This is a genomic window from Allonocardiopsis opalescens (genome assembly GCF_003002095.1).
Lineage (GTDB): Bacteria > Actinomycetota > Actinomycetes > Streptosporangiales > Streptosporangiaceae > Allonocardiopsis > Allonocardiopsis opalescens.
Genome location: NZ_PVZC01000006.1, coordinates 1 through 56,028 on the forward strand (window position 1 = coordinate 1; position 56,028 = coordinate 56,028).

The window sequence follows — 56,028 nt, forward strand, 5'->3', positions numbered from 1 at the left end:
CCGACCCCCACTACCTGGCCACCATCACCGACCTCATGGTCCAAGCCCTCGGCAACGAATTCCGCACCTGGCTACTCGCCCACACCACCGCCCACACCACCACACCCGCCTGGATCACCCTCCGACACCTCACCCCCACCCACCAACCCCACACCCACCAACTCCACGGATTCACCCTCGCCCTCCCACGACTCACCGACGACACCGACTGATCTCACGAACCCTGCGCTGGGACGCACAGTCAGCGGAAGCGGTGCGAACTCCCCATGACAGGTCAAGCGGCCCGCTCGCCTCGCGAGCGGGCCGCTGTTTCGCGGCGCGCCGTCACAAGTGACGAGCGCTGCTCCGGGCATGGCACCGCGCGGACTCGTCGCGTGCCCGGCCGCACCCGGCGGCAACCGCTCGACACCGCCCGCTCACTCCGTCACAGCAGCTCCGACGGGTCCACCTGGACGCGTACGGGGGGCTCCCCGCGCGCGCTGCGGGCCGCGACGGCCGCCTTGACGGCGGCGGCGAGGGCCGCTCCGGCGGCGTGCGGCACGCGGACGAGGGCGCGTTCGGGCACTCCGTCAGGAGCGCCGCCCGGCCGCCCCAAGGCCGGGGCGTCCTGGGGCAGCGCCACCGGGCCGAGAACCTCGGCGCCGGACGGCAGGTCGGCGAGATCGAGCAGCTCGCGCACGGAGGCAGCGTCGCCGGTGAGCGACGCCATCCGGACGGCGGGCGGGAAGCCCAGTTCGGCGCGTTCGGCCAGTTCGCGTTCGGCGAGGGTGCCGGGGTCCCAGCGCACCGCGGCCTGCGCGGCCGGCGCCTGGGGGTCGGCCAGCAGCACGACCTGGCCCCCGTCAGGGGCCGGTCGGACCAGGGCGGCGGCGTTCAGCCAGCGGCGCAGTGCCTCCTCGGTGGCGCGCAGGTCGGCACGGCCGAGCAGCACCCAGCCGTCGAGCAGCAGCGCCGCCGCGTAGCCGCCCTCGGCCACCGGTTCCGCGCCCGGCGTGGACACCACCAGCGCGGGCTCCGGTCCCACCCGGTCCAGGATCTCGTCACGTCCCGAGGTGCGCACCCGCACCTGCGGGAAGGCCCGGCCGATCTCCTCGGCGGTCCGCCGCGCGCCGACGACACGCGCCCGCACCTGCGCGCCGTCGCACTCCGGGCAGCGCCACCCGGCCGCGATCCGGCCGCACCAGCGGCAGTACGGCATCGCGTGCGAGCTGCGCAGCGCCAGCGGTCCGGCGCAGTGCGCGCAGCGGGCCGGCTCGCGGCAGCTCGCGCAGGCCAGCGACGGCAGGTAGCCGCGCCTGGGCACCTGCACCAGCACCGGCCCGTGTTCGAGCGCCGACCGCGCCACCCGCAGCGCCAGGCTGGGCAGTCGGGCAGTGCGCGCCCCGGGGTCGCGCGCCAGCTCGCTGTCCTCGCCCGCGATCCGCACCTGCGGGGCGCGCCGCCGCACCGTGGCGCGGTCGGCCTCCAGCGGGCGCGCCCAGCCCGACGCGATCAGCTGCGCGGTGTCCGCCGTACGCGTCACCCCGCCGAACAGCACCGCCGCCCCCGCCTGGTGCGCGCGCAGCGCCAGCACCGCACGCGGGTGCGGGTAGGGCGCGTGCGGCTCGGCGTGCACGTCGTCGCCGTCGTCCCACAGCACCACCAGGCCGAGATCGGCGACGGGCGCGTACGTGGCCGCCCGGGTGCCCACGACCGCGCGTACCTGCCCCCGCAGCGCCGCCAGCCACCTGCGGTACCGCTCGGCCGGGCCCAGCTCGGCCGTGAGCACGACGTGCCGCCCCGCGCCGAGTTCGGCGCTCAGCGCCGCGTCGAGCCGCGCCGCCGCCCGCCCGTCCGCAACCACCACGACCGCGCCGCGCCCCGCCCGCAGGCACACCGCCACCGCGACGGCCACCGCCCGGCACCAGTCCGGCCCCGGCAGCGCCGTCCACACCGCACGCGGCGCCCGCCCGTCGGCCAGCGCGGCCAGAAACGCGGGCCCGGCCGGGTAGTCCGCCCACGGCCCGGGTTCGACCGGTGGCGGGCCCGAGCCGCCGCCCGCCGCGCCGCCGGACGCGGACGCCGCACCGCCGCCGGGCGGGGCCGCGGCCGCGCCGCCCGACCCCTGGCCCGCGCCCTCGGTCCCCGGACGCCCTCCAGGACCCGACGTTCCAGAGCCTTCTACGGCCTCCGAACCACGCCCCGCACCCGCGCCGCCGGATCCGGCAGCAGCGACAGTGCCACGAGCCGACAAGCCGGACAAGGAGCCAACTCCGCCAGCACCAGTGAACTCAGCCGCGCCACTCAGCGTCCGGCCCTCGACGCCACCACGCGTGACCTCAGTCCTGAAACGCCCAAGGATCGACGGTTCGGAGCCCGCCTCGGCCTCGGAACCGAGCCCAGCACGCGCGCCGCCTGATCCGACAGGAGCGACGCCACGACCTGACGAACCAGGCAGAGATTCCGCGCCACCGCCGCGTGCGGACCCGCCCGCTCCCCGGCCTGCCACACCACGGCCCGCGAACGCACCCGCAGGGTCCGGCCCTCCGAAGTCCTCCACGGCATCCGGACCGGGCCCAGGACTCACGTCCCCGTCGCCGGTTCCGGCGACGGGACCGCCCGTGGCAGCCGGGTCCGCGCTGTCCGCGCCTTCGGTCGCGTGACCGCAGTCGGACGGCTTCCCGGTCCCCGGGCCGGTTCCGCAACCCGGTGGAGACGCGCTCGATCCTGCGGCGAGAGCGCCGTGCATGCCGTGCGGTACCGCGCCGTCTGCGCTGCCGGTCGGAAGCCCTCCTCCGGGGGGCGCGGCGCCTGCGGAACCTCTGCCCTCGCCCTCCGCACCGCCATGCCGCTCCCCCACGGCACCAGGAACGTCGTCCGTGCCCGCGATTGGACCGCCGTCGCCGCCTGTCCGGGAAGCGGTGCCGCCCTCGGACGCGGTGACCGCTCCCCCACCCGCGCGGTCAGGGGTCTGCCCGTCGCCGACCGCGTCGGGTCCCCGTCCTCCATCGTCGTCCGGATTCCCGGGACGGGCAGGATGACCGTCTTCTTCTTCCCTGGTGTCGGGCAGGCGGACGGTGACCGTGTTCCGGTGCACGTCCGATCCCCTCGACGGCACGGCTCCGCCGCCCTTCCGGCCGCCGGGACCGGGCCGGTCGGTCCCGGGGGGCGTCTCGGCTCCGGCCGCCGTCGACTCGCCGCCGCCCGTCCGCTCAGGACGTCCGGCCTCCGGCACGGGCGGCTCGGCCGCCTCCGGCGCAGTGGCGTCGGCGGACCCGGCGCCGACTGCCGTCCCCTCCTTCTCGACCCGGGCGTGCCGGGGGGGCACCGCCAAGCGGATGACGTCGGCCATGGTTCCGGCGTAGCGGTCGGCGACGGCGCGGGCGAGGCGGGCGATCTCGGGAGTGAGCACCGGTTCGGGCGACACCACCCGGTCCAGCGGCAGCAGCCGACCGCCGAACTCGCTGCTCTCGACACGTTCGAGCAGGTAGCCGTCCACCGTCTGACCGCTGAAGCCCACCCGCACCCGGCACCCGGGCACGGCGCGCTCGTCCTGCGCCGCCGTGACCCGGTAGTCGAACACGCGGTCCAGGTGCGGCAGCGGTGAGTCGATCAGCACCCGCGCGACCGGCGCTCGCACGGCGGCCGCGTTCCTGGCCGCCTTGCGCCGCCGCGCCGCCGCCTTGCGCTTCCCCACCACCTCGGCCACGGACAGCAGCGCGTCGCCGTCGTCCGGGCCGTCGTCGGAGTCGGTCGGGGAGGTCGCCACGTTCTAGGTCTTACCAGAGGGGCCGCGGGGTGCCTGCACACCGCTGGAGCCAAGGGCGCCTGCAGTCGAAGCCTCGCCCATCGCCGAGGTCATGTGCACCGTGGGCGCGCCTTCCGCGCGCATGAGCGAGACGACCGTGAGCATGGCGTCCCGCACATCGGCGCCCAGCACGATGTCGGCGCCGGGACGGTCGGCGATACGCATCATGGCCGCGAGTACGTCGGCGAAGGGCTGGCGGTGCAGAGCGTCGAGCGCGACGCGCCAGGCGTCGATATCTCCAGCATCGTGCTTGGCCATCAACCCGAGGAACACGAGTCCCCTCATCGCGAACGCGTCCGCCCGGCCTCGCACCAGGTCCGGGCGGTTGAGGCCGATGGTCTCGATCGTCGCTCCACCTTTGGGCGTCGACGCCTGGTACTCGCCCGTGCTCAGGACGAGCCGCAGGTGCGTACTCGGTTCCTCGCGGGTCGGATCGATGAGCAGGCACTCACCTGCCTCGCCGCACGGGTGGCCGTCCCGCTTCTCATTGCTGTTGCAGTGCGAGCAGGCGAGCAGGTGGTTCAGCCAGTCGAAGGCGCGCGACGGGGTCCTCGCCAGCGGCTCGAAGTGGTCGATGTCCGTGCCGAGGCTGTCGCCGCAGTACATGCAGCGCTGGATTCCGGCGGCCATCTCGGCCAGCCGGTCGCGGACCAGCCCGCGCTCCGCCGCCGCGGACTTCCACGTCGCACGCGCGTGGGCAACAGAGCCGCCAAGCTGTCGAACGTGTTCCGCCTTCCTGGCCAGCCGCTCGGCTCCGTCGGCACCGAGCGGCAGCCGGACGATCCGGATCACGAGTCGCGGTTGAGCCGCGCGGACAGCTCGACCACGCGCGAGGACAGTGAACTGGTCAGTGTCTCGCTGACCTCCTGGTACTCGGCGACCTCGGCCTCGGTCGCCTCTCCGGCCAGCACCCGCCCCTCCAGCACCGCGAGCCGCCGCCGCAGGCGCTCCGCCGCGACGGAGTAGGGCGTGTCCAGCCCGAACAGCTCGGTCAGCACGGCGTCGTCGCCGCTGCCGTAGACGACGCGCTCGTAGAGGTCCTGGCTGACCACGTGCGGTGCGGCGGCCTCGTCGGGGCCGGGCAGCCGGATCAGCCCACCCGGGTCGGCGCTCTGGCAGACGTAGGGGCTGTGCGAGGTGACGATGAACTGGATGTTGGGGAAGTGCGCGGTCAGCCACGGGCCGATCTGCTGCTGCCAGCTCACGTGCAGGTGGGCGTCTACTTCGTCGATGAGGACGACACCGGGCTGGAGCAGAGCAGGGCGGCCGTCCAGGTCGGCCAGGGTCGCGGAGCCGTACGCCTGGTCGAACCGGCGGATCAGATCCACGACGAGGGCGACCACAGACCGATAGCCGTCGCTGACCTGCGCGAGTGGGTATTCTGCGCCATCGCGGCCGACCCACAGACCGGAGGAGTCGACCTTTACGATGCGATGGCGGTCGGGCAGCAGGCCATCGCTGAGCAGCATGAGGACCGTGTCGAGCAGTTCTGCGGCGCCTGGCTGGTTCTCCAGACGGAAGAGGTGCTGTCGCACCAGCCAGGTCACCCCGTCTGCGAGCGAGGCGTCCTCTTCGAACAGGGTGCGCACAGCGTCCATCCTGGAGGGCGTGTGGCTCTCCTGGACGGCTGCGACCAAAGCGTTCGAGAGGCGCCGAAAGGGGCCATACGCCGCAAGCAACCAGCCCGAGTGCGCGTCCAAGCTCATCTCGTCGAGAGGGGAGCTGTGGCTCCACCCACCTCCCACTCCGTCCGCAAGCCGCCGAGGGATCTTTAGTCCGAACTGATCGAGGCGCTTCGCGTTACGGTCGTATTCGGGTTGGGACACAGCCGTAGCATCGATTACGCCTTCGTTCGCTCCCCGTGTGACCAGGTTCTGGTTCGGCTTGTTGTAGATCAGATACTCAATGTGCACCGCCTGGGGCAGCCCGGCCGTCAGCGCCAGCATCTGCAGCAAGGTGCTCTTCCCCGACCCGTTGCGCCCCGCGAGCACCGTCCACCCCGCGTAGGACCCGTCCGGCCGGGTGAAGTCCAGGTCCACCGCACGCGGACCGTGGAAGTTGCGGATGCCGTCGATCCGGAGCCGCTTGATGTACATGGGAACACCCTGCCACGAAGCACCGGTCCGAACAGCACGACGGCTCCCCGCCACCGGGGAGGGTGCCGGAGAGCCGTCGTCGTGGACCAGGTGGCGCTACGCCCCCGCCGCCGTCTTCAACGCGTCGGTGCGGTCGGTGCGCTCCCAGCTGAAGTCGGGCTCCTCGCGGCCGAAGTGGCCGTAGGCGGCGGTCTGGGAGTAGATGGGGCGCAGCAGGTCGAGGTCGCGGATGATGGCGCCGGGGCGGAGGTCGAAGACCTCCTGGATGGCGCGCTCGATCTTGGCGGGGTCGACCTGCTCGGTGCCGAAGGTCTCCAGGAAGACGCCGACGGGGTGGGCCTTGCCGATGGCGTAGGCGACCTGGATCTCGGCGCGCTCGGCGAGGCCGGCGGCGACGACGTTCTTGGCGACCCACCGGGTGGCGTAGGCGGCGCTGCGGTCGACCTTGGAGGGGTCCTTGCCGGAGAAGGCGCCGCCGCCGTGGCGGGCGTAGCCGCCGTAGGTGTCGATGATGATCTTGCGGCCGGTGAGGCCGGCGTCGCCCTGCGGGCCGCCGATCTCGAAGCGGCCGGTGGGGTTCACCAGCAGCTTGTAGTCGCCGGCGTCGATGTCGAAGTCCTTGAGCACGGCCTCGACCACGTGCTCGCGCACGTCGGGCTCCAGCAGCTCGCGCAGGTCGATGTCCGGCGCGTGCTGGCTGGAGACGACGACGGTGTCCAGCCGCACCGGCCGGTTGCCGTCGTACTCGATGGTGACCTGGGTCTTGCCGTCAGGGCGCAGGTAGGGGACGGTGCCCGAGCGCCGCACCGCGGCCAGCTGACGGGACAGGCGGTGCGCGAGGGTGATCGGCAGCGGCAGCAGCTGCGGGGTCTCGGTGTTGGCGTAGCCGAAGATGATGCCCTGGTCGCCCGCGCCCTGGAGGTCGATGTCGTCGGCGGTGGTGCCCTCGCGCGCCTCATAGGCGGTGTCCACGCCCTGCGCGATGTCGGGGGACTGCGCGCCGATGGAGACGGAGACGCCCGCGGTGCGGCCGTCGAAGCCCTTGGCCGAGGAGTCGTAGCCGATGTCGAGGATCTTCTCGCGGATGATCGCGGGGATGTCGACGTAGGTCTCGGTGGTGACCTCGCCGGCGACGTGCACCTGACCGGTCGTGATCAAGGTCTCGACGGCGACCCGGCTCTTGGGGTCGTCCTTCAGCAGGGCGTCGAGGATGGAGTCGCTGATCTGGTCAGCGATCTTGTCCGGGTGGCCTTCGGTGACCGACTCAGAGGTGAACAGACGACGGGACACGTACGAGACTCCTTGCAGCGGCTGCTGGCTGGCCGTTCGGCGGCGGGTGGTCGGGCGGACCGCCGGCGAAACCCTGGCAGGCAGCGTATAACAAACCGGGCCGGCGATCAGTCCGACTCGTTATCCTACCGAGCAGGTCGACTTAGTTCAGTACGGGCGGCCGGTGCTCGGCGCCTCAGGGCAGCCGGGCCGCCACCGCGTCCCAGACGGCGTCGGCGACCGACTCCTTGCTGCCGTGCGGCACCGGCACCGAGGAGCCGTCGGGCGCGAGCACGACGGCCTCGTTGTCGGGAGTGCCGAAGGCGCGGCCGTCGCCCACCTGGTTCACCACCAGGAGGTCGCAGCCCTTCCGTGCCAGCTTGGCGCGGCCGTTGGCCAGCACGTCGTCGGTCTCGGCGGCGAAGCCGACCACCAGCTGCTCGGGCTTGGCGCGCGAGGCCGACAGCTCGGCCAGGATGTCGGGGTTCTCGGTCAGCTCGATCGGCGCGGGGCCCGCGCCGGTCTTCTTGATCTTGGACGCGGCCGCCGCCACCGGCCGGAAGTCGGCCACCGCCGCCGCCATCACCACCACGTCGGCGTCGCGAGCGGCCGCGCGCATGGCCTCGGCCAGCTCCGCGGTGGACCGCACCGGGACGGTGCGGACCCCGGCGGGGTCGGGCAGCGCGGTGTTCGCCGCCACCAGGGTGACCTCGGCGCCGCGCGCCAGCGCGGTGGCGGCCAGGGCGTAGCCCTGCCGGCCCGAGGAGTGGTTGCCGATGAAGCGGACGGGGTCGATGGCCTCGCGGGTGCCGCCCGCCGAGATCGCCACCCGCAGTCCGGCGAGGTCGCGCACCACCGCGGCGGAGCCGCGCTCCAGCACCCGGCGCGCCACCTCGAACAGCTGGGCGGGCTCGGGCAGCCGCCCCGCGCCGGAGTCGGCGCCGGTGAGGCGGCCCACGGCCGGCTCCACCACGATGGCGCCGCGCTCGCGCAGGGTGGCGACATTGGCGCGGGTGGCGGGGTGCTCCCACATCTCGGTGTGCATGGCGGGCGCGAAGACCACCGGGCAGCGCGCGGTGAGCAGGGTGTTGGTGAGCAGGTCGTCGGCGGCGCCGTGGGCCGCCTTGGCCAGCAGGTCGGCGGTGGCCGGCGCGACCAGCACCAGGTCGGCGCCCTGGCCGATCCGGACGTGCGGCACCTCGTGCACGGACTCCCAGACCTCGGTGGCCACCGGCTGCCCCGACAGGGCCGCCCAGGTGGGCGCCCCGACGAAGCGCAGCGCGGCCGCGGTGGGGACCACTCGGACGCGGTGCCCGCTCTCGGTCAGCCGGCGCAGCAGCTCGCACACCTTGTAGGCGGCGATGCCCGCGCCGACGCCCAGCACCACGGAGGCGGGCTCCCCCGGCCGGCGGGCCGGGGCGGATCGGGGCGGCACGGGGCTCAGGGCTGGAAGGTGCCGGGAGGCGGCTCGACCGGCTCGGACCGCAGCAGGCCGTCGCGGGTCTCGCGCAGCGCGATGGAGAGCGGCTTCTCCTGGACGTGGGTCTCGACCAGCGGGCCGACGTACTCCAGCAGGCCCTCGCCGAGCTGGGCGTAGTAGGCGTTGATCTGGCGGGCGCGCTTGGCGGCCATGATCACGAGACTGTACTTGCTGTCGACCACGCCGAGCAGATCGTCGATCGGCGGGTTGGTGATGCCTTCGGCAACGGGCTCCGTGCCAGCCACGATATGCGTCCCCTGGGGTAGCGGATGGGGCCCTCAGCTGCGGGCCGTACTCGTCATCAAGGCTAGCAGTTCGCCGCATACATCCTGGACGGACGTGTTGACAAGGGTCGTGTCGAACTCGTCCTCGGCGGCCAGCTCGACCCGGGCCCGCTCCAGGCGCCGCTGGATGACCTCGTCGGCCTCGGTGCCGCGGCCGACCAGGCGGCGCACCAGCTCGTCCCAGGACGGCGGCGCGAGGAAGACCAGGTAGGCATCGGGCATGGCGGCGCGCACCTGCCGGGCGCCCTGCAGCTCGACCTCCAGCAGCACCGACACGCCGGCCGACAGGCGGGCCAGCACGGGGCCGCGGGGGGTGCCGTAGCGGTTGCCGGCGAACTCGGCCCACTCCAGGAACTCGCCCCGGGCGACCATGTCGTCGAAGTGCTCGCGGGTGACGAAGAAGTACTCGATCCCGTCGCGCTCACCCGGGCGCGGCGGGCGGGTGGTGGCCGAGACCGACAGCCAGACGTCGGGTCTGGCGCGTCGCAGCTCGGCCACGACCGTGCTCTTGCCGACCCCGGAGGGGCCGGACAGGACCAGCAGTCGGCCGGGATGGCCAGCCGTTCCGTCCATGTCGCTCCTCCGGGGTCGGCAGGTGAGCCTTCACGCTATCGCAGCCGTACCGCTCGCTGCGTGCGTTCGGTGGCGGCCGACGGGTCAGGACTCGCCGCCGAACTCCTCCTGCAGGGCGGCCCGCTGGTTGGCGCCGAGGCCGCGGACGCGCCGCGATTCGGCGATGTTCAGCCGCTCCATGATCTGCTTGGCGCGGACCTTTCCGACGCCCGGCAGCGACTCAAGGAGAGCCGAAACCTTCATTTTGCCGATTACGTCGTCCTCCTGGCCGTCTTTGAGGACCGCGGCCAGAGTGGTGCCGCCGTGCTTGAGCCGGTTCTTGACTTCGGCCCGTTCCTTTCTTGCCTTAGCAGCCTTCTCAAGGGCTGCGGCGCGCTGTTCAGGTGTGAGGGGCGGAAGAGCCACGCCAGGTCACCTCGGTTTTCTCTTGTCGTAAAGAGGCGGACGCCTGCGCAAGTTAGTAGCTCAGGGGCACCGGAGGCAACGTAAAGCGGCGTTTTACTCGACATTTCTTTACAATTATCACTCTACGTGCGCACATGACTACTTTGAGTACTAGTTCCCGGCTGGGGAGGTATAAGCAGCACGTATACGAAGGTGTGATCTGTTTCTCACCTTCCGACCCCCTCCGGCTATTCGCCGGACTCCCCCGGACGCCCCCGGAGCGAATTCACCGGCCCCGTATCGCCCGATTTCGGACCTTCGCAAACCACGGGGCCGGTGACCGCAAATGGGGCTAATGCTGCCCGACGCCGGTGCGGCGCAGCGCCGCGGCGATGTGGGCGGCCGCCGCGCCGGGGTCCTGCGCGCCGGTGATGGGCCGTCCGATGACGAGGAGGTCGGCCCCCGACCGCAGCGCCTCCTCGGGGGTGGCCACCCGGGCCTGGTCCTGGTTGGCCGAGCCGGCCGGACGGACGCCGGGGGTGATCAGGGTGATGTCCGGGCCGACCTCCTCGCGCAGCGCGGCCGCCTCGTGCGGCGAGCAGACCAGCGCCCTGGCGCCCGCCTCCACCGCGAGCGCGGCCAGCCGCCGCGCCACGTCGAGCGAGCGGCCCGACATGCCGACCCGTTCGAGGTCGGCGTCGCTGAGCGAGGTGAGCACGGTGACGGCCGCGATGCACACGCCGGGCGCGGCGTCCACGGCCGAGCGGATCATGGCCGGCCCGCCGACCGCGTGCACGGTGAGGAAGGCGGGCTTGAACCGGGCGACGGAGCGGGCCGCGCCCGCGACCGTGGCCGGGATGTCGTGCAGCTTGAGGTCCAGGAAGATCTGGACACGGTTGGCCCCGCGCACGCTGGCGATGGCGTCGGGTCCGTAGCGCAGGTACAGCTCCAGCCCCACTTTGACCGTGCTGACGTGCGGGGTCACCTGCGAGGCCCACCGTGCCGCGGTCTCGAGGTCGGGGGCGTCCAGAGCGACGGCGATGGGAGCGGCCACGGGCTTGGGTCCCTTCGTTACGGGGTCGGGTCGGCGCGGCTCACCCGCGGTGGCGGAATGATCCCGGAGGCTGCTGGGGCCCGTTCTATCGGTGCCCGTTGTGCCGAGATCAAACCCGCTCAGCCGGGTGATTAGCGCGATATCCGCATGGTGGTCGGCGGCCCGCCCCCGCCGCGGCCGGCCGCGGTCCGGCGGGTGGGCCGCCCGGTGTCAGTCGAACGCGACGGCCCGGCGCGACCTGGTCCTGATCAGGCCCGCCGCGCCCTCGGGTCGGTGCGCGAGACCGACGATATCGCCCAGTCGGGAGATCTCCCGCTCGGCGAGGCCCTCCTCGATCTCGCGCTGGATGCGCAGCGCCGCCGTGGGGTCGCGGAAGGTGGCGGTGCCCACCCCCACCGCGCTCGCCCCCGCGAGCAGCATCTCCAGCGCGTCCTGACCGGTCTGCACGCCGCCGATGCCGATGATCGGCACGTCGGGGAGGGCGGCGTGCACCCGGTAGACGCAGCGGACCGCGATCGGCCGGATGGCCGGGCCGGACAGCCCGCCGGTGGAACCGGCCAGACCTGGCCGCAGCGTGGTGGTGTCGATCACCATGCCGGGGATGGTGTTGATCATCGCGAGCAGCCCGGCGCCGGCCGACACGCAGGCGCGGGCCACCTCCACGATGTCGGCGCCGTCGGGCGCCAGCTTGGCGATCACCGGCAGGTCGGGGCGGACGGCCGCCACCACCGACGCCACCACCTCCGCCGCCGCCTCGGGCTCGGCCGCGAAGGTGCGCTCGCGCTCCGTCGCCTGCGCGCACGACAGGTTCACCTCGACGGCGCTGATGCCGGGCGCGTCGGACAGCCGGGCCGCGACCTCGGCGTACTCGCCGGTGTGGGCGCCGGCGACCGACACGATCGTGCGCGCGCCGCGCGACAGCAGCCACGGCAGGTCGCGCTGGAGGAACACGTCGACTCCGGGGCCCTGCAGGCCGATGGAGTTGAGCATGCCCGACGCCGACTCCGCCAGCCGGGGGGTGGGGCGGCCTGAGCGGGGCTGGGCCATGATGGACTTGGTCACCAGCGCGCCCAGCCGGGCGATGTCGAAGAACTGCGCCAGCTCCCGCCCCGCGCCCGCGCAGCCCGCCGCCGCCAGCACCGGGTTGGCCAGCTCCACCGGGCCCAGCCGGGCGGTGAGGTCAACACTCACGCCGCACCTCCCCTCACTCGCAAAACCGCTACTGCCCGATCTCGGTGCTGGCGGAGTCGTCGGGGCGGGCCTTCCAGCCGGGCGCGCCCAGGGCGTCGAACGGGATGGTGCCGACGTCGTCGAAGCGCACCTGCTCGCCGCGGAACACCGGGCCGTCGACGCAGGAGCGCAGCATACGGGTGACACCGTCGTCGCCGACGACCGGCAGCACGCAGGTCATGCACAGGCCGATCCCGCAGGCCATCCGCTCCTCCACCGCGACCTGCGCCGGGACGCCGTACTTGGCGGCGATGGCGGTGACGGTGCGCAGCACCGGCAGCGGCCCCACGCCGTACACCACGTCGGCGCGGGCGTCCTCGATGACCTGGGGCAGCGCGTCGGTGACCCGGCCGCGCAGGCCGAGCGAGCCGTCGCGGGTGGCGAAGGTGGCGGTCTCGCCCACCCGGCGGGCGGCCAGCGCGCCGAAGACGCGCTGCGCCCCGGCCGCCCCCAGCACGAAGTCCACCCGGCAGCCGCGGCGGCGCAGGGTGTGGGCGAGCGGGAACAGCGGCGAGGCGCCGTGGCCGTCGCCGACCAGCACGCAGTTCACCGGGTCGCGCGGCAGCGGGAAGGGGCGGCCGAGCGGGCCGGTGACGTCGAGCAGGTCGCGGGAGCGGCACTCCGACAGCCAGGAGGTGCCGCGCCCGCGCACCTCGAAGACGAACTCGACGGTGCCGCCGTAGTCGGGCTTGACGTCATGGATGAAGAAGGCCCGCCGCGCCAGCATGCTGGAGGTGTCGCCGCCGACCGCCACCGCCACGAACTGGCCGGCGCGGAAGCGCTCGGCCACCCCGGGGGCCACCACCGTGATGGCGTGGTAGGTGTCGACGCGCCGCACGGTCAGCACCGGGCTGCGCATCTGCACCGGTTTGATCGTTCTCACGGCTCACCCTGGCGGCTGATACGGGACATCCCCCGACATTATCCCGGACCTGCGCTGCGAATCCGCTCGGCGTGCTCCTGGAGCGACCGGACCCCGATCGCGCCGCCCGCGACCGCCTCCACCCCCTGCACCGCCGCGGCTAGGCCCTGCACGGTGGTGACGCTGGGCACACCGCGCACGACGGCCGCGGTGCGGATCTCGTAGCCGTCCAGGCGCGGCCCGGACTGGCCGGGGCTGCCGAAGGGGGTGTTGACGATGAGGTCGACCTCGCCGCGGTGGATCAGGTCGACCACGGTCGGCTCGCCGCCGGGGCCCCGCCCCTCGCTCAGCTTCCGCACCACCTGCGCGTTCACGCCGTTGCGGCGCAGCACCTCGGCGGTGCCCTTGGTGGCCAGGATCTCGAAGCCGAGGTCGGCCAGCCGCTTGACCGGGAAGATCATCGCGCGCTTGTCGCGGTTGGCCACCGACACGAAGACGCGGCCGCGGGTGGGCAGCGCCCCGTAGGCGGCCTGCTGCGACTTGGCGTAGGCGGTGCCGAAGTAGGCGTCGAAGCCCATCACCTCGCCGGTGGAGCGCATCTCCGGCCCGAGCACGGTGTCGACGCCGCGGCCGTACTTGTCGATGAAGCGGTTGAACGGGAGCACCGCCTCCTTGACGGCGACGGGCGCGTCCATCGGCAGGTCGCCGCCGTCGCCCTCGGCCGGCAGCAGGCCCTCGGCGCGCAGCTGCGCCACGGTGGCGCCCAGCATGAGCCGGGCCGCCGCCTTGGCCAGCGGCACGGCGGTCGCCTTGGACACGAAGGGCACCGTGCGCGAGGCGCGGGGGTTGGCCTCCAGCACGTACAGCACCCCGGCGGCCAGCGCGTACTGGACGTTGAGCAGCCCGCGCACGCCCACGCCGCGGGCGATCGCCTCGGTGGAGGCGCGGATGCGCTTGATGTCGACGCCGCCCAGGGTGATCGGCGGCAGCGCGCAGGCGGAGTCGCCGGAGTGGATGCCGGCCTCCTCGATGTGCTCCATCACACCGCCGAGGTACAGCTCCTCGCCGTCGAAGAGCGCGTCGACGTCGATCTCGATCGCGTCGTCCAGGAAGCGGTCGACCAGCATGGGGTGGGCCGGGTCGATGTTCGCGCCCTGCTTGTCCAGGTAGTCGCGGAGCATCTCCTCGGTGTAGACGATCTCCATGCCGCGGCCGCCCAGCACGTAGGAGGGGCGGACCAGCACCGGGTAGCCGATCTCGTCGGCGATCGCCTTGGCCTCGTCGAAGGAGACCGCGGTGCCGTGCTTGGGCGCGGGCAGCCCGGCCCTGGCCAGCACGCCGCCGAAGGCGCCGCGGTCCTCGGCCAGGTCGATGCTCTCGGGGCTGGTGCCGACGATGGGCACCCCCGCGTCCTTGAGCTGCTGGGCCAGGCCGAGCGGGGTCTGCCCGCCCAGCTGCACGATGACGCCGACGACCTCGCCCGCCGCCTGCTCGGCGCGGACCACCTCCAGCACGTCCTCCAGGGTCAGCGGCTCGAAGTACAGGCGGTCGCTGGTGTCGTAGTCGGTGGAGACGGTCTCGGGGTTGCAGTTGACCATGACGGTCTCGTAGCCCGCCTCGGCCAGCGCGAAGGAGGCGTGCACGCAGGAGTAGTCGAACTCCACGCCCTGGCCGATGCGGTTGGGGCCCGAGCCCAGGATGATCACCTTGGGCCTGGCGCCCTGCGGGACCTCGGTCTCCTCGTCGTAGCTGGAGTACAGGTACGGCGTCTCGGCGGCGAACTCCGCGGCGCAGGTGTCGACGGTCAGGTAGACCGGGTGCACGCCCAGGGCGTCGCGCAGCTCGCGCAGCACGGTCTCGGAGCGGCCGGTGATCTGGGCGATCTGCGCGTCGGACAGGCCGTGCGACTTGGCCAGCCGCAGCAGTTCGGCGGTGAGCTGCGGCGCGGCGGCCAGCTCGCGGGCGACCTCCTCCACGGCCAGCAGCTGGTCCAGGAACCAGGGGTCGATGCCGGTGGCGTCGTGCAGCTCGGCCACTGTCGCGCCCGCGCGCAGCGCCTGGTGGACCAGGTGCAGCCGGCCGTCGGTGGGGGTGGCGGCGCGGGCGACCAGCTCGGCGCGGTCGCCGGGCGGCTCGGCCCAGGAGAACGGGGCGCCCGGCTTCTCCAGCGAGCGCAGCGCCTTGCCCAGCGCCTCAGGGAAGGAGCGGCCGATGGCCATCGCCTCGCCGACCGACTTCATCGTGGTGGTGAGGGCCGGGTCGGCGCCGGGGAACTTCTCGAAGGCGAAGCGGGGCACCTTGACCACGACGTAGTCCAGGCTCGGCTCGAAGCTGGCCGGGGTCTGCCGGGTGATGTCGTTGGGGATCTCGTCCAGGGTGTAGCCGACGGCCAGCCGCGCGGCGATCTTGGCGATCGGGAAGCCGGTCGCCTTGGAGGCGAGCGCCGAGGAGCGCGAGACCCGCGGGTTCATCTCGATGACGACGACGCGGCCGGTCTCGGGCTGGACCGCGAACTGGATGTTGCAGCCGCCGGTGTCGACGCCCACGGCGCGGATGACCGCGATGCCCATGTCGCGCAGCGCCTGGTACTCGCGGTCGGTGAGGGTCATGGCGGGCGCGACGGTGATGGAGTCGCCGGTGTGCACGCCCATCGGGTCCAGGTTCTCGATGGAGCAGACCACGACGACGTTGTCGTTGGCGTCGCGCATCAGCTCCAGCTCGTACTCCTTCCAGCCGAGCACGGACTCTTCCAGCAGCACCTCGGTGGTCGGTGACAGGGCCAGGCCCTGGCCGGCGATGCGGCGCAGCTCGTCGGCGTCGTGGGCGAAGCCGGAGCCGGCGCCGCCCATCGTGAAGGAGGGCCGCACCACCACGGGGTAGCCCAGCTCGTCGGCGGCGGCCAGGCACTCCTCGACGGTGCGGCAGACGGTGGAGCGGGCGGACTCGGCGCCGATCGCGGCGACGATCTCCTTGAAGCGCTCGCGGTCCTCGCCGGCCTGGATGGCGTCGATGTTGGCGCCGATCAGCTCGACGCCGTACTTCTCCAGCACCCCGGCCTCGTGCAGCGCCACGGCGGTGTTCAGCGCGGTCTGGCCGCCCAGGGTGGGCAGCAGCGCGTCGGGCCGCTCCTTGGCGATGATCTTCTCGACGAACTCGGGGGTGATGGGCTCGACGTAGGTGGCGTCGGCGAACTCCGGGTCGGTCATGATCGTGGCCGGGTTGGAGTTCACCAGTACGACCCGCAGGCCCTCGGCCTTGAGCACCCGGCAGGCCTGGGTGCCGGAGTAGTCGAACTCGCACGCCTGCCCGATGACGATCGGCCCGGAGCCGATCACCAGGACGGAGGAGAGATCGCTACGACGTGGCATGGACGGTGCCGCCTTCCTGGACGCCCTTGGGGCCGGACCGCTCCATCAGGGTGACGAACGCGTCGAAAAGCTCGGCGGCGTCGTGCGGTCCGGCGGCGGCCTCGGGGTGGTACTGGACGCTGAACGCGGGCCGGTCGAGCAGCCGCAGGCCCTCGACCACGCCGTCGTTGAGGTCGACGTGGCTGACCTCGGCCCACCCGTAGGGGGTGTCGAAGGGCCCGTCGAGGGGCGCGTCCACCGCGAAGCCGTGGTTGTGGCTGGTGATGTGGACCCGTCCGGTCCTGCGGTCCTGGACGGGCTGGTTCACGCCGCGGTGGCCGAAGCGGAGCTTGTAGGTGCCCAGCGACAGCGCGCGGCCGAGGATCTGGTTGCCGAAGCAGATGCCGAAGACCGGGCGGCCGGCCGCCAGCACGCCGCGCATCGCGGCGACCGGCCCCTCGGCGGTGGCGGGGTCGCCGGGGCCGTTGCTGAAGAAGACGCCGTCGGGGTCCAGGGCGAGGATGTCGGCGGCGGTGGCGCTCGCGGGCAGCACGTGCACCTCGCAGCCGCGCTCGGCCAGCCGCTGCGGGGTCATCGCCTTGATGCCGAGGTCGACGGCGGCCACCCGCAGCCGGGCCGGGGCGCCGCCGGGCGGGGCCACCACGTAGGGCTCGGCGGTGGTGACCTCGGCGGCGAGTTCGGCGCCGGCCATCGCCGGGCTGGTGCGGACCCGTGCCAGCAGGGTCTCGGGGTCGGTGCCGACGGTGCTGATGGCGGCGCGCATCGCGCCGCGCTCGCGCAGGTGGCGGGTGAGGGCGCGGGTGCCGCGGATGGCCAGCCCGACCACGCCCTGCCGCTGGAGCTCGGCGTCCAGGCTGCGGGTGGAGCGCCAGTTGGACGGCACCCGCGCGGGCTCGCGCACCACGTAGCCGGCCACCCAGATCCGGCCGGACTCCGGGTCGTCGTCGTTGACGCCGGTGTTGCCGATGTGGGGGGCGGTCATCGCCACGATCTGGCGGTGGTAGGAGGGGTCGGTCAGCGTCTCCTGGTAGCCGGTCATCGCGGTGTTGAAGACCATCTCGCCGAAGGTCTCCCCCACCGCGCCGAAGGCGCGGCCGTGGAAGGTGCGGCCGTCCTCCAGGACCAGGATGCCCTCTACGGCCGGGGCGATCACGCGGCCCGTCGCAGCGGGCCGCTGTTCATCAGCGGTGCTCATACCAGTTTCCCGTCCAGTACGGTCGGCCGGCCGCGCAGGAGGGTGGCGACGACGCGGCCGGGCAGTTCGATGCCCAGGTAGGGCGTGTTGCGGCTCTTGGAGGCGAAGGACCGGGGGTCGACGCGGCCGCGCGGCGCGGGGTCGTACAGGGTGAGGTTGGCGGGCTCGCCGGGCTCCAGCGGGCGGCCCTGGGTGGCCAGCCGGCCGATGCGCGCGGGCGCGGCCGACATGCGCTCGGCCACCCCGGCCCAGTCGAGCAGGCCGGTCTCGACCATGGTGAGGTGCACGACGGACAGCGCGGTCTCCAGGCCGACCATGCCCATGGCGGCGTAGGACCACTCCGACTCCTTGGCCTCCACCGGGTGCGGGGCGTGGTCGGTGGCGACGCAGTCGATGGTGCCGTCGGCCAGCCCGGCGCGCAGGGCGTGGACGTCCTCGGCGGTGCGCAGCGGCGGGTTCACCTTGTAGGCGGGGTCGTAGTGCTGCACCAGGTCGTCGGTGAGCAGCAGGTGGTGCGGGGTGACCTCGGCGGTCACCTGGGTGCCGCGGCTCTTGGCCCAGCGCAGGATCTCCACCGAGCCGGCGGTGGAGACGTGGCAGACGTGCAGCCGGGAGCCGACGTGCGCGGCGAGCAGGCAGTCGCGGGCGATGATCGCCTCCTCGGCCACCGCGGGCCAGCCCGCCAGGCCGAGGCGGGCCGAGACGGCGCCCTCGTTCATCTGGGCGCCCTCGGTGAGCCGCGGCTCCTGGGCGTGCTGGGCGATGACGCCGTCGAAGGCCTTGACGTACTCCAGGGCGCGGCGCATCAGCAGGGCGTCGGACACGCAGTGGCCGTCGTCGGAGAAGACCCGCACCCGGGCCTTGGAGTCGGCCATCGCGCCCAGTTCGGCCAGCCGGCTGCCGGCGATGCCCTGGGTGACGGCGCCGACCGGCCACACGTCGCAGTGGCCGGCCTCCTGGCCGAGCCGCCAGACCTGCTCGACCACGCCCGCGGTGTCGGCGACGGGGTCGGTGTTGGCCATGGCGTGCACGGCGGTGAAGCCGCCGCGGGCGGCGGCGCGGGTGCCGCTGGCCACCGTCTCGGCGTCCTCGCGGCCGGGCTCGCGCAGGTGGGTGTGCAGGTCGACCAGGCCGGGCAGCGCGATCAGGCCGCTGCCGTCGACGCGCACGGCGCCGGCGGCCGGGCCGGCGTCGGAGACCTCGGCGATCCGGCCGTCCTCGACCGCGATGTTGGCGGTGCGCAGCGCGCCGCCGGGCCCGGGCAGCGCTGCGCCCGCGATGTGCAGCCGGCGCGGGCGGCCGCCGCCGGCCGCCGCGCCCGTCTCCGTCGTCACGGTGTGGGTCACCGCTCTCCTCCCCCGAGTGCCGGTTCCGATCCGCCCAGCAGCAGGTACAGGACGGCCATGCGCACGCTGACGCCGTTGGCGACCTGCTCGACGATGGTCGACCTGGGCGAGTCGGCCACCTCCGCGGCGATCTCCATGCCCCGGTTCATCGGGCCGGGGTGCATCACGATGGCGTCGTCGGGCAGCCGCGCCATCCGCTCGGCGTCCAGGCCGTAGCGGCGGCTGTACTCGCGTGCGCTGGGGAAGTACGCCGCCTGCATGCGCTCGCGCTGCACCCGCAGCATCATCACGACGTCGCTCTTGGGCAGCGCGGAGTCGAGGTCGTAGGCGACCTCGCACGGCCAGGTCTCGACCGCCACCGGCAGCAGGGTGGGCGGCGCGACCAGGGTGACCTGGGCGCCGAGGGTGTGCAGCAGGGCGACGTTGGAGCGGGCCACCCGGCTGTGCAGCACGTCGCCGACGATGGTGACCCGCAGGTCGGCCAGCCGGCCGAGTCTGCGGCGCATCGTGAAGGCGTCCAGCAGCGCCTGGGTGGGGTGCTCGTGGGTGCCGTCGCCCGCGTTGATCACGCTGCCGCGGACCCACTCGGCCAGCCGGTAGGGGGCGCCCGAGGCGTTGTGCCGGATCACCACGCCGTCGGCGCCCATGGCCTCCAGGGTGAGCGCGGTGTCCTTCAGGCTCTCGCCCTTGGACACGCTCGACCCCTTGACGGCGAAGTTCAGCACGTCGGCGGAGAGCCGCTTGGCGGCGGCCTCGAAGGAGATGCGGGTGCGGGTGGAGTCCTCGAAGAAGAGGTTCACCACGGTGCGCCCGCGCAGGGTGGGCAGCTTCTTGACCGAGCGGTCGCCGACCTGCGCCAGCTCCTCGGCGGTGTCCAGGATGAGCACGGCGTCGGAGTGGGAGAGGTCCGCGGCCGAGATGAGGTGCAGCATCAGCGCGGGTCCCTTCCGTCGCGTTCGCGCCCGGCTCCGGGGGTGTCGGCGCGCTTGTCCAGCAGCACGGCGTCGCGGCCGTCGTTCTCGGCCAGCTGCACCTTGACCGTCTCGCGCAGCGAGGTGGGCAGGTTCTTGCCGACGTAGTCGGCCCGGATGGGCAGCTGGCGGTGGCCGCGGTCGACCAGGATGGCCAGCTGCACGGCGCGGGGGCGGCCGAGGTCGCCCAGGGCGTCCAGGGCGGCGCGCACGGTGCGGCCGGAGAAGAGCACGTCGTCGACGAGCACCACCAGGCGGCCGTCGACGCCGTCGGGCGGGAGCTCGGTGCGGCCCAGGGCGCGGGCCGGGCGCAGCCGCAGGTCGTCGCGGTACATCGTGATGTCGAGCGAGCCCCACGGGACCGGGCGGCCCTCGACCTCCTCGATCCGGCGGGCCAGCCGCTCGGCGAGGGTGACGCCGCGGGTGGGGATGCCCAACAGGACGATGTCGGTGCCGCCCTTGGTGCGCTCCAGGATCTCGTGCGCGATCCGGGTGAGCGCCCGCCGGATGTCGGGGCCCTCCAGGACGGCACGGGCGGAGGTGTGGTCTTGCTCACCTTCGCGCCGTCCGGGCGGTCCGCCGGACGGTGGCGCCGGCGTCTGCGACCATGGGCCGGAGGGCGCGGCGGATTCGGCGGGTTCGGCAGGCATGGAGAGGCAGACCTCCTTCCCCGCCTCACGGGACGGGTCGTTAAAGGACGTCGAACGTCCACACCGTACCAGCAGCGCCCCCGTGGTCGATCTGGTGCTGACCTGCGGCAGTGTGCGCTGTGTAACAGGTGGAGATCGATTTCCGCCCGCCCGCCGCGCCGCCTGGCGCGTCCGGCCGAAGCGCCCCCGCGAGCCCGCCGACGGCGAAAAGCCCTGCTATGCAAGGGATTCCAACATCGGCGCCGGACCGTAATGTCGGAAACGTGGTCGTTCGCGGCCCGTATCCGGGGCGCGCATAAGGACACCGATTGGACCCGTTTTTGACATTGAGCTTGACCTGGGGGCGCTACCGTTTTACCGTCACTGTCCGTAACCAAACCAGGCGAGGCGACCGGGGGCCACCCGCCTGTGCGGAAGATTCGAAACAGGCCGGGAGCCGAGACCATGCCATCCGAATACGCGAAATCGCTCGGGGCGCGCCTGCGCGCCATCCGCACCCAGCAGGGGCTGTCCCTCCACGGGGTCGAGGAGAAGTCGCACGGCCGCTGGAAGGCGGTCGTGGTGGGCTCGTACGAGCGCGGCGACCGCGCCGTCACGGTGCAGAAGCTCGCCGAACTGGCCGACTTCTACGGGGTGCCCGTGTCCGAGCTGCTGCCCGGCGGGGTGACGCCGAGCCCGCTCGGCCCCACGCCGAAGCTGGTCATCGACCTTGAGCGCATGCAGCAGCTGCCCAAGGAGAAGGCCGGGCCGCTGGCGCGCTACGTGGCGACCATCCAGAGCCAGCGCGGCGACTACAACGGCAAGGTGCTGTCCATCCGCCAGGAGGACCTGCGCTCGCTCGCCGTCATCTACGACAAGTCGCCCAGCGACCTCACCGAGGAGCTGATCGGCTGGGGCGTGCTCGACCCGGAGGCGCGGCGCGCCGTCGACTCCTTCTGACGGCGGCCGGCCGCGCCCCCGCGGCGGCCGACGGCTCGGAGCCGGACCCGGCCAGGCGGCACGCTTCCCCGTCACCTGGCCGGGCCGTCACGGCCTGCGCCGCTCCAGCGGCAGCACCGGCTGCCCGGGCAGGCCCAGCGTGGTCTCGACCAGCGCCAGGAAGGTCTGGGCGTCCTCCATCAGGGCATCGGCGTCGGCCTCCGCGACGGCCTGGCCCGCCTCGGCCGCGGCCCGCTTGTCGGCGCCGCCGGCGAAGAAGGCCGCCCAGCCGTTGAGCTCGGGCGCCGCCTCGCTCAGCAGCTCCCACGCACTGCGCACCCGGCGCCGGCCCGTGCCGGTGAGCGGATGGCTGCGCGCCGCCACCACGGTGGCGGCCGCGCGCAGCGCGGCGAGGTGGGCCTCGACGTAGCGCAGTCCCGGGGTGGGCGCGTCGATCGCCTCCAGGAGGTGGCGGCGGGCGTCGGAGAGGATGGCGAGCACCGATGGCGACAGCTTCGGCTGGTCGCTGACGGTCGAGAGAGTGGGGTCGGATCCGGTCGGCGCGTCGTTCATGGTGTCGGCCTCCTTGCCTCGGAGAGACGCGGCCCGGTTGGGCGGGAGGCTTCCCCTCCTCCCGCCCAACCGCCCGTGCGAGGGACCTCCCGGGGGCACGAGAGAAGCGGTCCCACGCAGACCGGCACGCTGCCCCTGACCGCAGCGACCGGCACGGTTGACATCCACACAATCGAACGTGCGTTCGACTCGACTCCAGTAAACCCGGCACCGCGGGCCGAGTCAAGGAGTTTCGAATCCCTGTTCGATGCGTGCATGGCCTCACGGTAAGCCGGGGCTCTGACACTCGCGGGCTTCGCTAGCATTCGGCCATGCACCCACGCGTGGAGAAGGTCGCCGCCCGGCTGCGCGAGCTGTCCGTCGAAGGGGCCGTGCGCGAACTGCCCGAGCCCGCGCCGTCCGCGGCCACCGCCGCCGCCCAGCTCGGCTGCGAGGTCGGTGCGATCGCCAACAGCCTGCTGTTCGCCTCGGTCGCCGCCGAGGGCGCCGAGCCGCGCCCGCTGCTCGTCCTCACCAGCGGCGCACACCGCGTCGACACCGCCCACGTCGCGGCCCTGATCGGCGCCGCCGCCGTCCGCCGCGCCGACCCCGACTTCGTCCGCGCCGCCACCGGCCAGCCCATCGGCGGCGTCGCCCCCGTCGGCCACCCCTCCCCCGTGCGGACCCTGGTCGACACCTGGCTGGCCCGCCACCCCGTCGTCTGGGCCGCCGCCGGCCACCCGCACACCGTCTTCCCGACCAGCTTCGCCGAACTGGTCCGCATCACCGGCGGCGAAGCGGTCGACGTGGTGCCCGGTCCCGACGAAGGCGGCGAAGCGCGCCGCTAGCACCGGCCGGCCCGGCCGAGACGGTGCGATCCCGTCCCGGCACGCACCACAATGAACGCATGGAGACCACCCCGGCGGTCGGGTTCAGCGAACTCGCGGCGCCCGCGTTCCGGCACGCGCTGCCGGCGCTGCTGGAGATCTACCAGTCGGCCAAGCGGCCGCCCGCCGAGCAGCTGCCGGGGCGGCGCGACATCCTGACCGAGCACTCCGGCCATCCCCGGTTCCGCGCGGTGGTGGCCGACGTGGCGGGCGAGCCCGTCGGCTTCGGCTACGGCTTCCACGGCGCGCCCGGCCAGTGGTGGCACGACGTGGTCGGCTCCGGCATCACCCAGGCGACCGGCCCGCACGAGTACGGGCGGTGGCTGGGCGACGCCTGGGAGCTGGCCGAGCTGCACGTGCGGCCCGGCTGGCAGGCGCGCGGGATCGGCAGGGCGCTGCTGGACCGGCTGTCGCGCGGCCTGCCGGAGCGCACCGCCGTGCTGTCGACGCCCGACGTGGAGTCGCGGGCGCGCCGGCTCTACCGGTCGGTGGGCTTCGCCGACGTGCTGACCGGCTTCTTCTTCCCGGGCTCCGGCGAGCCCTACGCCGTGATGGGCGCGCGGCTGCCGCTGGCCGGCTCGGGGGCGCTCAGCCGCTGGTAGATCTCGCGGGTGGCCGTGGAGCGGTTCATGGTGATGAAGTGGATGCCGGGCACGCCCTCGTCGAGCAGCCGCTGGCACATCCGGGTGGCCTGGTCCATGCCGATCTCGCGCACGGCGGCGGGGTCGTCGGCCACCGCCTCGAACTGCGCGGCCAGCGCGGGCGGGAAAGGCGCCCCCGACAGCTGCACCGAGCGCTCGATGGTGCCGAAGCGGGTCACCGGCATCACCCCGGCCAGGATGGGCACCTCGCAGCCGGCCGCCGCCACCCGGTCGCGCAGCCGCAGGTAGTCGTCGGCGTCGAAGAACATCTGGGTGATGGCGTAGTCGGCGCCGGCCCGGCACTTGCGGACGAAGTGCTCGGTGTCGGAGGCGATGTCGGGCGAGCGGGGGTGCTTGTAGGGGAAGGCGGCGACGCCGACGCAGAAGTCGCCGCTGCCGCGCAGCAGCCGGACCAGCTCCTCGGCGTAATCGACGCCCTCGGGGTGCCGGACCCACTCGCCCTGGGGGTCGCCGGGAGGGTCGCCGCGCACCGCGAGGACGTTGCAGACCCCCACCGAGGCGAAGCGCCCGGCGAGGTGGCGCAGCTCGCGCACGGAGTGGTTCACCGCGGTGAGGTGCGCGACCGGCAGCAGGGTGGTGTCGGTGGCGATCCGCTCGGTGGTGTCGACGGTGCGGTCGCGGGTGCCGCCGCCGGCGCCGTAGGTGACCGAGATGAAGGACGGGCGCAGCGCCTCCAGATCGCGGATGGACCGCCACAGCACGCGCTCGCCGTCGTCGGACTTGGGCGGGAAGAACTCGAAGGAGAAGGTCGGCCGCCCCTCGGCCAGCAGCTCGCGGATGTGCCGGCGGTGGTGCGGCCGGGCGGACCCGCGCGGTTCGGCAAGCATGGCGCCAAGACTAGCCAAGAAGGGCCGGTGCGGTGCGCCCGCTCGCCCGGATCGGCGGCCCGGCGGCGCCGCCGGGCACGGAAACGCGCCGACGGCCTGGTGTGGTGTTCGCGCAGGCGCGCGTTACCCTCGACCGCATGGTGATCGCGCGTCCGGCCGACGACGAGCTGCGCGGCCGTTTCGCGGCCGCGCTCGACGACTTCCTCGACGGGCAGCGCCCCGGCCTGCTCGCCATCGGCGCGGAGCTGGCCCCGGTGCACGACGCCATGCGCGACTTCGTCGCGGGCGGCAAGCGGCTGCGCCCGTCGTTCTGCTACTGGGGCTGGCGCGGCGCCGGGCGTCCCGACGACCCCGGCGTGGTGGCGGCGGCCGCCTCGCTGGAGCTGCTCCAGGGCTGCGCCCTGGTCCACGACGACCTGATCGACGGCAGCGACACCCGGCGCGGCAGCCCATCGGTGCACCGCAGGTTCGGCAAGCTGCACGCCCGCGAGGGCTGGCTCGGCTCCGACGACGCCTTCGGCTCGGGCGCCGCGATCCTGATCGGCGACCTCTTCCTCGCCTGGTCGGAGGAGATGTACCGGCGTAGCGGCCTGGACACCGCGGCGCTGGCCGCCGGGGGGCCGGTGTACGCCGCCATGCGCACCGAGGTGATGGCCGGCCAGTACCTTGACCTGATCGGGCAGGTCTCGGGGGCCGAGTCGGCCGAGACGGCGCTGCGGGTGGTGCGCTACAAGACCGCCAAGTACACCATCGAGCGGCCGCTGCACCTGGGGGCGGCGCTGGCCGGCGCGCTGGACGCGCTCGGCCCGGTGTACACCGCGTACGGCCTGCCGCTCGGCGTCGCCTTCCAGCTCCGCGACGACGTGCTCGGCGTCTTCGGCGATCCGGCCGAGACCGGCAAGCCGGCAGGCGACGACCTGCGCGAGGGCAAGCGCACCGTGCTGGCCGCCGAGACCCTGCGCCGGGCCGCGCCGCCGGCGGCGGCGGAGTTCCGGCGCTGCCTGGGCGACCCCGCGCTCGGCCCCGACGCGGTCGACCGGCTGCGCGAGATCATCGAGGGCTGCGGGGCGCTGGCCGCCTGCGAGCGGCACATCGAGACCTACGCGGCCGAGGCGACGGCGGCGCTGGACAGCCCCGCCCTGGACCCGGTCAGCCGTAGCGCGCTGGCCGGGCTGGCGGTGGCGGCCACCGTCCGGCGCACCTGATCACGGGATCATAACGGCGCGGTACCGCCTTCGGCCGGTTCGCCGGAGTTCCGGCAGGCTGGGCGGCGGACACGATATGTCTCATTATGTCGGCCGCTGGGCCCTCCGCGTCCGCCTGCCGTTCCGCCTTCGACCGCCCGCCGCAACCGACCAGGCCGTGGAGTCCCGATGAGCGATCCCGCACCCGACAGACCCGCCCCCGGTCCCGCGGCCCGGGGCCCGGTGCAGCCCCGCGAGCGCTCGCTCGCGCCCGACCTGGCCAGGGGCGCGGCGCTGCTGTTCATCGCGCTGGCCAACAGCCCGCTGTTCCTGTGGGGCCAGGAGATCGGACTGCGCGGGAAGCTGGCGGGCGGCTCGCTCGCCGACCGGGTGGTGAACTTCGCGCTGCTGACCTTCGTCGACGGCCGCGCGTACCCGATGTTCGCCTTCCTGTTCGGCTACGGCATGGTGCAGCTGGCCGGCCGCCAGGAGGCCGCGGGGGTCGACCGGGCCGCCACCCGCAGGGTGCTGATGCGGCGCAACGGCTGGCTGGTGGCCTTCGGCGCAGTGCACGGACTGCTGCTGTTCTCCGGCGACATCCTCGGCCCCTACGGCGTGTGCGGGCTGCTGATCACCGCCTTCCTGCTGTTCAGCCGGGAGGGCAGTCTGCGCGTGGTGGTGTGGATCTGGATGGGCGTGCTGGCCGTCGGCTCGCTGTTCAGCCTGGTCGGCCTGGCCGTCACCCTGGCGCTGATGACGGAACCGGGGCCGGCCGGGGCGACGAGCTTCGTCCTTCAGTCGGTGAGCGCGCCCGACTACCCCGCCTCGGTGGTGGACCGGCTGATCGAGTGGCCGGCCAGCGCCGTCGGGCTCGGCGTCTTCCTGATCCCGGCCGTGCTGACCGGGGTCTGGGCCGCCCGGCACCGGCTGCTGGACGACCCCGCCGCGCACCGCCGCACGCTGGTGCTGGTCGCCGTCGTGGGCCTCGGCGCCGCCTACCTCGGCGGCGCGCCGCTCGGACTGGCCGCGGCCGGCGCCTTCCCCACCGACGAGGCGGTGGCGGGCAGCGCCTTCGGCCTGCACTACCTGACCGGCCTGGCGGCCGGCCCGGGCTACGCGGCGCTGTTCGGGCTGGTCGCGCTCTGGTTCGAGGGGCGCCGCGCCGGCACGCCCGCCGGCTCCGCGCCGCCGGCCCACCAAGGCGTGATCGGGGCGCTCGCCGCGCTGGGGCGCCGCTCGCTGTCGGGCTACCTCGTCCAGTCCGTCGTCTGGGTGGCGCTGTTCTCGCCCTACACGCTGGCACTGGGCGCGCAGCTGGGCAACGCGGCGACGGCCGCGCTGGCCGGCGCCACCTGGCTGGCCACGGTGGCAGCGGCCTGGCTGCTCGAACGCTACGGCCGGCGCGCCCCGGCCGAGGTCCTGCTGCGCCGACTCGCCTACGGCCGTCCAGCGCCGCGCCCGGGCGGCTGAGCGCGGTGCTCAGCCGTCGCGGCGGGTGATCGGCGGGTGCAGCACCTGGGTGTCGCCGACCCGGAACAGCGCGGCCGGGCGGCCGCCCTGGCGGGCGGTGCTGCGCCCAGTGGGCACCAGGAAGCCGGGCGTGCCGGTGACCTTGCGGTGGAAGTTGCGCGGGTCCAGCGACACCCCCCACACCACCTCGTACACCCGCCGCAGTTCGGCCACGGTGAACTCCGGCGGGCAGAAGGCGGTGGCCAGCGGGGAGTACTCCAGTTTGGCGCGGGCCCGCTCCACCCCGTCGGCCAGCAGCCGGCCGTGGTCGAAGGCCAGCGCGCCGGGCCGGCCCAGCAGCTCGTCCACGTCGGCGAAGCGGGCGGCGCTGGCGTCGGTGCCCGGCCGCAGCTCGGGCAGGTGCGCGGCCAGCGCCAGGTACGCGATGGTGACCACCCGCATCCGGGGGTCGCGGCCGGGCCGGCCGTAGCTGGCGACCTGCTCCAGGTGGACGTCGGCGGCGGTGAGCCCGGTCTCCTCGGCCAGCTCCCGGGAGGCCGCCTCCGGCAGGTCCTCGTCGATGCGGACGAAGCCGCCCGGCAGCGCCCACGCCCCTGCGTAGGGGTCCACCCCCCGCTCCACCACGACCGCCCGCAGGCGGTCGTCCTGGATCGTGAGCACGATCAGGTCGACGGTGACCGCGAAGGGCGGGAAGGCGTCAGGCCGGTATCCGGTGGGCGGGGCTGGGGCGTCCATACCTGCGATCATAGTCGTCACACTGACGAGAACAGGGCTTTCGCCCCTGCCCCCGGGGCCGGCGCGGCTCACGCCCGCACCGGCCCCGGGGTGCTTCAGGGCCGCAGCCGCAGCCGGTGGAAGGCGATCCGCTCGTAGGGTCCGGCCGTACCGGTCTCGTACAGCACGCCCACGGTGGCGGCGTTGAGCTGGACCAGGTCGGAGTAGGCGGCCGGGGCGTCCGACAGCCGGTAGGAGCGCGGCCAGGACTCCCCGCCGTCCGTGCTGGCCCGCACGGTGAGCGCGCGGCGCGCCGAGGGGTCGGCGGGCGCGGCGAACAGCAGCGGCCCGCGCTCGGCCTGCAGGACGCTGCCCTGGACGACGGGGGCGGTCAGCTCGGGCTCGGGGGCGAGCGGGGCGGCGAGGGAGGCGCCGCCGTCGGTGCTCAGCGCGCTCGCCCTGGTGCCCGCGGCGGTGCCGTTCTGGTCGCGGCTGTTGACGTAGATGGTCCCGCCGGGCAGTTCGGCGACGGTGGTCTCGTTGCCGTTGACCTCGCCCTCGTAGGCGTCGTCCACGGCGCCGATCTCCCAGCTGGCGCCGCCGTCGTCGCTGTAGAGCAGGTGGGCGCCGTAGTAGGCGTCCTCGTCGCCCTGGTCGCCGCTGCCCTCGGGCGGGGCGGCGGAGTGGTTGGCGGGAACGACCAGGCGCCCGGCGTGCGGGCCCTCCTCCAGCGCGATGCCGTGCACCGGCCCGGTGGCGTACCAGCGCCAGTCGGGCCGCTTGACCTCGGCGGTGATCTCCCGGGGCTCGCTCCAGGTGGCGCCGTCGTCGTCGGAGTACTGCACCCAGACCCGGCGGCTGTCGGCGGCGTCGACCTCGCCGCGGCGGATGGCGCTCTCGTGGGCGTCGCCGGCGTTGTGGGTGCTGAGCAGCACCACCCGGCCGGTGGCGGGGTCCACCACGGGGACGGGGTTGCCGAAGGTGTTCGGGCCGTTGTCGCCGACGACCTGGAGCGGGCCCCAGCTGCGCCCGCCGTCGCCGGAGCGGCGCAGGACCAGGTCGATGTCGCCGGTGTCGCCGGCGCCGGTGCGGCGGCCCTCGGCGAAGGCGAGCAGGTCGCCGTCGGCCGCCTCGACCACGGCGGGGATGCGGAAGGTGTCGTAGCCGTCGGTGCCGGCCGCGAAGACGGTCGACTCCTGGGGCCGCGAAGCGGCCTGGGCCGGGGCGGCGGCCAGGCAGCCGGCCGCGGCCAGCGCGGCGCAGGCCGCGGCGGTGCGCAGGGTGCGGGTCATGCGGTTCCCTTCTCGATGAGTCCGGCGGCGGCGAGGTGGTCGCGGACGGCGGCCCGCTCGGCGCCGTCGAGCGGCACCATCGGGGTGCTGGTGGTGGCGTGGGCGATGGCGCCGCGCAGCCGCAGGCCCTCCTTGAAGGCGCCGATCGCGGAGGAGTACGGCCCCATCCGGGCCGGATCGCCCGCCTTGATCAGGCCGAACAGGGCGCGCAGCCGGGCCTGCTCGCGCTCGGCCGCGGCCCAGTCGCCGGCCTCGGCCGCCGCCTGGAGCCGCACGTAGCCGTGCGGGTCCACATTGCCGAGGCCGGGCACGATGCCGTGCGCGCCCAGCCGCAGGCCGACGTCGGCGATGGTCTCGGAGCCGGTGAAGACCCGGAAGCGCGGCGCGGTGACGGCTTCGAGCACCGAGCGGAGCGCGTCGATGTCGCCGCTGCTGTCCTTGAGGCCGTCGATGGCGCCCTCGTCGGCCAGTTCGGCGACCAGGCCGGGCGGGAGCTTGGTGTGGGTGAAGGACGGGATGTCGTAGGCGAGCAGCGGCAGCTCGGTGGCGGAGCGCAGCGCGCGGAAGTGGGCGCGGATCTCGGCGGGATGGGTGGGCACGTAGAAGGGCGCCGTGGCCACCAGGGCGTCGGCGCCGCCGTCGCGGGCGGCCCGGGCGTGGTCGGCGACGCGCCGGGTGGCGGTGTCCACGATCCCGGCGGCCACCGGCACCCGGCCGGCGGCGGCGTCCACGACCGTGCGCAGGGTGTGCAGCCGCTGCCGGTCGGTGAGGTAGGCGACCTCGCCGGTGGACCCGGTGACGAACAGGCCGCTCACGCCGGCGTCGACCAGGAAGTCCACCAGCCGCCGCAGCGAGGCGTCGTCGACCTCGCCGTCGGGAGTCAGCGGGGTGCACAGCGGCGGGATCACCCCCCGGTCCAGTACGGGCGGGCGCTCGGTGGCGGGAGTGGTCGTCATCGGCTGTCGGGCTCCGTTCCCTGGGTTCCCTTGGTTTCCTTGGTTTCCTTGGTTTCCTTGGTTGCTCCGGTTCCCCCGGTGGGCGCACCGCCCGGGGCGGCGGCGGGCGCGCGCAGCTCGGGCGCCACCTGGTCGGCGTCGGTGGTGTGGTCGACCATCAGGTCGGCGCCGGGGGTGAACAGCCGCTGCACGCGTGCGGGCGCGTCCACCGCGATCAGCACGATGACGACGGCGGTCAGTGCGAAGGCGAGTCCGCCAAGCGCCACCGCCAGGCTGGTGCGCTCGGCGATCTGCGCGCCGAGCACGGGCGCGACCGCGCCGCCGAGCGCGCCGACGTTGTAGGTGTAGCCGAGGCCCGCGGCGCGCCTCGTGGTGGGGAAGTAGCCGCCGACGAGCTTGGGCAGCAGGCCGGAGATGCCCTGGCCGAAGGCCTGCTGGCAGAAGAGCAGCACGCCGAGGACCACGAGCAGGTCGCCGCCGAGCCCGAAGACCGGCACGATGAAGACCAGCGAGGCCGACAGGCTGATGACGTAGGCGCGCCGGGTGCCCAGCCAGTCGCCGATGAAGCCGGCGATCCAGCAGCCCACCATGGTGCCGAAGCCGGAGAAGGCGAGCACACCGCTGACCTGCGCCGGCGTGTAGTCCAGCTCCGTCTCCAGGTAGGTGGGCAGCAGCGCCTGGATCGGCCAGGAGTACAGGAAGGCGCAGAAGACGACCACGATCAGCGTGACCATCATCGGGGTCTGCGCCCCGGCGAACTGGGCGGCGAAGGAGAGCAGTCCGGCCGCGGCGACCGCGATGAGCAGCCACACCGCCCAGCCCTGGGCGCCGACGGCGAAGATGCCGAACAGGGCCCCGGCCACCAGGACCGTCGCGATCACGTTGAGGGGCGCCCGGCGGCCGGTGTACAGCACCTCGATGAAGGACGCCTCGCGCCCGGCGGCGGCCTGGTGCTGCCAGTCGGGCGCCTCGGGGATGCTGCGGCGCAGCCACAGCGCCAGCACGATGGGCACGATGCCGACGAAGAACAGCGCCCGCCAGCCGAGGGCCGGCACGATCAGCGCGTAGGCCTGCGCGGCCAGTACGCCGCCGAGGGAGAAGCCGGAGATCAGGAAGCCGCTGGCGCGGTTGCGCAGCGCCCGGGGCCAGCTCTCGATGACGTAGGTGGCGCTGGCGCTGTACTCGCCGGCCATGCCGATGCCCACCACCAGCCGGGCGATGAACAGGGTCCAGTAGCCGACGGCGAGCCCGCAGGCGAAGGTGCCGACGGAGTACAGCACGATGCTGGCAACCATGGCGGGCCGCCGCCCGTAGCGGTCGCCGACGGCGCCGAGCGCCAGGCCGCCGAACCAGCGCGAGATGAAGGCGGCCGACACCAGGCTCGCGGTGGCGACGGTGTCCAGGCCGAACTCGCGCCCGACCTCGGTGAGGACCAGCGTGATCAGCACGAAGTCGAAGCCGTCCATCGCGTAGCCGAGCCAGGCGGCGAAGAACGCCTTCCAGTCCTTGCGGTCGAGTTGCCGGTACCAGCGCACACCGGCCGATCGCTGGGGCGGGGACATGTGGGCCTCCACATACGGTGCCGTGATGGGGAACACGTAGGACGTGGGATGTCTGCGTACAGTACGCTCGACCGTGGCGACTGACAAGAGGAGTTCGATGGCACCGAACGGCCGGCGGCTGCAGGACCGGATCATCGACCTGATACTGGCGCGCGGGCTCGCCCCGGGGGCGCCGATGCCCGCCGAGCCGCGCCTGGTGGACGAGCTGGGCGCCAGCCGCAACTCCGTGCGCGAGGCGCTGCGCGCGCTGCACACCCTGGGCATCATCGAGATCCGGCACGGCCACGGCACCTTCGTCGGCCAGGCGCCGCTCACCGCCTTCACGCCCGGACTGCTCTACAGCACCCGCCAGTCCGTGCGCTCGGGCGCCTCGGCGCTGCGCGACATGCTGGAGATCCGCCGCACCCTGGAGGCGTCGCTGATCGAGCAGGTGGTCGAGCGGGCCGACGAGGACTTCCTGGCCGAACTGGACGCCGCCGCCTCCGCCATCGACGCGGGCGAGCTGTCAGCCGCCGACCAGCACTTCCACGAGGTCCTGTACCGGCGGGTGCCCAACCGGCTGGCCGTGGAGCTGATCGAGCTGTTCTGGACCGTCTACCACCAGGTCGAGTCCGACCTTGAGCCGCCGGGCGACGACCCCGGCGAGATCGGCCGGGCGCACCGGGTCATCGCCGACGCGGTGCGGGCGGGCGACGCCGTGCGGGCGCGCGAGGCGCTGGTGCGGCACTTCGGCGACATCGAGCAGCGGGTGGCCCGGCTGGACGCCCGCGCCTGAGGACGCTCCGCTTCGGATGATCCCCCAAATGTCAGATTGACGACAACTCTCTCCAGAGTTAGGGTCAACCCGACGATAAGGAGGATCTTCCATGGCAGACGTCCACCGCAGGCTGGTCTGGCGGCACCTGCGCTGCGGTCCGACCAGCTACGTGCGCCACCTGCGCGGGGGCCGGGTGGCGCACGAAGGCGTGGGCCTGTCGTTCTGGTACCGGGCGCTCACCGCCGCCATCAGCGAGGTGCCGGTGGGCGACCGGGAGCTGCCGCTCGGCTTCCACGCCAGGACCGCCGACTTCCAGGACGTCTCCGTCCAGGGCACGCTCACCTACCGGATCACCGATCCCGAGACCGCCGCCCGGCGGCTTGACTTCGACATCGACCCCGACCGGGGCACCTGGCGCTCGGCCCCGCTGGAGCAGCTGGGCGTGCTGCTCACCGAGACGGCGCAGCAGTACGGCATCGCCGAGATCGCCCGCCTCGGCCTGCGCGAGGCGGTCACCGAGGGCGTCGACCGCACCCGGCGGGCCGTCTCCGCCGGCCTCGCCGACGACGAGCGGCTGACCGAGACCGGCACCCAGGTGATCGGCGTGCGCGTGGTGGCGATCCGCCCCGAGGCCGAGGTCGAGCGGGCCCTGCGCACGCCCGAGCGCGAGCGCATCCAGCAGCTGGCCGACAAGGCGACCTACGAGCGGCGCGCGACCGCCGTCGAGCAGGAGCGCGCCATCGCCGAGAACGAGCTGCACAACCAGATCGAGCTGGCCGCCCGCGAGGAGCAGCTGGTCACCCAGCGCGGCCGCAACGAGCGGCGCCGCGCCGAGGAGGCGGCCGAGGCCGAGCGGGTCGCCGCCGAGGCCAAGGCGGTGCGCGACCGGCTCGCCGCGCAGGTGCGCGCCGAGGCGCGGCGCGTGCTCGGGCAGGCCCAGGCCGACGCCGAGGCCGCCCGGATGGCCGTCTACACCGACGCCGACCCCCGGGTGCTGCTCGCGCTGGCGGCCGAGTCGATGGCCGACAAGCTGCCGCAGATCGGCCAGCTGAACATCTCCCCCGACACCCTCACCACCGCGCTCGGCCGGCTCGCCGGCCCCCGGGAGCGGCGGTGAGCCGGTGACCTCGCTGGCGCCCAGGGTCGTGGTCGTGCACCGGGCCACCGAGCGCGACCGGCTGCTGGCCCGGCACGGCAGCTACGCGCAGGCCGCGTTCTTCCTGCGCGAGCGTGGCCGCGACCCGGCCGACATCGACCGCTCCCACCAGGCCGTCGAGCGGGCGCTGGCCGCCATCTCGGCCGCGATCCCGGCCGACTGGCGGCGCGGCCGGATCGAGCGCGCCGACCTGGACCGCTTCCTGTTCGCGCCCGGCGACATCGTGGTGGTGGCCGGGCAGGACGGCCTGGTGGCCAATGTCGCCAAGTACCTGGACGGCCAGCCCGTCATCGGGGTCGACCCCGAGCCCGGGCGCAACCCCGGTGTGCTGGTGCGGCACCGCGCCGAGGCGCTGGCGCCGCTGCTGCGCGCCGCCGCCGCCGAGCGGGCGCCGGTGCAGCGGCGCACGATGGTGCGGGTGCGCACCGACGACGGCCTGGAGCTGCGCGCCCTCAACGAGGTCTTCATCGGCCACCCCACCCACCAGACCGCCCGCTACCGGCTGGAGTCGGCCGACGGCGAGGCCGAGCGGCAGGCGTCGTCGGGGGTGCTGGTCAGCACCGGCACCGGCGCCACCGGCTGGTGCGGCTCGGTGTGGCGGCAGTCGCGCAGCACGGTGCGGCTGCCCGAGCCCGACGAGGCCGCGCTGGCCTGGTTCGTCCGGGAGGCGTGGGCCTCGCCGTCCACCGGCACCGACCGCACCGAGGGGCGGCTGGCCGGCGGCGCGGCGCTGCGGCTGGTCGCGGAGTCCGACGGGCTCGTCGTGTTCGGCGACGGCATCGAGGCCGACCGCCTCACCCTCGCCTGGGGGCAGGCCGCCCAGGTCTCGGTGGACGGCCGCCGGCTGGAGCTCGTCGCCTGAGCCGGGCCCGGGCGCGGCGCCGCGGCGCGGCTGCTCTAGCCTGGGCCGGTGACCGACTCCCTGCTGAGCGACCCCCTGCGCGCGCGGCTGGCCGACGCGCGGCTGTACCTGTGCACCGACGCCCGGCGCGAGCGGGGCGATCTGGCGGAGTTCCTGGACGCGGCGCTGGCCGGCGGCGTCGACGCGGTCCAGCTGCGCGACAAGGGCCTGGAGGCCAGGCAGGAGCTGGAGTACCTGGAGGTGGTCCGGGACGCCTGCGACCGGCACGGCGCGCTGCTGTCGGTCAACGACCGCGCCGATGTGGCGCTGGCCGCCGGAGCCGACATCCTGCACCTCGGCCAGAACGACCTGCCGGTCCCGCACGCCCGGCGGATCCTGGGCGAGGGCCCGCTGATCGGCCGCTCCACCAGCACCCCCGCGCTCGCGGCCGACGCGATGGCGCAGCCCGGCGTCGACTACCTGTGCACCGGCCCCACCTGGGCCACCCCCACCAAGCCGGGCCGGGCCGCCGCCGGCCTCGAACTGCTGCGCGCCACGGCCGCCCTGCGCCCGCCGCGGCCGTGGTTCGCCATCGGCGGCATCGACCTGGCCAATCTGGACGAGGTGCTGGCCGCCGGGGCGCGCCGGGTGGTGGTCGTCCGCGCGATCACCGACGCCGAGGACCCCGAGGCCGCCGCCCGCGCTTTCGCCCGGCGGCTGCGCGCCCTGCCGGTGGACGCCGGCTAGCGCCCGTTCGCCCGTGCGGGGCGGGGTGCGGTGCGACTCCGCGTACGCGGCACGGCCCGGCGGACGGCGGCGGGGGCCGCGGTCCGCCGGGCCGGCGGGGTGCGCGCCGCTAGCGGCGCGTCCTGGGGGGTCTCGGCACGGGTCTGGCCGGGCGGGTGACCCGGGTGACGCCCGCCCGCGAGCTCGGACGGCTGCGCGACGCCGTGCGGGCGGCGCTTTCGAAACTAACGGCCCTCATAACTGATCTCCACTCTCCGGTTCTCGGCCTGCGCAGCGGCGATCTCCTCGGCGCTGCCCGTCTCTTCGGCGACCGGCTCCTCGGCGCCGCGGCCCTCGGCCTCGATCGCCGTGCCGTCGCCCAGTTCCTGCTGGAGCGCCGCGCGGACCGCCTCGGCGCGGTCCCGCGACAGTTCCGCGTTGTAGTCGTCGTCTCCCACGCCGTCGGTGTGGCCGACGACGGTGACGGTGCCGCCGGCGCCCTGGATCTCGGCGGCGAGCGCCTCGACGGTCGCCAGGGCCCGCTCGCCCAGCTCCGCCTCGTCGAAGGCGAACAGCACGTCGGAGGAGATGCTGACGGTGGTGACCCCCGCCTCGACCTGCTCGGTCCTGACCGGCCGGATGAAGGTGTCGAGCGGGATGCCGTAGGTGAAGGGCTCCGGTTCCTCGAACGGGATCCCGTGCACCGATTCGGCGATGTTGATCTCGGGCGGGCTCGGCCACTCCTGCGGCCGGGAGTCGGCGGCCATCAGCGCCGGCACCGCCGCGGCGGCGGCCAGCGCCAGCACCGGACCGGTGCGGGGCCGCGGGCCCGCGCGGCGCGGGGCGCGCTCACGGGGGCGCATCACCGCACCACGGGCACGTCGGTGAAGGGCGGGAAGCCGCCGATGTACACGTCCATGTCGGTCACGTCCTCCGGGGGTGCGGCGAAGGTGTAGCTGAGGGTGGTCGGCCGGCCGTACTCCAGGGCGGTGTCCGGCGGCGTCCGCAGCGGGGTCTGGTTGCCGTCGGCCACCACCACGTGCCGGTTGAGGTTGACGGTGTCGATGAGCGAGACGGCGAGACCGTCGTAGGTGTTGTCGAGGTCGGGGTTGGTCCACCCGTCCCCCTCGGGGTCGTGGGTGGTGATCGAGAAGGTGAGCCGCGCCAGCGGCTCCCTGACCCGCAGCTCGTGCACGGCGATGTCGGCGCTGCCGCCGGCCAGCCCGGGCACCGGGTAGCTCGCCTCGACCAGCACCGTGCCGATGTCCACCGGCTCGCCGACCGCGGCCGGCTCGCCGCCCCCGCCTCCGGTCGCCGGCCCCTCGCCCGCGCCGGCCAGCGAGCAGCCGGTGGCCAGCACCGCGAGCATCGCCGCCGCCACGGCCGTTCCCTGCACTGATGTGCGCACTGTCCACTCCTTCGCTTGCTGTCTGGTTCACCTACACGGACGGTGAGTACTCAATTGAGGTTCCACTGATTCACCGCCGAAGTTCCGACTTTTCGCCTCGAACCAGCCGACTGCAGCCACTTCCCGCATCCGCCGCACCCACCGGCCGGAGCACCGTAGCATCCGCACAGCTCAAGTGAGTACTCAGTTGCCGCGAAGTGCGGGACCGGTCCTCGCACCCGCGGCCCGGGAGCCGGAGCCGGGCGGCACGGGCGCTCGACGGCGCGCCTTCCGGTCGCCGCGCGACCCGCGGCACGACGGCGCACGTCCGCGCGCCGACGCACCCCACACCCGTCGCCGAGGGCCCGCACCGCTCGCACCCGTCCCGTTTCCACACCCTTCCATCACCCTTTAATGCAGACCGAAAACGAGAGCTACACGGCGTGAGCCGTAAATCACGAAGTGCAAACGCACTATTGGCCCACGCGCGCCGCCCCATGCAAGGCTTTGATTCACGCAGCTTCGGAAAGGAATATCAAAATGGCAATCCTTGATCAGAACCGATTCGCCGCCTTCGCCGCGGCCGCCCTACTCGTGATCGCCTCTTCGGCGTGCACGGCGCAGGCCGGAGAATCGCAGCCGGCAGCGCAGCCGTCGACGAGCGCCGTGGCCGCCGAAGCCGCCGACGAGCGCACCCCGGAACAGATCGAAGCGGAAACGGTGGTCGCGGAATTCGAGGAAGCCTCCAACACCCACGACGCCGAGGCCATCGCCGCACTGATCGCCGAGGACGCCCAGTGGTACACCGTCGGCCGCATCTTCTCCGGCCGCGAGGAGATCATGGCGGACTTCCTCCAGCCCGAACTGATCGAGGTGGAGGGGCGCCTCGACGTGGCCCAGTCCTACTGGGACGGCTACCGCGTACAGGTCGACTACATGTGGACCTCCGCCACCGAGAGCAACATCGGGCTGCACTACGCCTACCTGGTCGAAGACGGTGTGATCACCGACGTCGTGGAGTACCTCAACTGCGTCGACTGCGAATAGGCGTTCGCAGCGCTCATCCGGTTCCCGCACGAGGACGGGGATCGAATCAGATCACAAGGCCACAGAACAACCGTGATCGAATTGATTATCCGATCTTCGGAAGCGAGTTCCGGAGATCAAATTGAACTCGATTCAATTCGATACTCCACCTCCACCCCATAGTCCGATCAAGGCATTCGACCACCGGGAAGCGGACACGGGCCGAAAACCGGCGGAAGGCCGCCGAAGATCGATGCCGAATTTCTGAAAGAAGGATCATCGTGGACGTCACCAAGCAGGTCGGCCGCCGGATCCGAGTGTGCGCGGTCGCCGAACTCCCGGACGGGGAGGCTGTCCGAATCCCACGCGAGGAGACGGGGACCGGCGATGCGATCGCCGTGTTCAACGACGGCGGCGAGTTCTTCGCCCTCAACGACACCTGCACCCACGCCCAGGGCTCGCTGGCCGAAGGGTGGGTCGAGGACGGGGAGGTCGAGTGCCCCGTGCACAGCGGCGTCTTCTGCCTGCGCACCGGCGAGGCGCTGGCCATGCCGGCCTCCCGCGACACCGTCGGCCACCCCGTGGAGGTCAGCGGCGGCGAGGTGTGGCTGATGCCGGGCGCCAGCTCTTGACCTGCGCCGCCCGTCCGGAAAGGAGCCCACCATGAAGCATTCCGACCTCCCCCGGAGCGTCGTGGTCGTCGGCGCCGGCCTGGCCGGGTTGAGCACCTGCGAGCGGCTGCGCGAGCTGGGGTACGACGGGCGGCTGACCCTGCTCGGCGCCGAGGAGGAACCGCCGTACGAGCGCCCCGCGCTGAGCAAGGACCTACTCCAGGGCAAGCGCTCGGCCGGCGAGGCGCTGCTGCGCCCCGAGGGCTGGTTCGCCGACAAGGCGGTCGACCTGCGGCCGGGCGTCGCGGTGCAGCGGATCGCGCCGGCCGAGGGCCGCGTCGTACTGGCCGGCGGCACCGCCGAGCGGGCGGACGCCGTCGTCCTCGCGATCGGCGGGCGCCCGCGCACCCCGCGGGTGCCGGGCGCCCCCCATCCGGAGCTGCGGACGCTGCGCACGCTGCGCGATGCCGAGGCGCTGCGCGAACGGCTGGCCCCCGGCGTCCGGCTGGGCGTGGTGGGCGCCGGCCTGGTGGGGGCCGAGGTGGCGGCCAGCGCGGTCGCGCTGGGCTGCTCGGTGACCCTGCTGGCCCCGAACCCGCACCCCCTGGCGCGGGTCCTGGGCACCCGACTGGCCGGCGCCCTGCACGATCAGCACCGCGCGAACGGCGTGCGGGTGCTGGAAGGCGCGCTCGCCGCGGTCGAGGACCTGGGCGAGGGCGTGCGCCTGCGCCTCGGGGACGGGCGGACCGTGCCGTGCGACGTGGCGGTCGTCGGCGTGGGCATGGTCCCCGACGTCGCGCTGGCCGCGGACGCCGGCATCGAGACCGCGGGAGGCGTGCTGGTCGACAACGCCCAGCGCACCTCCAACCCGCACGTCTTCGCGGCCGGCGACGTCGCCCGCACCCGGGGTCCCGACGGCGTCCTGCCGCCGAGCGAGCACTGGGACGCGGCGCTGAACGAGGGCCGCGCCGCCGCGGCGGCGATCCTGGGCGGTCCGGTTCCCGCGCCCCGTTCCCCCTGGTTCTGGTCGGACCGGTACCAGACCCATCTGGAGGTGGTGGGCCAGGTGCTGGACGCCGAGACCACCGCGGTGCGCGGCGTGTACGCCAGCGACTCGTTCTCCGCGCTGGCCGTGCGCGACGGCCGGTGCGTGGGTGCGGTCGCGGTGAACCGGCCGATGGACGTCCGGGCCGCGCGCCGGCTGATCGAGCGCGGACGCCCCGTGGACCTCGCCCGGCTCGCCGACGAGTCAGTCGACCTGCGCGCTCTCACCCGGGCCTGAGGCCGGGCCCGCCCGGACCGCTCCCGGCCCGGACACCGAACGACCCGACAGCACTCGAATACTCAGGGAACAGGATCTGCGATGACCGCGACCAGCGAGGCCTCCCGGGCCCCCGAGGCGCCCGCCGTGGCACCCCGGCCCCCTTCCGCGTGGCGGACCCAGTGGTGGGTCGCCCTTCTTGCGGTGTACTGCTTGGCGTTCGGCGTTTTCGCCGGCGCCCGATTCATCACATTTGACCCTTCTCTTTCGGTCGCCGTCGCACGGCCGGGCTACGACTGGCACTATCCGGTGCTCGCGATTCACGTCCTCACGGGCGCCGTCGCCGTCATGCTCGCCTGGCTCCAGGTGTGGCCGTGGCTGCGCGAAAACCACCCCAAGATCCACCGCAGAATCGGCTGGGTGTATTTCCTGGGCGGCGTCATTCCCTCGGCCGTTCTGGCCTTCCCGGTGTCGATCATGACGATCTTCGGCCAGGGGCTGCGCTACGCCTTCCTGGCGATGTCCACCCTCTGGCTGATCACCACCGTGGCCGGGTTCGTGGCGGTGCTGCAGCGCCGGTACGAGGACCACCGGCGGTGGATGATCCGCAACGTGGCGATGACCACCTCCACCATCACGGTGCGCTTCCTGCAGCCGCTGGCCATCGGGGCGACGACCTGGCTGCTGCCCGGAACCTACGCGGGCCAGGAGCACCTGGTGATGGTCGAGGGCGCCGTCGCCGGGCTGTGGGCCTCCTTCGTCGGCCACCTGCTGTTCGTCGAGTGGTTCGTGCTGCGCCCGCGCCGCCGGCGCCGCCGCGCCGAGCGGTCCCGCCGCCCGGTCCGGGCGGCCGCCGCGGGGACCTGACGGCGATCCCGCGATGACGGCGCGCGGCGCCCATTACCCGGCCTCGGCCCGCCGGGCAATGGAAATCGATAAATGAGAGCGACGACCGGCGTACTTCGTTAATTCAGTCCCAACTCAATTATCCGGTCCCACCGCCCGCCGTCTGCAGTACCATTTATTTGATTTGAGAACGCCATAGCCAAATCCCAGAGGTCGGCGAAAACGACCATAAGGGAAATGTGTCCACGGCCCGGCTCGACGCTGCCGGGAATTCCCTCGGTACCCTCCGCGGCGGTGCGCCCGAGCCGGATGCCTCGATTGGAGATCGACGTGACAACCAACCCGAACGAGGCCGTGGGCGACACGTCGGCCACGGTGACACCCCGGCAGTGGATGGCGCTCTTCGTCATCGCCGGCGCCTTCGTCCTCGATGTCAGCGGACTGGCCGTCCTGAACGCCGCGCTGCCGGCCATCGGGACGAGCTTCACCATCGACGACTCCACTCTGCAGTGGGCGATGACCTCCTACGCCGTCACCTTCGCGGGGTTCCTGCTGCTGGGCGGCCGGCTGGCCGACGTCAAGGGCCGGCGCCCGGTGTTCATCGCGGGCGTCGCCCTGTTCTGCGTGGCGGCGCTGGTGGGCGCCATGGCGCCCAACGCGCTCGTGCTGATCCTGGCCCGCGCCGCGCAGGGGCTGGGGGCCGCGCTGTCGGGTCCGGCGGCCCTGGCGCTGCTCACCGAGGTCTTCCCCGAGGGGCCGGCGCGCAACCGGGCCATGGGGATCTACACGGCCGTGGCCGCGGCGAGCTTCAGCGGCGGCATGATCCTGGGCGGGGTCCTCACCCAACTGCTGGGCTGGCGCTCGACCTTCATCTTCTCCGTCGTGCTCGGCGTGGCGGTCCTGGCGCTGTGCAAGGTCGCGCTGCCGCCCGGAGTGCGCAACGACCGGTCGCTGGACGTGCCCGGTGCCGTCCTGGTGACCCTCGGGCTGGCGTTGATCGTGTTCGGTCTGACCCGCGGCGCCGAGGTGGGTTGGGGCGATGCCACCACCGTGGTGCCGCTGGTGGTGGCGGTCGCGCTGCTGGGCGCGTTCGTCGCCTGGGAGCGGCGCGTGGCCGAGCCGCTGGTGCCGTTCTCCATCTTCGGCGGGGCGCCGGTCCGGGCCGCCGCCCTCGCGGCGTTCACGCACTTCGCCTCGGTCAACTCGATGCTGTTCTTCGCGCCGCTCTACATGCAGAACGTCCTGGGCTACAGCCCGCTTCAGTCGGGCCTGGCGATCGTGCCGATGGGCCTGTCCGTGGTGATCCTGTCCAACGTCACCGGCCGCCTGCTCCACCGGGTGGGCCAGGGCCCGTTCATGATCTACGGGATGCCGCTGATCGGCCTGGGCATCCTGACCTGGATGTGGACGGGCGACGACACCAGCTACTGGCTGCTGCTCCCCGGCATCCTGATCATGACTCTGGGCCAGGCCACCACCTTCCCCGCGCTGACGGCCGCCTCCCTCACCGGAGTCCCCCAGCCCCAGCACGGCATCGCCGGCGCGGTCAACGTCACGGCCCAGCAGATCGGCTCCAGCGTCGGCATCGCCGCGCTGGTCGCCGTCGCGGCGGTCGGCACGGTGCCGGGCCCCTCCGGCGAGGTCGCCGGATACCACCTGGCGTACCTGACCGCGGCGATCGGCACTGTGGTCGGCTCGGTGCTGATGGCCATCGTCCTGCGCGGCGACGGCCGGGCGCGGCCGCACGCGGCCGCCGTGCCGGCGGCCCCGGCCGAGCAGCCGCACGCGCGGCCGGTGGAGAGCGGGACCACCGACCGCTGAGCCGCCCGCTCGGCCACCCCCTTCGAAGTCCGGCCGGGCGGCCGGCGCACCCGCCGGCCGCCCGGCCGCACCGCGGAGACCTCGCACCGTCCGCGCCGGTCCGGGTGACCTCTGGCACCCACGGCAGGACGGCGGTTCCGCACGTCCGGTGAGACTACGCACAGTGATCAGATGACTGCGAACCAGTGAGAGGAGTCGACCGATATGGGCGCCACCCCACCCTGCCGGACCCGGGTCGTCGTGACCGGGCTCGTGGCCGCCGCCCTGCTGGCGGCCTGCGCAACCCCTCCGGCGGACCCCGCCCCCCGGGCCGAGGCCGACGCCTCACCCGGGGAGGAGCAGCGCGCCCGCAGCGTGCGCACCGTCAACGCCTTCTACCGGTCCCTGCAGGACCGCGACATCGACCACCTGTCGACGCTGTGGACCACCGACGCCACCTACCGGATGCCCACCTCCCTGGAAGGGCCGCCCGGGGAACTCGTCGGACGTGAGGAGATCGTCTCCGCGCTGGACGACTTCATCACCCGGTTCGGGGAGACCCACTTCACCTGGCAGGTCGAGCCCATGCTCGACCCCGGCCAGGTCATGGCCGTGTGGTCGTGCGACATCGATCTGCTGCGGGGCGGCTCCTACCGCAACGAGGGGGTGGCCATCTTCGAGATGAGCGGCGACCGCATCGCGGTGTTCCGCGAGTACTACGACACCGCGGCCTTCCATGACGCCTTCTAGCCACCGGTACGGCGCCCGGGCGGACGGACTCCGCCCCGGGCGCCGTTGCGCGCGGCGCCGCTAGAAGGCCAGGGCCTGGGCCCGGCGGCGTACCTCGGTGCCGCGGTTGGCGGCGATGGCCTCGATGGGGGTGCCGGGCAGGGTGTCGTCGGCGGTGAACAGCCACCGCAGCGCCGCCTCGGTGTCGTAGCCGCAGTCGGCGAGGACGGTGAGGGTGCCGGGCAGGCCCTTGAGGACGTCGTCGCCGGCCACGAAGGCGGCCGGGACGGACAGCTCTCCGGACCGCACCACGCCGAGCAGGCGGTGGTCGCGGATCAGCTGCTTGACCTTGTTGGGGCTGACGCCCAGCCGGGAGCCGACTTCCTTGGCGGACAGCCATTCGCCCACGAGGGCGTCGGTGTCGCGGTCGATCTGTGTCACGTCTGCCAATGTCCCACATTCCGGGGGCGGACAAACCCGCGCTCAGCGGTACCGGCCGCGCGGCGGCCGTCCCGGCCGGGCGCCCGGGGCACCGGCCGCGTACATTGCATACAACGAGAGGTACAGTGGACGAAACACCCGCGAGACCCGAAGTCGGGCCTTGCGGGACATGCACCCGCGGGAGCCCGGTGAGCCGGGCTGAGAGGGAGACCGGAACGTCTCCGACCGCACGAACCTGATCCGGGTCATGCCGGCGAAGGGAGTGGAAGCGATGACCGATGTCGTGATCGTCGGCGCGGGGGTGGTCGGCCTGGCCACCGCCTGGCGGTGCGCCCAGCGCGGCCTGGCCACCGTCCTGGTCGACCCCCGGCCCGCCGGCGGCGCCACCCGGGTGTCCGCCGGGATGCTCACCCCCACCACCGAGGCCGCCTACGGCGAGGAGGAGCTGGTCCGCTTCGCGCTGCGCTCGCGCGGGCTCTACCCGGCCTTCGCCGCCGAACTGGCCGAGGCGTCGGGCGCCGACCCCGGCTACCGCGCCGAGGGCACCCTCCAGGTCGCCTTCGACAGCGACGACTGGGCGCAGCTGCGCGAGCTGCTGGCCTTCACCGAGCGGCTGGGCGTGCGCACCGAGCGCCTGACCTCGCGCGAGACCCGCCGCCTCGAACCGATGCTCAGCCCCGCCGTGCGCGGCGCCCTGTACGCGCCCGACGACCACTCGGTGGACCCCAGGCGGCTGGCCGCCGCGCTGCTGCGCGCCGCCGAGCGCGCCGGCGCGCGGCTGCTGCGGCGGCGGGCGGAGCGGCTGCTGCTGACCGCCGACGGCGCCGCGGCCGCCGGTGTGCTGCTGGACGACGGCACCGAGCTGCGGGCCCGCCAGGTGGTGCTGGCCGCCGGGGCCGACTGCGGCGAGCTGGCCGGGCTGCCCCGGGGAGCGGTGCCGACGATACGGCCGGTCAAGGGCCAGATCCTGCGGCTGCGCGCGCCCGCCGGCTTCCTCACCCGCACCGTGCGCGGGCTGGTGCGGGGCACCCCCGTCTACCTGGTGCCGCGCGACGGCGGCGAACTGGTGCTGGGCGCCACCCAGGAGGAGCTGGGCCGCGACGAGCGGCTCACCGTCGGCGGGGTGTGGCAGCTGCTGCGCGACGCGCGCGAACTGGTGCCCGGCGTCGCCGAGCTGGAGATCACCGAGACCGCGGTGGGGCTGCGCCCCGGCGCCGCCGACAACCTGCCGCTGCTCGGGCCCACCGCGCTGCCGGGCCTGCAGTTGGCGGCCGGGCACTTCCGGCACGGCGTGCTGCTGGCCCCGGTCACCGCCGAGGTGATGGCCCACGCCGTGGCGGAGGAGAAGCTGCCCGACCACGCACGCGAGTTCGCCGCGACCCGCACCGCCGGGACCGCCGCGAGGACGAAGGGATGAGGCCGATGCGGGTGACCGTGAACGGCGAGACGCGCGAGATCGACGCCGGCAGCAGCGTGGCCGAGGTGGTCGCGCTGCTGACCTCCGCGCCCAGCGGCGTCGCCGTGGCGCTGAACGGAGAGGTCGTCAGCCGGGGCGCGTGGGAGCGCACCCCGCTGGCGAGCGGCGACCGGGTGGACGTGCTCACCGCTGTACAGGGAGGCTGACGTGACCGCGCAGACCACTTCCTCCCCCGCGCCCCCGCACGGCGCCGGGGAGCCCGACGACGCCCTGGTGATCGCCGGCGAGCGCTTCGGCTCGCGGCTGGTGATGGGCACCGGCGGCGCCCCCTCGCTCCAGGTGCTGGAGGACGCGCTGCTCGCCTCGGAGACCGAGATGACGACCGTCGCGATGCGGCGCATCGACCCGGCGCAGACCGGCTCGGTGCTGGACGTGCTGCGGCGGCACGGCATCCGGGTGCTGCCCAACACGGCCGGCTGCTTCACCGCCGCCGACGCGGTGCTGACCGCGCGGCTGGCCAGGGAGGCGCTGGAGACCAACTGGGTGAAGCTGGAGGTGATCGCCGACGAGCACACCCTGCTGCCCGACCCGGTGGAGCTGCTGGAGGCGGCCGAGCGGCTGGTCGACGACGGCTTCGTGGTGCTCCCCTACACCAATGACGACCCCGTGCTGGCGCACCGGCTCGAGCAGGTGGGCTGCGCGGCGGTGATGCCGCTCGGCGCGCCGATCGGCTCGGGCCTGGGCATCCGCAACCCGCACAACATCGAACTGATCGTGGAGCGCGCCGGCGTGCCAGTGGTGCTCGACGCCGGGATCGGCACCGCGAGCGAGGCGGCGCAGGCGATGGAGCTGGGCTGCTCGGCCGTGCTGCTCGCCACCGCGGTGACCCGCGCGCAGCGCCCGGCCGTGATGGCGCAGGCCATGCGGGACGCGGTGCGGGCGGGCCGGCTGGCCAGACGCGCCGGGCGGATCCCGGTACGGCGCTATGCTCAGCCCTCGTCACCTCCAGTGTGAGGTGCCGCCGACCCGAGGAGGCCCGAGATGACCACGTTGACGGTACTCTGCCCGTACTGCCCAATTCGCCCGTAAACTCGGCCCGTGGACACGACGCTCGCGGACCCGCTCATCGGAGCCATGCTCGATGGGCGCTATCGCGTTGAGTCGCGCATCGCCCGAGGCGGCATGGCCACCGTGTACGTGGCCCAGGACCTGCGGCTCGACCGCAGGGTCGCGCTCAAGGTGATGCACCCGTCGCTGAGCCTCGACGAGCGCTTCGTGGCGCGCTTCATCAACGAGGCCAAGTCGATCGCGCGGCTCACCCATCCCAACATCGTGCAGGTCTACGATCAGGGCACCGACCAGGGCCAGGTCTACCTCACGATGGAGTACGTCCCCGGGCGCACGCTGCGCGACCTGCTGGCCGCCCGGGGCCGGCTCACCGCGGCCGACGCGCTGCAGGTGCTGGTGCCGGTGCTCGCGGCGCTGGGCGCCGCCCACCAGAACGGCATCGTGCACCGCGACGTCAAGCCCGAGAACGTCCTCCTCACCAACGACGGCCGGGTCAGAGTGGCCGATTTCGGCCTCGCCCGCACCGTCGACGGCGACGAGCAGCGGCACACCGCCGTCGGCTCGGTGATCGGCACCGCCGGCTACATGCCGCCCGAGCAGGTCACCCTGGGCCGCACCGACGCCCGCGGCGACGTCTACTCGGCCGGGATCATGCTCTACGAGCTGGTCACCGGCGCGCTGCCGCACCAGGGCGACTCCCTGATGGCCGTGTCGTACCAGCACGTCAACACCGACGTCCCGCCGCCGTCACGCGCGGTGCCCGGCCTGCCGGCCTCCATCGACCGGCTGGTCGCCGAGGCCACCGACCGCGAGCCCCAGCGGCGCCCGGCCAACGCCATCCAGCTGCTGGCCGGGGTCTTCGACGCCTACCACAACCTCCCCGGCACCGGCGAGCAGCCGCTGATGCGCCAGCTCGGCTACGCCGCGGTGGCGGCGGCCACCGACCCGCCCGCCGCCGGCGACCGCGGCACCTACGCCGCCACCCAGCTGGTCGGCATCACCTCCGACGACGACCCGCGCACCCAGACCCTGTCCGGCGTGCTGCGGCCCATCGTCGACGACGACTACGACGACGATTACGACGACGACCTCGACGACGACTACGACCCGCCGCCCCGGCGCGGGTCCCGGCGCCGCCGCCGCGCGATGCACCCGTGGCTGGTGCCCGGCATCGCCATCGCGGCGGCGCTGGTGGTGCTGGTCGGCGGTATCGCCTGGTGGCTGGCGGCCACCTCGACCACGGTCACCCCCGACCTCACCGGCATGACCGAGGAGCAGGCGGTCGCGGCCGCCGAGGATGCCGGCCTGACCGTCGAGGTGGGCGAAGCTTCCTACAGCGACGACGTGGAGCCCGGCCTGGTGGCCGCCTCCACCCCCGAGGCCGGCACCGAGGTCGACAGCGGCAGCGTGGTCACCGTCTCCCTCTCGCAGGGGCCGCAGTTCGCGCCGGTGCCCGACGTGGTGGGCCGCACCCTGGACGAGGCGCTGGCCATGCTGGAGGAGGCCGGCCTCGACCAGGTCGAGCAGGAGGAGGCGACCTCCTTCACCGCGCCCGAGGGCACCATCGTCGCCGTCACACCGTCGGTGGGCAGCAACGCCGACCGCGGCGAGCCGGTGGTGCTCCAGGTCAGCACCGGCTTCGAGATGCCGAACCTGGTCGGCATGAGCCGCCCCGACGCCGAGGCGCGCCTCAGCGAACTGGGCATGCAGGCCACCTTCACCGAGCGCGAGGACGACAGCGCGCCCGCCGGCCAGGTGCTGGAGCAGACCCCGGCCGAGGGCGAGGGCGTCAACCGCGAGACGGCGGTGCAGCTGGTGGTCTCCTCCGGGCCCGCGATGGTCACCGTGCCCGACATCCGCAACTGGAACGAGGCCGACGCCGTCGCCGAGCTGCAGCGCCTGGGCCTCCAGGTCCAGGTGCACCAGCTCTTCGGCGGCGGGCAGGTCTACAACTGGCAGCCGCAGGGCCAGGTCGAGCCCGGCACCCAGATCCAGATCTGGACCTCACCGATCGGCGGCGGGGGCGGGCCGGGCGGGGGCGGACCCGGCGGAGGAAACGGCGGAGGCGGCCGCGACGACGACTGACGGCCGGGCGGCGGGGCGCTCCCCCGCCGCCCGGGCCCGCGCTCACAGCAGCGGCGGGCCGTCGCCGTCGTCCTCCTGGTAGGAGTAGCGCTGCTCCCGCCAGGGGTCGGCGCGGTTGTGGTAGCCGCGCTCCTCCCAGAAGCCGCGCCGGTCGCGGGTGAGGTACTCCACGCCGCGCACCCACTTCACGCTCTTCCAGCCGTACAGCCGCGAGACCACCAGCCGGACCGGGAAGCCGTGCTCGGGGCTCAGCTCCGCGCCGTCGCGGCGCAGCGCGAGCAGGGTGTCGCGGTGCAGGAAGTCGCCGAGCGCCATGTTGGCGCTGTAGCCGTACTCCGCCCAGACCATCACGTGGGTGGCCTCGGGGGCGGGCGGTGCCAGCTCCACCAGGGTGGCCGGGGCGACGCCCTCCCAGTGCACGTCGGGGATGGTGAACTTGGTGACGCAGTGGAAGTCGGCGGTGACGGCGGTGCGGGGCAGCTCCCGCAGCTGCGGCCAGGTCAGCCGGTGGGCGGCGCCCGAGGCGGTGGCCCCGAAGACGCGCAGGTCCCAGCGCTCCTCGCGGAAGGCCGGCACCCTGCCGTAGTGCAGGACCGGCCAATTCCGAGGAACGTGCTGCCCAGGCGGAATCCGCCGCTCCCCCACGGGCCCCTCCCCTGCGGTGCCGGTGCCGCCGCTCCGTCGCGGCGGGTCCGTGCTGCCATCCTGCCATCCGGCGTCTTGACGGTGTACCGACGGGTGCTGCTGCTCTCGGCCGGTCATGCGCTATGGTGATTCACATGCGGCGCAGCTACTGGCGTTTTTTTGGCTACCGGTCCGAGGACAGGACGGTCGCCCGCCAGACGCTGCGCTAGACGGACGACCGACGAAGAGCCCCGGGCCACACGGCCCGGGGCTCTTCGTCGTTTTCCGCCCCCACCAGCCCGAGGAGCCCCACCGGGCGCCTCCGCACAGACAGGAACCCAGCCGCCATGCCAAGCGCATCCACCACAGCCGACGCATCAGCCAAGCTCGTCGCCGTCATGGCGCCCGGCGCCGGTCCGGACGACGCCGCCGAGGTCGTGCGCGCGGTGACCGCCGATGGCGGCCGCGCCCTGGCCAGCCGCGGCGGCGGCCGCACGCTCGTGGGCCTCACCGGCACCGCGCGCACCGGGCCCGAGCGCCTGCGCGCGCTGCCCGGGGTGGCCGACGTGGTCGCGGTGACCGCCCCCTACCAGTTGGTGAGCAGGCAGACGGCGCCGGAGCGCACGGTGGTGCGGGTGGCCGGGGTGCCGATCGGCGGCGACCACCTCACCCTGATCGCGGGCCCGTGCGCGGTGGAGACGCCCGACCAGGCCCTGGCGGCGGCGCGGATGGCCAAGGCGGCGGGGGCCGCGCTGCTGCGCGGGGGCGCGTACAAGCCGCGCACCTCGCCGTACGCCTTCCAGGGGCTGGGCGAGGAGGGCCTGCGCGTGCTGGCGGACGTGCGCGCCGACACGGGGCTGCCGGTGGTGACGGAGGTGGTGGACCCGCGCGATGTGGAGCTGGTCGCCTCCTACGCGGACATGCTCCAGGTGGGCACCCGCAATATGCAGAACTTCGCGCTGCTGCAGGCCGTGGGGGCGGCGCGGCGGCCGGTGCTGCTCAAGCGCGGCATGAACGCCACCATCGAGGAGTGGCTGCTGGCCGCGGAGTACATCGCCGAGCGCGGGAACCTGGACATCGTGCTGTGCGAGCGCGGTATCCGCACCTTCGAGCCGGCCACCCGCAACACCCTGGACATCAGCGCGGTGCCGGTGGCCCAGCGGCTGTCGCACCTGCCGGTGATCGTGGACCCCTCGCACTCCGGCGGCCGCCGCGACCTGGTGCTGCCGCTGTCGCGGGCGGCCGTGGCGGTGGGCGCCGACGGTCTGATCGTGGACGTGCACCCCAGCCCGGACGCCGCGCTGTGCGACGGCGCCCAGGCGCTCACCGGAGCCGACCTGGCCGAGCTGTCGCGCACCCTGGAGACCCTGCCGGCCCTGCTCGGCCGCTCGCTCACCCCGGCGCCGCAGGCGCCGGCCGCGGTGGCCGGGCTGGCTCCGCTGCCGGGCTAGCGGGCCGCGGCCGCGGCCGGCGCCGCGGCGGCGGACGGGGCGTCGGCCGGCGCCGGGGCGGTCTTCGGCTCGGCGCCGGCGGTGGCGCCGGGCCGGTGCAGCTTCGCGGTGCCGGCCAGCCGCTCGGCCAGCTCCTCGACGTCGAGGCGCTTCTCGATGGCGTGCAGCTCGGGCAGCTTGGCCGCGGTCTCGACCTGGCGGGGCGTCAGCAGGGTGCAGCAGTCCTCGTCGGGCAGCTCGGAGATGGCCAGGGTGCGCAGCCGGCGCGCCTCGGCCATGATCTCGGACTTGTCGAAGCCGACCAGCGGGCGCAGGATCGGCAGCCGGACGGCGTCGTCGAGCGCGGTGAGGTTGGTGAGGGTCTGGCTGGAGACCTGGCCGAGGGAGTCGCCGGTGATCAGCGCCTCGGCGCCCAGGCGCTCGGCCAGCGCCTCGGCGGTCTTCAGCATCAGCCGCCGCTGCGCCACGATCTGGAGCTTCTCGGCCCCGGCGTTCTTCAGCGACTGCTGGGCCTTGCCGAAGGCCACCGTGAACAGCCGCGAGCCGGACTGGAAGCGGTCCAGCTCGCGGACCAGGCCGTAGGCCTTGTAGATGGACTCCGGGCCGGTGAAGGGCATGCCCGAGAAGTGCAGGAAGTCGACCTTGAGGCCGCGCCGCATCATCCGGTAGGCGGCGACCGGGGAGTCGATGCCGCCCGACATCAGCACCAGCGCGCGGCCGCTCATGCCCACCGGCAGGCCGCCCTGGCCGGCGATGCCGTCGGTGAAGACGAACACCTCCTGCTGGTCGGCCTCGACGAACACGCTGTTGTCGGGGTGCTTGAGCCGCACCGGCAGGCCGTAGGCGTCCTGGATCCGGGAGCCGATCAGCACGGCGAGGTCGGAGGAGTTCATCGGGAAGCTCTTGTCGCGGCGGCGGGCGCGCACCGCGAAGCTGCCGGAGCGCCCGGCCATCATCCGCACCGCGGTGGCGGCGACCAGCTCGGGGTCGCGCGGCACCCGGCGGGCGACGTGGACCCAGACGATGCCCATGACGTCGCCGACCCGCTCGGCGGCCGCGGCGATCTGCGCGTCGGCGGCCCCGGGCATCCGCACCACCACGACGCCCTTGCGCTGCCAGAGCTTGACCTCGCCGAACTCGCGCAGCGCCGAGCGGATGTTGTTCTGCAGCCGGCGCTCGAACAGCTCGCGGTTGCGCCCCTTGAGCACCACCTCGCCGAGCTTGAGCAGCAGGCAGGACTCGCCCTCGGCCGGCGGCTCGGCTCCGCCGGAGCCGGGGTTGCCGCGCAGGCGGTGTGCGGGCTTGGACGACATGGCCACCTCCGGCGTCGGGACAGGGGACGGCCGCGGGCGCGGCCCTCCTCCAGTATCGGCCCATTCCGAGCCCGTTCGATCCGTTCTCCCCGGCGGCCGGGGGGCGGCCGGGAGGATCAGGCCGGGACGACCTTGCGGGAGCCGTCGCGCGCCTCGATCACCACGGTGCCCTTGGGGCCGTAGGCGCGGGCCGCCCGGGCGAAGGCGCGCAGGTCGACCTGGCCGGGCTCGAAGGAGATCGTGCGCAGCCGCTCGCCCCGCCGCTCGCCGCGCCGCACCTGCTGCACGACGCCGATCTCCCCTCTGCCCTGGTCGCGTTCGGCCCGGGTGACCAGGATCGCGCCGATCTCGCGCCACGGGATGGGGCGGTCGCCGAGCCGGATGCCGCGCCGGTCGACGCGGACCAGGGTGCGCCGGCCGAGGCGCAGCCCGCTGATCATCAGCGGCACCGCGCAGAACAGCAGCGGCACGATGAGGGTGCCCGCGCCGAGGGAGCCGGGCAGCCACCACCAGGTCAGCACCGTCGCGCAGCCGAACAGCGCCAGCGCCCAGACCAGCCAGATCCGCGCGCCGATGGCGGGCCGGTCCTTGTGGACGACGTAAGGGGCGCCCTGGCGGCGCGATCCCGTCATGATGACGCTCCCTGTTGGAAAGGTGCTGTCAATCTAGCGACGCTTTCCCCCGGAAGGGAGCCCACTTTGGGTCCCGTTGACCATTCTGCCCGATACGGTCGGTGAAGAACCGGGAATCCGACCCGCCGGATCATGAAAAAGGCCCGCCGCCACGGGGATCCGGGCCGCCCGCAAGGGCACGGGCCCCTCCCGGCGGCGCACCGCCGGAAGGGGCCCGAAACAGCTCGGCCGGGAGGCTCAGCCGAAGAAGACCTCCACCTCGGCGTAGCGCTCCACCGGCACCACCTTCAGCTCGCGGGTGGCCTCGGCCAGCTCCACCCGGACCACGTCGGTGCCCTGCAGGGCGACCATCTTGCCGAAGTCGGCGTCGTGCACCGCCTCGATGGCGTGCAGGCCCAGCCGGGTGGCCAGCACCCGGTCGAAGGCGGTGGGGGTGCCGCCGCGCTGGACGTGGCCGAGCACCACCGAGCGCGCCTCCTTGCCGGTGCGCTGCTCGATCTCGTCGGCCAGCCGCTGCCCGATGCCGCCGAGCCGGACGTGCCCGAAGGCGTCCTTCTCGCCGGTGGCCAGGGCCATCTGGCCCTCCTTGGGGTGGGCGCCCTCGGCGACCACGATGATCGGCGCGTAGCGGGTCTTGAACCGGCTCTCGACGTGCGCGACCACCTCGTCGATGTCGAAGGGGCGCTCCGGGATCAGGATGACGTTCGCGCCGCCGGCCAGGCCGGAGTGCAGCGCGATCCAGCCCGCGTGCCGGCCCATGACCTCGACGATCAGCGCGCGGTGGTGCGACTCGGCGGTGGTGTGCAGCCGGTCGATCGCCTCGGTGGCGATGTTCACCGCGGTGTCGAAGCCGAAGGTGTAGTCGGTGGCGTTCAGGTCGTTGTCGATGGTCTTGGGCACGCCCACGACCTTGACGTCGCGGTCGCCGAGCTGGCGGGCCACCCCGAGGGTGTCCTCGCCGCCGATGGCGATCAGCGCGTCGACGCCGAGCCCGGCCATGTTGTCCTTGACCCGCTCGACACCGCCCTCGATCTTCATCAGGTTGGTCCGCGAGGAGCCCAGGATCGTGCCGCCGCGCGGCAGGATGCCGCGCACCGCGGCGATGTCGAGGGGCATGGTGTCGCCCTCGAGCGGCCCGCGCCATCCGTCGCGGAAGCCGACGAACTCGTACCCGTACTCCTGGATGCCCTTACGCACCACCGCACGGATGACGGCGTTGAGACCGGGGCAGTCCCCGCCGCCGGTCAGCACCCCGACGCGCATGCGTTCACTCCTCTGTGGCTTGGTGTGGCTCGGTGTTGACGTGGCTCGGCCGCCGGACCGCGCGGCGCTCGGGGCGCCCGCGGTGCCGGTGCGGCTCTTCGAGTCCTGTGCCGTAGCCGTCCGAGCCTAGTGCGCCGCGGCGCGCCGGCCGTGCCGAACCGGGAAGACCGGAGCCTGTGGGCGGGGCCGGTCCGGACGGGCGGGCTGGTAAGCGACGGGCGCAGCGGGCAGGATCATGCTCGGGGTCCAGGACTTCCAGAACTTTTGGTCTAGACCATAGTCCGTCGAGCGCCAGGAGGCCAAGCCGCATGCCCGTTCTCGCAATCGATGCCGGGACCACCGGCGTTACCGCGCTGGTGGTGAGTGACGACGGCCGGGTCACCGCCCGGGGCTACCAGGAATTCACCCAGCATTTCCCCAGGCCCGGCTGGGTCGAGCACGCCCCGGAGGAGATCTGGCAGGCCACCCTCGCCGCCGCCGGCGAGGCGCTGGCCGCCGCGCCCGCGCAGCCGACCTGCGTGGGGCTGACCAACCAGCGCGAGACGGCGGTGCTGTGGGACCGCGAGCGGCTGTCCTCGCCGCGCCGCGCGGTGGTCTGGCAGGACCGGCGCAGCACCGAGGTGTGCACCCGGCTGCGCGAGGAGGGCCGCGAGGAGCGCGTCACCGAGCTGACCGGGCTGCGGCTGGACCCCTACTTCACCGCCACCAAGTTCAACTGGCTGGCCGCGCACGACGAGCGGTCCTGGTCGGGGGTGACCGAGGGCAGGGTCGCGGTCGGCACCGTCGACTCCTACCTGGTGGCGCGCCTCACCGGCGGCGCCCGGCACGTCACCGACGCCTCCAACGCCTCGCGCACCCTCCTCTACGACATCCGGGCCGGGGGCTGGTCGGCGGAGATGTGCGAGCTGTTCGGGGTGCCGATGTCCGCGCTGCCCGAGGTGGTGCCCACCTACGGCGAGATCGGCCGCACCGACCCCGACGCCTTCCTCGGCCTGGACCTGCCGGTGGCCGGCATCGCCGGCGACCAGCAGGCGGCGCTGTTCGGCCAGACCTGCTTCGGGGTCGGCGACTCCAAGTGCACCTACGGCACCGGCTCCTTCGTCCTGGTGAACACCGGCTCCGACGCCGTGGGCGCCCGCGAGGGGCTGCTGTCCACCGTCGCCTGGCAGCACCCCGACGGCAGCCTGACCTACGCGCTGGAGGGCTCGATCTTCGTCACCGGCGCGGCCGTCCAGTGGCTCAGGGACGGCCTCGGCATGATCGACACGGCGCCGCAGACCGAGGCGCTGGCCCAGACCGTCCCCGACTCCGGCGGCGTGGTCTTCGTCCCCGCCCTGACCGGCCTGGGCGCGCCCGACTGGGACCCCGAGGCGCGCGGCGCGATCTTCGGGATCACCCGCGGCACCCAGCGGGCCCACATCGTCCGCGCCACCCTGGAGGCGATCGCCTTCGAGGTGCGCGACGTGGTCGAGGCCGTGGTGCGCGCCTCCGGGCACGACATCGCCGAACTCAAGGCCGACGGCGGCGCCTCCGCCAACAACCTGCTCTGCCGGATGCAGGCCGACCAGCTCGGCAAGCCGGTGGCCCGCCCGGTCATCCAGGAGACCACCGGCCTGGGCGCCGCCTTCCTGGCCGGGCTCGGCACCGGGGTGTGGGGCTCCACCGACGAGCTGATCGACACCTGGCGGCTCGACCAGCGCTTCACCCCCGGCACCCGCGACGACGCGGCCTACACCCGGTGGCGGGCGGCCGTGGAGCGCAGCAAGGGCTGGGCGGCGCTGTAGCGTGATGGCCCCCGCACTCCCGCGCGCCGGCTTGCGCGGACACAGCAACCTTCCGCCCGGGCCGCCGCGTAGGAGAGGGTGGGAGTCGGCGGGCCGCCACCGGGAGCGGCCGGAGAGGAATCAGGGAGCGACCTGATGACGCACCGCGACGACTTCAGCGCGTTCGTCTCCGAGCGCTCCCAGCCGCTGCTGCGCACGGCCTACCTGCTCACCCGCGACTGGGCGCTGGCCGAGGACCTGCTGCAGACGGCGCTGGCCAAGGCGTGGTCGGCCTGGCGGCGGATCGAGCCGGCCACCAGGGAGGCCTACGTCCGCAAGATCCTGGTGAACGCGTTCCTGAGCTGGCGGCGGCGCCGCTGGGTCGGCGAGGAGCCGTGGGCCGACCCGCCCGACCGGCCCGGCGCCGACCCCTACGGCGCCGTCGACGATCGCTCCGCGATCTGGCAGTTGCTGGGGCGGCTGCCGGCGAGGCAGCGGGCGGTGGTGGTGCTGCGCTACTACGAGGACCTGAGCGAGGCGCAGGCCGCCGAGCTGCTGGGCTGCTCGGTCGGCACCGTCAAGAGCCAGCACGCGCGTGCCCTGGCGGCGCTGCGCGGCCACGCCGGGACCCCGACGACAGCGATGGAGGCGTGAGGCGTGGACGACGACATCCGCGACGTGCTGCTGCGACACGTCGCCGACGCGCCGGAGAACCCCGACCGGCTCGGCCAGGTCCAGCACCGGGTGCGGCGGGCCGCCCGCCGCCGGGTGGCCGTCGCGGTGTCCGCCGGAGCGGCCGTCCTGGTGGTCGGGGTGGGCGTCCCGGTGGGCATGGAGGTGCTGCGCGCGCCCGAGCAGGCCGCCTCGTCCGCCCTCGGCGACCAGGACGGTGCCGGAGAGGGCGGCGCGGCGGCGCCCGAGGCTGTCGACGAGCCGATGGCGGCCGGCGCCGCCCTGCTGCCCGCCACCCTCCCCGGCACCGGGGGCGGGCCGCCGCTGCCGCTGGACCCGGCCTCGGTGCTCAGCCGCGAACTGGCGCCCTCGGGCTCGGCCGAGCTGCGCTTCAGCCTGGGCGCCGACGGCCGGGAGCAGGCCCTCGCGGGCGCCTGCGCCGGCGCCTCCGGCGGCCCGCTCGGCGGCACGGCCGCCTACCGGATCGAGGTGGACGGCGAGACCGTCGCCGAGGGCGACTGCGCCGGCCCGAGCACCCTGTCGCCCGCCGCCCTCGACGGCGAGGGCCCGCGCGAGGTGGTCGTCA

General features: G+C 73.9%; 52 protein-coding genes, 2 pseudogenes and 1 riboswitch (1 of these 55 only partly in view). Of the genes and pseudogenes, 24 read left to right on the forward strand and 30 right to left on the reverse strand.

Going from position 1 to position 56,028, the window contains the following annotated elements; genetic code table 11:
* Window positions 1-212 (forward strand): hypothetical protein (locus CLV72_RS32315; protein WP_170141045.1); only part of this gene is annotated, 212 nt, incomplete at its 5' end.
* A gap of 212 nt (window positions 213-424) precedes the next feature.
* On the opposite strand, the gene CLV72_RS19625 is transcribed toward CLV72_RS32315, so the two are convergent.
* The 17 genes and pseudogenes from CLV72_RS19625 to pyrR all read right to left on the reverse strand — a co-directional run bounded on the left by CLV72_RS19625 (window position 425) and on the right by pyrR (window position 20,549).
* Window positions 425-2,488, reverse strand: a complete 2,064-nt coding sequence (locus CLV72_RS19625; RefSeq protein WP_425428099.1) for a primosome assembly protein PriA — start codon at window positions 2,486-2,488, stop codon at window positions 425-427.
* Window positions 2,489-3,361: 873 nt separating this feature from the next.
* Window positions 3,362-3,748 (reverse strand): annotated as a pseudogene (locus CLV72_RS19630) (primosomal protein N' family DNA-binding protein); the annotation flags it as partial.
* A 3-nt stretch (window positions 3,749-3,751) separates the two neighbouring features.
* Window positions 3,752-4,579, reverse strand: a complete 828-nt coding sequence (locus CLV72_RS19635) for an HNH endonuclease (RefSeq protein ID WP_106248537.1) — start codon at window positions 4,577-4,579, stop codon at window positions 3,752-3,754.
* Window positions 4,576-5,883 carry an AAA family ATPase gene (locus tag CLV72_RS19640; RefSeq protein ID WP_106248540.1) on the reverse strand — a complete coding sequence of 436 codons (1,308 nt, stop codon included), beginning with the start codon at window positions 5,881-5,883 and terminating at the stop codon, window positions 4,576-4,578. Before CLV72_RS19640 ends, CLV72_RS19635 begins: the two co-directional genes overlap by 4 nt.
* Before the next feature lie 96 nt (window positions 5,884-5,979).
* Window positions 5,980-7,173: a methionine adenosyltransferase gene (metK, locus tag CLV72_RS19645; RefSeq protein WP_106248542.1), complete on the reverse strand. Its 1,194-nt coding sequence runs from the start codon at window positions 7,171-7,173 to the stop codon at window positions 5,980-5,982.
* A gap of 175 nt (window positions 7,174-7,348) precedes the next feature.
* Window positions 7,349-8,539: a bifunctional phosphopantothenoylcysteine decarboxylase/phosphopantothenate--cysteine ligase CoaBC gene (coaBC, locus tag CLV72_RS19650; protein WP_106248545.1), complete on the reverse strand. Its 1,191-nt coding sequence runs from the start codon at window positions 8,537-8,539 to the stop codon at window positions 7,349-7,351.
* Window positions 8,540-8,592: 53 nt separating this feature from the next.
* Window positions 8,593-8,877, reverse strand: coding sequence for a DNA-directed RNA polymerase subunit omega (gene rpoZ / locus CLV72_RS19655; protein WP_106248548.1), 285 nt, complete (start codon window positions 8,875-8,877; stop codon window positions 8,593-8,595).
* 33 nt (window positions 8,878-8,910) lie between these two features.
* Window positions 8,911-9,489 carry a guanylate kinase gene (gene gmk / locus CLV72_RS19660; RefSeq protein WP_106248551.1) on the reverse strand — a complete coding sequence of 193 codons (579 nt, stop codon included), beginning with the start codon at window positions 9,487-9,489 and terminating at the stop codon, window positions 8,911-8,913.
* Between the two features lie 84 nt (window positions 9,490-9,573).
* Entirely contained in the window at window positions 9,574-9,894 is a 321-nt protein-coding gene (gene mihF, locus CLV72_RS19665; protein ID WP_106248554.1) for an integration host factor, actinobacterial type, read from the reverse strand.
* A 331-nt stretch (window positions 9,895-10,225) separates the two neighbouring features.
* On the reverse strand, window positions 10,226-10,927 hold the full coding sequence (gene pyrF / locus CLV72_RS19670) for an orotidine-5'-phosphate decarboxylase (protein WP_106248556.1): 702 nt from the start codon (window positions 10,925-10,927) through the stop codon (window positions 10,226-10,228).
* Between the two features lie 210 nt (window positions 10,928-11,137).
* Window positions 11,138-12,118, reverse strand: coding sequence for a dihydroorotate dehydrogenase (locus CLV72_RS19675; protein ID WP_106248559.1), 981 nt, complete (start codon window positions 12,116-12,118; stop codon window positions 11,138-11,140).
* Window positions 12,119-12,146: 28 nt separating this feature from the next.
* Window positions 12,147-13,016 (reverse strand): dihydroorotate dehydrogenase electron transfer subunit, encoded by an 870-nt coding sequence (locus CLV72_RS19680; RefSeq protein ID WP_106249537.1) that lies wholly within the window; start codon window positions 13,014-13,016, stop codon window positions 12,147-12,149.
* Window positions 13,017-13,078: 62 nt separating this feature from the next.
* Window positions 13,079-16,387 carry a carbamoyl-phosphate synthase large subunit gene (gene carB / locus CLV72_RS19685; protein ID WP_106248562.1) on the reverse strand — a complete coding sequence of 1,103 codons (3,309 nt, stop codon included), beginning with the start codon at window positions 16,385-16,387 and terminating at the stop codon, window positions 13,079-13,081.
* Window positions 16,388-16,405: 18 nt separating this feature from the next.
* Window positions 16,406-17,582: pseudogene (gene carA / locus CLV72_RS19690) on the reverse strand (glutamine-hydrolyzing carbamoyl-phosphate synthase small subunit); the annotation flags it as partial.
* The gene (locus CLV72_RS19695) at window positions 17,579-18,811 is read right to left on the reverse strand and encodes a dihydroorotase (protein ID WP_425428100.1); all 1,233 of its coding nucleotides are present in this window, start codon (window positions 18,809-18,811) and stop codon (window positions 17,579-17,581) included. The gene CLV72_RS19695 and the pseudogene carA, both read right to left, overlap by 4 nt.
* Before the next feature lie 113 nt (window positions 18,812-18,924).
* On the reverse strand, window positions 18,925-19,860 hold the full coding sequence (locus tag CLV72_RS19700) for an aspartate carbamoyltransferase catalytic subunit (RefSeq protein ID WP_106248567.1): 936 nt from the start codon (window positions 19,858-19,860) through the stop codon (window positions 18,925-18,927).
* Window positions 19,860-20,549 carry a bifunctional pyr operon transcriptional regulator/uracil phosphoribosyltransferase PyrR gene (pyrR, locus tag CLV72_RS19705; RefSeq protein ID WP_106248569.1) on the reverse strand — a complete coding sequence of 230 codons (690 nt, stop codon included), beginning with the start codon at window positions 20,547-20,549 and terminating at the stop codon, window positions 19,860-19,862. The genes CLV72_RS19700 and pyrR overlap by 1 nt, the downstream gene beginning before the upstream one ends.
* A gap of 444 nt (window positions 20,550-20,993) precedes the next feature.
* Between pyrR and bldD the strand changes: the two genes are divergently transcribed.
* The gene (gene bldD / locus CLV72_RS19710; protein ID WP_106248572.1) at window positions 20,994-21,488 is read left to right on the forward strand and encodes a transcriptional regulator BldD; all 495 of its coding nucleotides are present in this window, start codon (window positions 20,994-20,996) and stop codon (window positions 21,486-21,488) included.
* An 87-nt stretch (window positions 21,489-21,575) separates the two neighbouring features.
* Here the strand turns inward: bldD and CLV72_RS19715 are convergent, their stop codons facing one another.
* Window positions 21,576-22,040: an SAV_6107 family HEPN domain-containing protein gene (locus tag CLV72_RS19715; protein ID WP_106248573.1), complete on the reverse strand. Its 465-nt coding sequence runs from the start codon at window positions 22,038-22,040 to the stop codon at window positions 21,576-21,578.
* Window positions 22,041-22,351: 311 nt separating this feature from the next.
* Between CLV72_RS19715 and CLV72_RS19720 the strand changes: the two genes are divergently transcribed.
* Window positions 22,352-22,867 (forward strand): YbaK/EbsC family protein, encoded by a 516-nt coding sequence (locus CLV72_RS19720; protein WP_106248575.1) that lies wholly within the window; start codon window positions 22,352-22,354, stop codon window positions 22,865-22,867.
* A gap of 59 nt (window positions 22,868-22,926) precedes the next feature.
* A complete protein-coding gene (locus CLV72_RS19725; protein ID WP_106248578.1) occupies window positions 22,927-23,508 on the forward strand; it encodes a GNAT family N-acetyltransferase in 582 nt (193 codons plus the stop codon).
* Here CLV72_RS19725 and metF read toward each other — a convergent pair.
* On the reverse strand, window positions 23,448-24,395 hold the full coding sequence (gene metF, locus CLV72_RS19730) for a methylenetetrahydrofolate reductase [NAD(P)H] (RefSeq protein ID WP_106248580.1): 948 nt from the start codon (window positions 24,393-24,395) through the stop codon (window positions 23,448-23,450). The two genes, CLV72_RS19725 and metF, sit on opposite strands and share 61 nt — an antisense overlap.
* Before the next feature lie 137 nt (window positions 24,396-24,532).
* On the opposite strand from metF, the gene CLV72_RS19735 reads away from it, so the two are divergent.
* Together CLV72_RS19735 and CLV72_RS19740 are read left to right on the forward strand one after the other, a co-directional pair.
* Window positions 24,533-25,600, forward strand: a complete 1,068-nt coding sequence (locus CLV72_RS19735; protein WP_106249542.1) for a polyprenyl synthetase family protein — start codon at window positions 24,533-24,535, stop codon at window positions 25,598-25,600.
* 168 nt (window positions 25,601-25,768) lie between these two features.
* A complete protein-coding gene (locus CLV72_RS19740; RefSeq protein ID WP_106248582.1) occupies window positions 25,769-27,049 on the forward strand; it encodes a DUF418 domain-containing protein in 1,281 nt (426 codons plus the stop codon).
* A 9-nt stretch (window positions 27,050-27,058) separates the two neighbouring features.
* Here the strand turns inward: CLV72_RS19740 and CLV72_RS19745 are convergent, their stop codons facing one another.
* The 4 genes from CLV72_RS19745 to CLV72_RS19760 form a co-directional block, all read right to left on the reverse strand.
* Complete coding sequence (locus tag CLV72_RS19745) at window positions 27,059-27,784, reverse strand: NUDIX hydrolase (RefSeq protein WP_211302980.1); 726 nt, start codon at window positions 27,782-27,784, stop codon at window positions 27,059-27,061.
* A 95-nt stretch (window positions 27,785-27,879) separates the two neighbouring features.
* Window positions 27,880-29,055: a sialidase family protein gene (locus CLV72_RS19750; RefSeq protein ID WP_106248588.1), complete on the reverse strand. Its 1,176-nt coding sequence runs from the start codon at window positions 29,053-29,055 to the stop codon at window positions 27,880-27,882.
* Window positions 29,052-30,011, reverse strand: a complete 960-nt coding sequence (locus CLV72_RS19755) for a dihydrodipicolinate synthase family protein (RefSeq protein WP_106248591.1) — start codon at window positions 30,009-30,011, stop codon at window positions 29,052-29,054. The genes CLV72_RS19750 and CLV72_RS19755 overlap by 4 nt, the downstream gene beginning before the upstream one ends.
* Entirely contained in the window at window positions 30,008-31,573 is a 1,566-nt protein-coding gene (locus tag CLV72_RS19760; RefSeq protein WP_106248594.1) for an MFS transporter, read from the reverse strand. The genes CLV72_RS19755 and CLV72_RS19760 overlap by 4 nt, the downstream gene beginning before the upstream one ends.
* A 97-nt stretch (window positions 31,574-31,670) precedes the next feature.
* On the opposite strand from CLV72_RS19760, the gene CLV72_RS19765 reads away from it, so the two are divergent.
* From CLV72_RS19765 to thiE, 4 genes are all read left to right on the forward strand, one after another.
* The gene (locus CLV72_RS19765) at window positions 31,671-32,348 is read left to right on the forward strand and encodes a FadR/GntR family transcriptional regulator (protein ID WP_106248596.1); all 678 of its coding nucleotides are present in this window, start codon (window positions 31,671-31,673) and stop codon (window positions 32,346-32,348) included.
* 91 nt (window positions 32,349-32,439) lie between these two features.
* Window positions 32,440-33,447: an SPFH domain-containing protein gene (locus CLV72_RS19770; RefSeq protein ID WP_106248598.1), complete on the forward strand. Its 1,008-nt coding sequence runs from the start codon at window positions 32,440-32,442 to the stop codon at window positions 33,445-33,447.
* 4 nt (window positions 33,448-33,451) lie between these two features.
* Window positions 33,452-34,348 (forward strand): NAD(+)/NADH kinase, encoded by an 897-nt coding sequence (locus CLV72_RS19775; RefSeq protein ID WP_106248602.1) that lies wholly within the window; start codon window positions 33,452-33,454, stop codon window positions 34,346-34,348.
* 63 nt (window positions 34,349-34,411) lie between these two features.
* Window positions 34,412-35,074: a thiamine phosphate synthase gene (thiE, locus tag CLV72_RS19780; protein WP_211303015.1), complete on the forward strand. Its 663-nt coding sequence runs from the start codon at window positions 34,412-34,414 to the stop codon at window positions 35,072-35,074.
* A 224-nt stretch (window positions 35,075-35,298) separates the two neighbouring features.
* On the opposite strand, the gene CLV72_RS19785 is transcribed toward thiE, so the two are convergent.
* A complete protein-coding gene (locus CLV72_RS19785; protein WP_106248605.1) occupies window positions 35,299-35,916 on the reverse strand; it encodes an OmpA family protein in 618 nt (205 codons plus the stop codon).
* The gene (locus CLV72_RS19790) at window positions 35,916-36,461 is read right to left on the reverse strand and encodes a hypothetical protein (protein WP_146159499.1); all 546 of its coding nucleotides are present in this window, start codon (window positions 36,459-36,461) and stop codon (window positions 35,916-35,918) included. The genes CLV72_RS19785 and CLV72_RS19790 overlap by 1 nt, the downstream gene beginning before the upstream one ends.
* Window positions 36,462-36,980: 519 nt before the next feature.
* On the opposite strand from CLV72_RS19790, the gene CLV72_RS19795 reads away from it, so the two are divergent.
* The 6 genes from CLV72_RS19795 (at window position 36,981) to CLV72_RS19820 (ending at window position 42,734) form a co-directional block, all read left to right on the forward strand.
* Window positions 36,981-37,487 carry a nuclear transport factor 2 family protein gene (locus CLV72_RS19795; RefSeq protein WP_106248609.1) on the forward strand — a complete coding sequence of 169 codons (507 nt, stop codon included), beginning with the start codon at window positions 36,981-36,983 and terminating at the stop codon, window positions 37,485-37,487.
* A 260-nt stretch (window positions 37,488-37,747) separates the two neighbouring features.
* Window positions 37,748-38,098 carry a bifunctional 3-phenylpropionate/cinnamic acid dioxygenase ferredoxin subunit gene (locus CLV72_RS19800; protein WP_211302981.1) on the forward strand — a complete coding sequence of 117 codons (351 nt, stop codon included), beginning with the start codon at window positions 37,748-37,750 and terminating at the stop codon, window positions 38,096-38,098.
* Between the two features lie 31 nt (window positions 38,099-38,129).
* Window positions 38,130-39,359, forward strand: coding sequence for an NAD(P)/FAD-dependent oxidoreductase (locus tag CLV72_RS19805; RefSeq protein WP_106248612.1), 1,230 nt, complete (start codon window positions 38,130-38,132; stop codon window positions 39,357-39,359).
* Window positions 39,360-39,647: 288 nt separating this feature from the next.
* The gene (locus CLV72_RS19810) at window positions 39,648-40,205 is read left to right on the forward strand and encodes a DUF2306 domain-containing protein (RefSeq protein WP_170141046.1); all 558 of its coding nucleotides are present in this window, start codon (window positions 39,648-39,650) and stop codon (window positions 40,203-40,205) included.
* A 309-nt stretch (window positions 40,206-40,514) separates the two neighbouring features.
* Window positions 40,515-42,005 (forward strand): MFS transporter, encoded by a 1,491-nt coding sequence (locus CLV72_RS19815; protein WP_211302982.1) that lies wholly within the window; start codon window positions 40,515-40,517, stop codon window positions 42,003-42,005.
* Between the two features lie 204 nt (window positions 42,006-42,209).
* Window positions 42,210-42,734: a nuclear transport factor 2 family protein gene (locus CLV72_RS19820; protein ID WP_106248619.1), complete on the forward strand. Its 525-nt coding sequence runs from the start codon at window positions 42,210-42,212 to the stop codon at window positions 42,732-42,734.
* A 60-nt stretch (window positions 42,735-42,794) separates the two neighbouring features.
* On the opposite strand, the gene CLV72_RS19825 is transcribed toward CLV72_RS19820, so the two are convergent.
* Window positions 42,795-43,154 (reverse strand): Rv2175c family DNA-binding protein, encoded by a 360-nt coding sequence (locus tag CLV72_RS19825; protein ID WP_106248622.1) that lies wholly within the window; start codon window positions 43,152-43,154, stop codon window positions 42,795-42,797.
* Between the two features lie 167 nt (window positions 43,155-43,321).
* Window positions 43,322-43,435: riboswitch (TPP riboswitch) on the forward strand.
* Between CLV72_RS19825 and thiO the strand changes: the two genes are divergently transcribed.
* From thiO to pknB, 4 genes are all read left to right on the forward strand, one after another.
* A complete protein-coding gene (thiO, locus tag CLV72_RS19830) occupies window positions 43,426-44,571 on the forward strand; it encodes a glycine oxidase ThiO (protein WP_106248624.1) in 1,146 nt (381 codons plus the stop codon). (Overlaps the previous riboswitch by 10 nt.)
* Before the next feature lie 5 nt (window positions 44,572-44,576).
* A complete protein-coding gene (thiS, locus tag CLV72_RS19835) occupies window positions 44,577-44,777 on the forward strand; it encodes a sulfur carrier protein ThiS (protein WP_106248626.1) in 201 nt (66 codons plus the stop codon).
* 1 nt (window position 44,778) lies between these two features.
* Complete coding sequence (locus tag CLV72_RS19840; RefSeq protein WP_106248629.1) at window positions 44,779-45,585, forward strand: thiazole synthase; 807 nt, start codon at window positions 44,779-44,781, stop codon at window positions 45,583-45,585.
* 84 nt (window positions 45,586-45,669) lie between these two features.
* Window positions 45,670-47,724 carry a Stk1 family PASTA domain-containing Ser/Thr kinase gene (gene pknB / locus CLV72_RS19845; protein ID WP_106248631.1) on the forward strand — a complete coding sequence of 685 codons (2,055 nt, stop codon included), beginning with the start codon at window positions 45,670-45,672 and terminating at the stop codon, window positions 47,722-47,724.
* A gap of 42 nt (window positions 47,725-47,766) precedes the next feature.
* On the opposite strand, the gene CLV72_RS19850 is transcribed toward pknB, so the two are convergent.
* Entirely contained in the window at window positions 47,767-48,369 is a 603-nt protein-coding gene (locus tag CLV72_RS19850; RefSeq protein ID WP_106248633.1) for a molybdopterin-dependent oxidoreductase, read from the reverse strand.
* A gap of 326 nt (window positions 48,370-48,695) precedes the next feature.
* Here CLV72_RS19850 and aroF point away from each other — a divergent pair, with 326 nt between their 5' ends.
* Window positions 48,696-49,799, forward strand: a complete 1,104-nt coding sequence (gene aroF, locus CLV72_RS19855) for a 3-deoxy-7-phosphoheptulonate synthase (protein WP_245930322.1) — start codon at window positions 48,696-48,698, stop codon at window positions 49,797-49,799.
* Here aroF and thiI read toward each other — a convergent pair.
* The 3 genes from thiI to CLV72_RS19870 form a co-directional block, all read right to left on the reverse strand.
* Window positions 49,796-51,112 (reverse strand): tRNA uracil 4-sulfurtransferase ThiI, encoded by a 1,317-nt coding sequence (thiI, locus tag CLV72_RS19860; RefSeq protein ID WP_106248637.1) that lies wholly within the window; start codon window positions 51,110-51,112, stop codon window positions 49,796-49,798. The genes aroF and thiI overlap by 4 nt on opposite strands.
* Before the next feature lie 116 nt (window positions 51,113-51,228).
* Complete coding sequence (locus CLV72_RS19865) at window positions 51,229-51,744, reverse strand: hypothetical protein (protein WP_106248640.1); 516 nt, start codon at window positions 51,742-51,744, stop codon at window positions 51,229-51,231.
* A gap of 237 nt (window positions 51,745-51,981) precedes the next feature.
* A complete protein-coding gene (locus tag CLV72_RS19870) occupies window positions 51,982-53,007 on the reverse strand; it encodes a 6-phosphofructokinase (protein ID WP_106248642.1) in 1,026 nt (341 codons plus the stop codon).
* A 308-nt stretch (window positions 53,008-53,315) separates the two neighbouring features.
* Between CLV72_RS19870 and CLV72_RS19875 the strand changes: the two genes are divergently transcribed.
* The 3 genes from CLV72_RS19875 to CLV72_RS19885 form a co-directional block, all read left to right on the forward strand.
* Entirely contained in the window at window positions 53,316-54,791 is a 1,476-nt protein-coding gene (locus tag CLV72_RS19875; RefSeq protein WP_106248644.1) for an FGGY family carbohydrate kinase, read from the forward strand.
* Between the two features lie 135 nt (window positions 54,792-54,926).
* Window positions 54,927-55,424 (forward strand): SigE family RNA polymerase sigma factor, encoded by a 498-nt coding sequence (locus tag CLV72_RS19880; RefSeq protein ID WP_106248646.1) that lies wholly within the window; start codon window positions 54,927-54,929, stop codon window positions 55,422-55,424.
* Between the two features lie 3 nt (window positions 55,425-55,427).
* Window positions 55,428-56,028, forward strand: the 5' portion of a protein-coding gene (locus tag CLV72_RS19885) for a hypothetical protein (protein WP_106248648.1). 68 nt of this gene lie beyond the right edge of the window; only the first 601 of its 669 coding nucleotides appear in the window; the start codon lies at window positions 55,428-55,430; its stop codon lies beyond the right edge, outside the window.

Excerpts from the sequence above, each read along its gene's own strand:
- thiS (WP_106248626.1), top strand. The coding sequence starts at position 44,577 with ATGCGGGTGACCGTGAACGGCGAGACGCGCGAGATCGACGCCGGCAGC.
- CLV72_RS19870 (WP_106248642.1), bottom strand. The coding sequence starts at position 53,007 with ATGCGCGTCGGGGTGCTGACCGGCGGCGGGGACTGCCCCGGTCTCAAC.
- CLV72_RS19720 (WP_106248575.1), top strand. The coding sequence starts at position 22,352 with ATGCACCCACGCGTGGAGAAGGTCGCCGCCCGGCTGCGCGAGCTGTCC.
- CLV72_RS19680 (WP_106249537.1), bottom strand. The coding sequence starts at position 13,016 with ATGCGCAGCCCGGTGCTGACCGTGCGGCGCGTCGACACCTACCACGCC.
- CLV72_RS19865 (WP_106248640.1), bottom strand. The coding sequence starts at position 51,744 with ATGACGGGATCGCGCCGCCAGGGCGCCCCTTACGTCGTCCACAAGGAC.
- pyrR (WP_106248569.1), bottom strand. The coding sequence starts at position 20,549 with ATGCCTGCCGAACCCGCCGAATCCGCCGCGCCCTCCGGCCCATGGTCG.
- CLV72_RS19765 (WP_106248596.1), top strand. The coding sequence starts at position 31,671 with ATGGCACCGAACGGCCGGCGGCTGCAGGACCGGATCATCGACCTGATA.
- CLV72_RS19715 (WP_106248573.1), bottom strand. The coding sequence starts at position 22,040 with ATGAACGACGCGCCGACCGGATCCGACCCCACTCTCTCGACCGTCAGC.
- CLV72_RS19755 (WP_106248591.1), bottom strand. The coding sequence starts at position 30,011 with ATGACGACCACTCCCGCCACCGAGCGCCCGCCCGTACTGGACCGGGGG.
- CLV72_RS19745 (WP_211302980.1), bottom strand. The coding sequence starts at position 27,784 with ATGGACGCCCCAGCCCCGCCCACCGGATACCGGCCTGACGCCTTCCCG.
- CLV72_RS19770 (WP_106248598.1), top strand. The coding sequence starts at position 32,440 with ATGGCAGACGTCCACCGCAGGCTGGTCTGGCGGCACCTGCGCTGCGGT.
- CLV72_RS19785 (WP_106248605.1), bottom strand. The coding sequence starts at position 35,916 with ATGCGCCCCCGTGAGCGCGCCCCGCGCCGCGCGGGCCCGCGGCCCCGC.
- CLV72_RS19875 (WP_106248644.1), top strand. The coding sequence starts at position 53,316 with ATGCCCGTTCTCGCAATCGATGCCGGGACCACCGGCGTTACCGCGCTG.
- CLV72_RS19795 (WP_106248609.1), top strand. The coding sequence starts at position 36,981 with ATGGCAATCCTTGATCAGAACCGATTCGCCGCCTTCGCCGCGGCCGCC.
- thiO (WP_106248624.1), top strand. The coding sequence starts at position 43,426 with ATGACCGATGTCGTGATCGTCGGCGCGGGGGTGGTCGGCCTGGCCACC.
- CLV72_RS19750 (WP_106248588.1), bottom strand. The coding sequence starts at position 29,055 with ATGACCCGCACCCTGCGCACCGCCGCGGCCTGCGCCGCGCTGGCCGCG.
- CLV72_RS19805 (WP_106248612.1), top strand. The coding sequence starts at position 38,130 with ATGAAGCATTCCGACCTCCCCCGGAGCGTCGTGGTCGTCGGCGCCGGC.
- CLV72_RS19740 (WP_106248582.1), top strand. The coding sequence starts at position 25,769 with ATGAGCGATCCCGCACCCGACAGACCCGCCCCCGGTCCCGCGGCCCGG.
- bldD (WP_106248572.1), top strand. The coding sequence starts at position 20,994 with ATGCCATCCGAATACGCGAAATCGCTCGGGGCGCGCCTGCGCGCCATC.
- CLV72_RS19820 (WP_106248619.1), top strand. The coding sequence starts at position 42,210 with ATGGGCGCCACCCCACCCTGCCGGACCCGGGTCGTCGTGACCGGGCTC.
- metF (WP_106248580.1), bottom strand. The coding sequence starts at position 24,395 with ATGCTTGCCGAACCGCGCGGGTCCGCCCGGCCGCACCACCGCCGGCAC.
- thiI (WP_106248637.1), bottom strand. The coding sequence starts at position 51,112 with ATGTCGTCCAAGCCCGCACACCGCCTGCGCGGCAACCCCGGCTCCGGC.
- CLV72_RS19725 (WP_106248578.1), top strand. The coding sequence starts at position 22,927 with ATGGAGACCACCCCGGCGGTCGGGTTCAGCGAACTCGCGGCGCCCGCG.
- CLV72_RS19700 (WP_106248567.1), bottom strand. The coding sequence starts at position 19,860 with ATGCTGCACCTCATCTCGGCCGCGGACCTCTCCCACTCCGACGCCGTG.
- CLV72_RS19760 (WP_106248594.1), bottom strand. The coding sequence starts at position 31,573 with ATGTCCCCGCCCCAGCGATCGGCCGGTGTGCGCTGGTACCGGCAACTC.
- carB (WP_106248562.1), bottom strand. The coding sequence starts at position 16,387 with ATGCCACGTCGTAGCGATCTCTCCTCCGTCCTGGTGATCGGCTCCGGG.
- CLV72_RS19640 (WP_106248540.1), bottom strand. The coding sequence starts at position 5,883 with ATGTACATCAAGCGGCTCCGGATCGACGGCATCCGCAACTTCCACGGT.
- gmk (WP_106248551.1), bottom strand. The coding sequence starts at position 9,489 with ATGGACGGAACGGCTGGCCATCCCGGCCGACTGCTGGTCCTGTCCGGC.
- CLV72_RS19880 (WP_106248646.1), top strand. The coding sequence starts at position 54,927 with ATGACGCACCGCGACGACTTCAGCGCGTTCGTCTCCGAGCGCTCCCAG.
- CLV72_RS19735 (WP_106249542.1), top strand. The coding sequence starts at position 24,533 with ATGGTGATCGCGCGTCCGGCCGACGACGAGCTGCGCGGCCGTTTCGCG.
- aroF (WP_245930322.1), top strand. The coding sequence starts at position 48,696 with ATGCCAAGCGCATCCACCACAGCCGACGCATCAGCCAAGCTCGTCGCC.